Source organism: Humidesulfovibrio mexicanus (genome assembly GCF_900188225.1).
Taxonomy (GTDB): Bacteria; Desulfobacterota; Desulfovibrionia; order Desulfovibrionales; family Desulfovibrionaceae; genus Humidesulfovibrio; species Humidesulfovibrio mexicanus.
In genome coordinates this window covers 106658-162203 of the sequence record NZ_FZOC01000005.1, presented here as the reverse complement: position 1 = coordinate 162203, position 55546 = coordinate 106658, and the positions used below count along the sequence as shown (strand labels likewise).

The window sequence follows — 55546 nt, the reverse complement described above, 5'->3', positions numbered from 1 at the left end:
ACTGGCCCATGACCCCCTCCGGAAAAATCAACACGCGCGCGCTGCCCCCTGCCTTCGGGCAAAAAGACGGCCCCGCGGCAGCATTCGCAAATGAGGCCGAACGCCAGCTGGCCAAGATTTGGGAGGCCACCCTGGGCCGTGCAGTCCCCCACCGCGAGGCCGACTTCTTCGATCTCGGAGGGGATTCCCTGTCGATCACCCGGCTGGCCTTCGCCCTTTCCAAAACCCACGCGCATCCTGTGGCCATCAAGGATCTATACGCCCACAGCGCGCTGGAAGACATGGCCAGATTCCTGGCCTCGGGCCGACGCGAGGGCCACCGGCTGCATGACATTCCCCTGGCCCGGCGGGACGTGGCGCTGGCCGACGGACTCACCCCCACGGCAACAGGCGCGCCTGCCATGGTTCTGAAGGCCGGGGCGCTGGTTCTGGCCACAGGCGCGCCAGGCTTCATCGGCCTGTGGATCCTTGCCGCGCTGCTTGAGGTCGATGGCGTGACGGTCCGCTGCCTGGAGCCCTGCGCCACGGCCAAAGAAGGCTTGCAGGCGTTGCGCGCAAGACTGACGAAAATCGGCTGCTGGCAGGAAGGCTTCGCGGCCAAGCTTGAAGTCGTGCCCGGATTCCTGGACCGGCCAGGCCTCGGCCTGGGCGACGGCCTCTGGGAGCGCTTGGCGCGGGAGACGGACCTCCTTGTCCACAGCGGGTTCAACGTGAACCTGGCCCAAAGCTATGCGGCCTTGCGGCCTGCCAATGTGCTGGGCACATGCGAAGCACTGCGTCTGGCCTGCCAGGGAGGCATACCCGTGCACTACGTGGGCAGCACCTCCATCGTGGACTTCGTGGCCCGCACAGACGAAAGCGCACCGGTCAAAGAGAACGACCCTTTCACCTCCTGCGAGGGCATCCAGACCGGTTACATCCTGAGCCGATGGGTGGCGGACCATATGGTCCGCCGGGCCGGAGAGCGGGGGCTGCCGGTGGCGGTGTACCGCATGACCACGGTGGGCGGCGACGCCCGCAGCCACTACTGCGACACGGGCGAGATATACTGGCGGCTTTTGCGCGTGTTTGCGCAAACCGGATTCATGCCTGGCAGCAGGCGGCTGGTGGATATGGTTCCCGTTGACCAGGCGGCGCGCGCCGTGGTGGCCCTGGCCTCGCAGCCGGACTGCTACGGCAAGGCCTTCCACATGAACAGCCGGGACAAGCTGCCCTGGGAGACCATGCACAAAAATCTTGTCCTGGCGGGCTATGCGGTCGACATGATCCCGCCGGAGCAATGGACCGAGCGCCTTAGACGACTGCCGCCCGACGCGGCGGACGACAACCTGCGCATCCTTCTGTCCATGATCAACGACGACGGATACGACGCCAATACCTCGCTGGCCCTAGACTGCGCCCAGACCACCGCAGCGCTGGAGCGGGCGGGCTGCTCCATCGCGCCGATCTCCGACGAACTCTTCCAGAGGTATCTGGCCCGCATGATTCAACAGGGCTGGCTGCCTGAACCGGGAAACCGCACCCAGCAGGGCGCAGCATGACCCCCATGGACCACCACACCGCCCCGCCCTGCCTGCCGCACATGCCCGCAGAGCCGATCCGGACCCCGCGAATGTTCTGCTTCCCCTTCGCCGGGAGCAGCTCCGAATACTACCGGCAGTGGCAACCGGGGCTTGCGGCCAGCGTCCGCATCTGCCCCGTTGAGCTGCCCGGCCGCGCCTCGCGCCACGGCGAACCCCTGGCCTCAGACATGGCCGCCCTGGTGGTGGAACTAGCCCAGGCCCTGCTCCCCTTCACCAGCGAACCCTATCTTTTTTTCGGGCACAGCCTCGGCAGTTCGGTGGCCACCTTGGTCCTGCGGGAACTCACCCGGCGGGGCGCCCCTCCGCCCCGGCTGTTCTTCGCCTCGGGGCGCTTCCCCATCCACCTGCCACACGGCGGCCGAACCTGCCACACCCTAGACGACCAGGCCTTGATCGAAGAAATCCGGCGTCTTGGCGGCACCCCCGAAGAGGTGCTCACCGACCCGATCTTCACACGCTTCTTCCTTCCCATCGTACGCGCAGATTTCCGGCTGCTGGAGACGTTCGCTCCGCCGGAACCGGAGCCCCTGGACGCGCCCATCGAGGTGTTCGGCGGCGTGCAGGACGAGGACTCCCCGCCCTGGGCCATGGAGCGCTGGGCGGATTGGACCTCCGCCGGGTGCCGCGTGCGTTTGTTCCATGGTGGCCACTTCTTCATCGACCAGAACCGCGAGGGAGTCCTCGCGGCTATCAAGGATCGGACCCACGCCATGTGCGCGGCAACGTCCGACACGTTGCCCGGCCGGACCACAGCGCGGCCAGCTGAAACAAAAGCTTAGAAAATACGACGCTCCGCAACACCTGCGGCAAGAAACACTATGAACAACAACGAGCCCTCACCCTGGCCATGGACGCCTGCGCCGTGGCCCTTGCCACGGGTACGGCCACTCGCCACCATGCGCGGGGGCTCCGGGGGGCGCTTGAGCCCCCCGGCGGGTCCAAGGGGCGGGCGCCCCTGGCTCCGTTCCCGCTATTGCTTCAGTTCGCCGATGAGGGTGCGCAGATCCCCGGACATGCGCGCCAGTTCGCTGATGGCGGCCACGGACTGGTTCATGCCTTCGGCGGTTTCCGCGGCCACGCGGTTCACCTCGTCTATGGCGCGGCTGATCTTGTCGCTTACGCCGGACTGTTCCTCTGCCGCTCCGGCGATGCCCTGCACCTGCTGGGCGTTGCTGCGGGAGATGACGACGATCTCCTCCAGGGCCTGAGCGGATTCGCTGGAATGGCTGGTGGCTTCGCCTATGGCCTGGGCCACGGAGTCCATGCTGGTGATGTTCTTGCGGCTGGACTCCTGGATGGCGCGGATGTTGTCGCCAACTTCCTTGGTGGCGCCCATGGTCTTTTCGGCCAGCTTGCGCACCTCGTCGGCCACCACGGCGAAGCCCCGGCCCGCGTCGCCCGCGCGCGCGGCCTCTATGGCGGCGTTCAGCGCCAGCAGGTTGGTCTGGTCGGCGATGTCGTTGATGACGTTCATGACCTGGCCAATGGCCTGGGCCTGCGTGCCCAACTGCTCCATGTTCTGCTTAAGCTGCACGGCGATGGCCTCCACATTGCCGATGGCCTGCTGGGAACGCCGCACCACGTCGGAGCCGCCGGCGGCCTTGACCTTGGCCGTATCGGCGGAGGCGGCCACCTCGCCCGCCTGGCGGGCCACGGAGATGACCGAGGCGTTCATCTGCTCCATGGCCGAAGCCGTGTCGGCCACGCGGTCGCGCTGCAAATCCATGCCCCGGCTCATAAGCTCCACCTGGGCGGAGAGTTCCTCGGAGCTGGAGGTGATGCGCTCCACGATCTCCTCCAGTTTGCCCGCAGCGTGGAGCATTCCTTCGCGCTTTGCGCTTTCGGCCAGGCTTTTGGCTTCAAGGGCGTCGCGCGTGGCGAGTTCCGCCTCCCTGGCCTTGGCGTCGGCCGCCCTGGTGCTGGCCTCAGCCTCCTGGATCTTGGCCTTGAGGTTTGCGGTCATGGTCTGCAAGGCCTCGGCCAGGGTGTGCGTCTCGTCGTTTGAGTGCACCACAAGCTCCGCGTTCAGGTCCCCGGCGGCGGCCTTGCGGGCGTAGTCGATGGCGGCCAGAATGGGCCGCACCAGCGCGCGGGAAAAGAGGAAGCCCGCCACGAGCATGATGACGCCCACAAGGATGGTGGACCCAAGGCTTGAGAGATGCGTCTGGGCCAGCACGTGTTCGATGAAGGAGCGGGGCTGGCCGATGAAGAACATGCCCGCGTTCTTGCCGTTCACGTCCACAATGGGCCAATAGGCGGTGTTGTAGGCCAGGCCCAGGATGACGTTGTGCCCAAGGAAGCGCTGGCCTTTCTGGATCACGGCCTCCAGCACGGCGGGGTTGTCCATCTTGGTGCCGATGGCGCGCTTGCCGTCCTTCATGATGGTGGTGGAGATGCGGGTGTCGGCCTGGAACAGGGTGCACTCCAGCCCCAGGTTCTTCTTGATCTGATCCACGAAGCGGTCGCTTGAGAGGGTGAAGCCGGGAGTGATGACGCCCACGATCTCGTCGCCCCGCTTGACGGGGTAGCCCGCGCGCAGGGAGAACTTGACGATGGTGCCCTGCTCCACGCCCACCGTGACCTCTCCTTTGAGGGCCTTCTGAACGTTGACTTGCTTGGCGACGCTGTCGCCCACCTTGTCGGAATGGCCGCGGGCGATGCACTTCCCTTCACGGTCAGAGATGGTGATGGATTCTAGTCCGGTTTCGGCCATGACCTGCTTGGCGTAGTTCTGCAGCCAGGCGGTGTCGGCCTCGGCCATGCGCCGGGCCACTTCAGGATTGCTCGCCATGAGGAAGCCGTTGGCCGTAAGGTTCTTTTTGAGGCCCTCGAACTGGTCGCTCACAAGGTCGGCGCGGGCGCCCACCTCCTTCACGTTCTGCTCGTCCAGGGTATTGGAGAGAAAGTAGCGGTTGGCGGCGTAGTTGCCACCGCCCACAAGCACCACGGCGAGAAACACCAATCCGGTGATCTTCTGGAGCAGGGTCAAGCGCATCAGGGCCTCCTGGTGGGAAGGGGCGATAACGCCCGCTTGGAACGCCCGGCGGAAACGCCAAGCCCCGCCGGGGGAGGGGGTTCACGATCTTGCGCACCACGCGCCAACACGTCCACGCCGGAACAGTTCACCGGCATATTGTTGTATATCGGCAGGGTATCCCAGCGCTTGAGGAAATGGAACATGCGATACGCGCAGGACGCACAAAAATACGTACTACGCCAATCCGTAGAACGTGAAATATATCACAAAAAGATGTGCGAAAACTACGGCAAGCCTTTGAACGTACGGAAAGCGAACGCCCACATGCGGGCGGCGGCTACTCGTCCTGGTCCTTGCCGGGAATCTGGATGTTGTACTTCTTGATCTTGTAATGGATGGCCCTGCGGCTGATGCCGAGCAGGTCGGCGGCGTTCTTCTTGACCCAGGCCGCGCGCTCCAGGGCGCGCAGAATGGTCTGGTGCTCGTTTTCCTCAAGGGAAAGGGCATCGGTTCCGGTGCGGCCGTTGGCTGGCTGGCCGTTTGCGGAGTGCGCGGCGGCCTCGGCCGGGACGGGATCCGGGTGAAGGTTCCGGGCCTGCTCCAACTGAATGTCTTTCGGGGTGAGGGTCTGGCCCTGGCAGAAGACCATGCCGCCCTCCAGCGCGTGCTTGAGCTCGCGCACGTTGCCGGGCCAGCTGTGGGACATGAGCAGGGCCTGGGTCTCCGGCGAGGCGCTGACGGCGGGACGATTCTGCTCCGCGCTGAAGCGCTCAAGGAAGCGTTCCGTCAAAAGCGGGATGTCCTCCTTGCGGTCGCGCAGGGGGGGCACTCTGAGGGTGACGACCTTGAGACGGAAGTAGAGATCCTCGCGGAACTCGCCCTTTTTCACCAGAGCGGGCAGGTCGGCGTTGGTGGCGGCCAGCACCCGGCAATTGACCGGAATGGCGCGCGTGTCGCCCACGCGGCGGATGGTGCGCTCCTGCAGGAAGCGCAGCAGCCGGGTCTGCATCTCCGGGGTGATGTTGCCGATTTCGTCGAGGAAGAGCGTGCCGCCGTCGGCCTCCTCCATGAGCCCCTTCTTGTCGCGCACGGCATGGGTGAAGGAGCCTTTCACATGGCCGAAGAGCTCGCTTTCCAGCAGCGTGGGCTGGGTGGAGCCACAGTCCACGATGACAAAGGGCCCCTTGGCGCGAGGGGAAAGGTCGTGCAGCATCCGCGCGACCATCTCCTTGCCGGTGCCGCTTTCGCCCATGATGAGCACGGCCACGTCGGTTGGGGCCACGCGCTCCAGCACGGAGTAGAACTCGCGCATGACCGGGCTTTTGCCGCCCCAGATGACCTCGCTTATGGCCTTGTGCCGCCCGTCGCCCTGGCGGCGCGCCGGGGATTCCGGCTTCGCGCTCTGGCGGCCAAGAAGCGCGGCGATTTTCTGCAGCAGCTGGTGCCCATCGAAGGGCTTGGTGAGATAGTCGGCCGCGCCGGAGCGGATGGTGGACACGGCGTCGGGAATGCTGCCGTAGGCGGTGAGCAGGATCACCGGGATGTGCGGCCACTGGACGAGGATCTCGTGCAGCAGCCCCACCCCGCCCATTCCCGGCATCTTCACGTCGGAAACGACGAGGTCCACCGGATGGCGGGCCAAGAGCTCCACGGCCTCCTCCGCGCTGCGCGCGGCTATGGTCCGGTAGTGGGCGAAGGAAAGCCGGGCTTCCAGCACCTGCAGAATATTCTTGTCATCGTCCACCAACAGGACGAGGGGACCGCTCTGTTCCTTGCCGTCCATCGCTGGCGCTACTCCAGGCCCTTCTTCTTCATGGTGATTTCCCGGTGCAGGCGCTCCAGGGCGTTCAGCTGGCTGCGCAGGGCCTCGGCCTCGGCGGTCTTTTTCCGCAGGGCCTCCTTGACCTTGCCGGTCTCCTCCTGGCACCCGGCCAGACGCTTGCTGCGGGCAAGCTCGCGGTCGATCTCCTCGGCGGAGAGCATGGGCGGGTTCTCCTGCCCCACCGCCGCCGTGAGCCGGGGCAAGAGCGGGGTCAGCAGGCGCGGATCTTCCGAGGGCAGCCCTTCCGGGGTCATCTGCACCCAGTTGTTCCAAAGGTTCAAGCCGTGGTGCAGTTCTTCCGGGGTGCTGGCCGTGGCCAACCGCGAACAGGCCAGGCCATAATAGGCCTTGCGCGCCAGAACGGGGTCGGTCGTATCGCCGGAAAGACGCTGGAAGATGAAGGCCGCCTTCTCGTACTGCCCCGCCAGGTAGGAATCCACGGCCAGAACGTAGGCCGCGCGCGGTTCCTGCACAGGGGGCGCCTGGGTCCCGTTGGCCAGGGAGCAGCCACCAAGCGCGAGGGCTGCCAAAAGCAAAAGGGAGCGGACGAAGCCCTCCGCCCGGAGGCGAAGACCAGCGCCGACGCGCCGGGACAAGAGCGTGCGTCGTGTCATGGGCGTGTCCTATACCATCGTTTTGGGCTTGGGAAGGGAAAAGCAGAAGCTCGACCCGCAGCCCGGCGCGCTGTTGAGCCACAGGCTGCCGCCGTGGGCCTCCACGATGCCCCGTGAGATGGACAGCCCGAGCCCCAGGCCGTCCACGCTGCCGCGCACGCTGGGCTCGCGGTAGTATTTGAGGAAGATGCGCTCCTGCTCCTCCGGGGCGATGCCCGGCCCCTCGTCCACGACACAGAAGATGACGAAGCGCCCGCTGGGCTCCGGGGTCACGCTCAGCCGCACAAGGGATTCCGGCGGGGAGAACTTGATGGCGTTGCCCAGCAGGTTCACCAGCACCTGGGTCACATGCTCCTGGTCGGCCTCCACGAACACGAAATCTTCGGGCAGTTCGGCCTTGAGCGCCACGTTCCTGGCCAGGGCGGTGGACTGCATCTTGTCCAGGGCCTGCCGGGCCAGGGACGCGGCGTCCAGCGGCTCCACAGCCAGCCGCAGGCGCTGGGCCTCCAGGCTGGAGACCTTCATGAGCCGTTCCAAAAGATGCGTGAGCCGGAGCGCCTCCTGCCGGGAAATGTCCAAGAAGTGGCGCTGTTTCTCGTTCACCTCGCCAAAGGCCCCGCTCTCCACCAGGTCCACGGATTCGCGGATGCTGGTGAGCGGGGTGCGGATCTCGTGGGAGAGCATGGCGATGAAGTCCTGGCGCATCTTCTCTTCTTCGGCCAGGCGCGCCGCCATGGTGTTGAAGGCCTGGGCCAGTTCGCCCAGCTCGTCGCGCGTGTTCACGCGCACGGGCCGGGTGGGCTCGCCGCCGCCCAGCTCGCGGATGCCCCGGCGTATCTCCGAAAGGGAAATGTTGAGCCGGTAGGCGATGAACACGCTGCCCAGCACGCCGAAGGCGATGCTGACCATGAGGCCCATGAAGCCCAGGCGCTCGGCCGCACGGCTTTTGGCGGCCAGGTCGTTCAGGCGGGCCTCCATCTCCTGCTGGTTGCGCTCACGCGCGTCCACAAGGGTCTCCAGCCAGCTGGCCACCATGCGGTCGGGCAGCACCTTGGGGCCGGTGTCGCGGCTGCGCACCAGCAGTTCGGCATACTCGCGCACCAACCCGGCCCATGGCCCGCGGTAGTCCGGGTGGCGTTCCAGCACCGAGGAAAGCGTCTTGCCGAAGTCCTCCAGGTCCGAGACAAAGGCCTCCATGTAGGCGTCCTTCTGGAGTATTTCGTAGCGCTTGCGGTTTTCCTCAAGGGACAGCAGCTGCTGGATCATGCGCTGGGCGGAAAGGTCCATGTCGTAGTTGACGTTGACGATGGCCGAGGAGACCTCCACCAGGTTCTGGATGCGCAGCATGAGCAGGCTGGTGGTGGCGTAGAAGATGCCCACAAGCATCATGCACCAGATGAGCAGCTTGGCGGTGATGCCGAGGCGGCGGGGAGGTTTTGTGTCCACGCGAACGGTCCTTGCGGAAAAGAATCTCCCGCCCCCCCTACGCCCTTTCGGCGCGGGGGTCCACATTGCTGGCTATGGGGCCGTGGCGGGCAGCACGTCGATCACCAGGATGTCCGGCGGGGCCAACACGCGCAGGGGCGGCCCCCAGAAGCCCGCCCCGGCGCTCACGCCCAGCACCTTGCCGTCCTGCTCGTAAAACCCGCCCATGAACTCGTGGAAGGCGGCGACCACCAGGTAGAAGGGGAACACCTGGCCCCGGTGCGTGTGGCCCGAAAGCGTAAGCTCTATGCCCAGCGGCAGCGCGGCCTCGCGCCAGGCCACCGGCCGGTGGTTCATAAGCACGCCGAAGAGCGCGGGGTCGACCTGCGGCGCAAGGGAGTGGATCTCGTCCACGATCTCGCCCGTCACATCCGCCGCGCGGCCCGGATCGACAATGCCCAGAATCTGGATGCCCGCCTCGGGCAGGCGCACGGACTCGTTGCACAACAGCCGCGCCCCGGCCCACTGGAACACGCGCGCGCTGGCGCCGTCGCCCTCGTAGCGCTCATGATTGCCGAACACGCCGTAGGTCCCCAGGCGCGGCCGCGCCGCCGCCAGCTTTTCCGCCAGGGGCTCCAGGCTGGCCGGGTGGTCGTTCACCACATCGCCCACCAGGAGCAGCAGGTCCGGGTTCTGGGCGCGGATGAGCCGCACCAGCGCGTCCATGCGCGCCGCGCTCACCATGACGCCCAGGTGCAGGTCGCTTGCCGCCACCATGCGCACCGGACGCGCCACCTTGGCCGAGACCATCTGCCGCGAGAGCACGCGCACGTCGCACAGCTCCCAACTGCCGTAGGCCAGCACCAGCGCCGTCAGGCCGAAGGCCAGGCACAAGGCCCGCCAGGACCGGAAAAAGCCCAGCACTCCGGGCGCAAGGAAGCGCGCTGCCAGCTCCGCCAGCAGCAGGCACACCTGGAACAGGAACAGGTACGACACCGCCGCAAAGGTGCCGTAGCCCAGCCACCACATGACCCGCGCGAAGTCCAGGGACCAGGTGTCGGGCATGGCGCGCGTGGAGGCGAGCAGCAGGCTGACCGCCAATCCGTAGGCCATGAGCACCAGCGAGGCGTGGTTGCCCACGCCCACCTGCCGCCGCGCCTGCAAAAGCGAAATGCCCAGCATGAACATGAAGATGGCGGTGAAGACAAGATAGAAGCGCATGGGGACTCCGGCGGTGAGGGTGCAGAAACGCTGAGCTTGGACACAGTAGGTGCGCCGGGGCCGGGCAGTCAAGGCGGGGGCGTTGCGCACGGCGCGGCCTTGGGGCATGATGCCGCGGCACACACTGAAGGAGGCTCCCATGCGACAGCTCTATCTCGTGTACCGCGTCATGTCCGACGGCGACCGCCACCCCGAGACCATCATGGCCCTGGACGAGGACGACCGCAAAAACGCGGCCAAGGCCCTGGACCAGGTCATCGCCGACGATGCGCCCGAGCAGGCCCTGCGCTCCGGCGAACGCTGGGAGTTCGTGCCCCAGGACCTGGCCCCGCTCGCCGACTGGGAGGAGATCGCCCCGCCGGACGCGCGCTCCCTGCCCTACTGAACGCAAGGCCAGGGCGGGAAGCCCCGGCCTGCCCCCTGCTTGGCTAGCTGGCCGGGCTGCGGCGCGCGGTGAGCGCCCAGTCGGCCAGCACGCCGCCAACGAGCCCCCAGAAGGCCGAGCCCACGCCGAACACCGACACGCCGGACACGGTGAGCAGGAAGGTCACCAGCGCGGCCTCGCGCCGGGCCTCGTCGGCCATGGCCTGAGTGAGGCCGTTCTGCAGCGCGCCGAAGAGCGCCAGCCCGGAAATGGCCGCGATGAGTCCCGGCGGCAGCGCCGTGAACAGCCCCACCAGCGTGGCCCCGAAAAGCCCCACTACCAGGTAGGCCAGCCCGCAGGCCACCCCGGCCACGTAGCGCTTGTCCGGGTCGCCGTGAGCCTCCGGCCCCGTGCAGATGGCTGCGGTGATGGCCGCCAGGTTGATGCCGTGGGAGCCGAAGAAGGCCAGCACGGTGGAGAGCGCGCCCGTGGCCGCCACCAGCGGGCCGCCTGGGGTCTTGTACCCTGCCGTGCGCAGCACGCCCAGACCCGTGGCGTTCTGCCCGGTCATGGTGACCATGAACAGCGGCACCCCGAGGCCGATGAGCGCCCCAAGGCTGAAGCGGGGCGCGGTAAGCTCCGGCCGGGCAATGCTGGCCTCCACCAGGGAGAAGTCCAGCAGACCCAGGGCCGCCGCCGCCACAAGCCCGGCCAGCAGGGTGGCCACGATGGCGTAACGCGGCCAGACGCGTTTCATGAGCAGGTAGCAGGCCAACATGGGCGCCACCAGGGCGGGCGTGGCGCGCATGGCCGTGAACACCTCCACCCCGAAGCGGAACAGGATGCCCGCCAGCATGGCCGCCACCACGGCCTGGGGAATGCGCTCCATGAGCGCGCCGAAGAGCCCGGTGGCCCCGAACACGGTGATGGCCACGGCCGCGAACACGAAGGCGCCGATGGCCTCCGGGTAGGGGTAGGCCGTCCAGCCCGCGGCCAAAAGCGCCGCGCCCGGCGTGGACCAGGCGATGATCACCGGCGCGCGGTACACAAGGCTCAGCACCAGCCCGCACAGGCCGGAGCCGATGGAGATGGCCCAGATCCAGCTGGTGAGCTGGTCCGGGGTGAGCTGCGCCTGGCTGGCCGCCTGGAAGATGATGGCCGCAGGGCCGCCGTAGGAGACCACCACGGCGATGATTCCGGCCACCACGGCCGAAAGCGACATGTCGCGCCTGAGGTCGCCCAGGCTGGCCGCCTGCGACAGAACGAGGGTTTTTGGAGAGATTCCGGGCATGGTCGCCTCCCAGTGCGCCTTCCGGGGGAGGAAGGGTTCCGGTGGTACGCCTCCGGCGTCCGATGGATCGGCGGCGGCGCAGCCCAGGCGAGCGGCTGGTGGGGAGACCCGCGCTTCCTCGTGGTTGGCTCCACGGTTTCGCCAGTCACGCGGCCCCTGTATGCGCGTGCTTCTACTTTGGGACGGGCCGAACGTCAAGACGGCTTCGCCTGACCTGGCGGCTCCCTGGTTGCCGCCCCAGCACAGGCCGGAAACGCGCAAGCGCCCGGCCTCCTCCGCTTGCGGAAGAAGCCGGGCGCGGCGTTTTCGTCAACCGGCCGGGGCTAGAAGGCCAGGCCGTTCTGCTTCAGGTCGTCCCGCAGCAGCTCCCGAATGCGCCGGGTCGCCGGGCCGGGCCGGGCGTCGAAGATGGGCTTGCCGTTGTACCGCACGATGCCGATGGCGTCGAAGCTGGTGCCCACCATCATCACCTCGCGGGCGGCGAACAGCTCGTCCTCGCTCACGCCCTTGAAGACCACGGGCATGTCTCCCTTGACCAGGTCCACCGCGCGCATGAGGGTGGTGCCCGCCAGGGAGTTGGTGAACTCCGGAATCACCAGCCGCCCGGCCTCGTCCACCAGGGCCACGTTCTCCGTGGCGCCCTCGGCCAGAAAGCCGTTGGGGCCGAAGCACAGGGGGAAGTCCACGCGGTTGTTCACGGCCTCGCGCTTCATGAGCACGTTGGGCAGGTAGTTGGTGGTCTTGACCGTGGCCATCCAGGCCTGCTTGGCCGGTATGGAGGTGCGCATGGCCGTGGCGCCCTTCTCGAACGCGCTCTCCGGCCGCAGGTGCAGGCGGTAGGCCACAATGTACAGGCTCGGCACCGGGCTTTCGTAGGGGTCGAGCCCGAAGCCGCCCGGCCCGCGCCCCAAAAGCACGCGGATCAAACCATCGGGCTCGTTGCCCGCGGCCGCGACCTCGACGACGGCCTCTTTCAACTCCTGCCAGGAGCACGGCGGCTCCAGGTGGATGGCTTGGCAGGAGATCTTCATGCGCCGGATGTGCGCATCCAGCTGGTACAGCTTGCGGCCCTCGTACTTGAGCGACTCGAACACGCCGTCGCCCCTGTGGACCAGATGGTCGTCCCAGGGCATGAGCATGAGCCGGGCGTCGGTGCCGATGACCCCCACGCGGTGGTCGTAGAAGGCGAGCACCTCCTCGGTCCCGGGCCGTATGGCCTCCAGCAGGGCCTCCAGGTAGTCCGTGGAATCCGCAACGCGCATATGGGCTCCCCGCCGCCTTACGACGGCACCCGCAACAGATTGCGGCGGAGGAGTTCCTCGCCGATCTGCACGGCGTTTGTGGCCGCGCCCTTGCGGATGTTGTCGGCCACGACCCACAGGTTGATGCCGTTCTCGATGGACTCGTCCTCGCGGATGCGGCCCACGAACACGTCGTCCTGGCCGGCGGCGTTCACGGCCATGGGGTAGATCTTCTTCTCGGGGAAGTCCTCCACGATGATGCCCGGCGCGCTGGCCAGAATCTGGCGGACCTCTTCAACCGTAAGCTTCTTCTCGGTCTCGATGTTCACGGACTCCGAGTGGCCATAGAAGACGGGCACGCGCACGGTGGTGGCCGTGACGCGGATGGAGTCGTCGCCCATGATCTTCTTGGTCTCGTTGACCATTTTCATCTCTTCCTTGGTATACCCGTTGTCCAGGAACACATCGATCTGCGGCAGGCAGTTGAAGGCGATCTGGTAGGGGTACACCTTGGGCTCGATTTCCTTGCCGTTCATGAGCCGGACCACCTGGCCCTCCAGCTCGGCGATGGCCTTCTGCCCGGTGCCGGACACGGCCTGGTAGGTGGAGACCACGATGCGCTTGATCCTGGCCACGTCGTGCAGGGGCTTCAGGGCCACCACCATCTGGATGGTGGAGCAATTGGGGTTGGCGATGATGCCCTTGTGCCAGGAAAGATCGTTGGGGTTCACCTCCGGCACCACCAGCGGGCACTTCGGGTCCATGCGCCAGGCGCTGGAGTTGTCCACCACCACGCAGCCTGCCTTGGCCGCCAGCGGGGCGAACTTCTCGGAGGTGCTCCCGCCCGCGGAGAACAGCGCCAGGTCGAACCCGGCGAAGGAGTCCTCTTTCAGCTCGCGCACGGTGAGCTCGGCGCCCTTGAACTCCACCTTGCTGCCCGCGCTGCGCGAGGAGGCGAAGGGCACCACCTCGGCCGCGGGGAACTCGCGCTGGGCCAGCACCTCAAGCATTTCACGGCCAACGGCGCCGGTAGCGCCCACCACTGCCACTTTGGGATTCTTCGCGCTCATGTTGCACTCCGTTTATGGAAAGGTGATCTTGTCGACGATTGCAAGGCAGGCCTCGGCCCGGTTCAGCGTGTACAGATGCACGCCCGGAACGCCCGCGTCGATGAGGCCCTGCACCTGCGCCACGGCGCGCGCAAGGCCAAGCGCGCGCACGGCCTCGTCGCCGCCCGCGGCAAAGGCGCGCTCCAACTCCTCGTAGAAGCCGCCGAACACCGCCCGGCCATTCAGGGTGGCGATGAACTCCGCGCTCTTCATGCTCAATATGGGCATGACCCCCGGCAGCACCGGCACGGTGACGCCGCGTTCGCGCAGGCGCTTCACGTAGGTCAAAAACAGCTCGTTCTCAAAAAAGAGCTGGCTCACCACGAACTGGCCGCCCGCGTCCACCTTGTGCCGCACCCATTTGAGGTCGTCGTCCAGGCTGGCCGACTCCGGGTGCATGGTGGGAATGCCCGCCACGCCGATGCCCATGGCCGGAAACTCCGTGCGGATGAAGCGCACCAGGTCCGAGGCGTGCTGGAACTCCTGGCCTTCGAAGCGGAAGTCCGGGTTGTTCTTGGGCGGGTCGCCGCGAAGCGCCAACACGTTGTCTATGCCCGCCCGGCTGATGGCTTCGAGAAAACCGCGCAGGGCTGCGGACGACGCGCCCACGCAGGTCAGGTGCGCCATGGGCTCAAGGTCCAGCTCGCGCTTGAGGTGGGTGACCACGTCAAGCGTGTTGGCCTGGGTGCCGCCGCCCGCGCCATAGGTCACCGAGACGAACAGAGGGTTCACGGCCTTGAGCTTCTCCACCTCGGCAAAAAACCTGGGCCAGGTCTCCCGCTCCTTGGGGGGAAAGAACTCAAGGGAAAAGAACGGCTTCCGTGTGGGGATAAGTTCCGCGATCTGCAAGCGTTTCCGCTCCTTGCTGGTTGCGCGCCAAGATTGGGGGGACTCCGGGGTGGGCGCAGAAATTGAGTGCATACTCCTTCTCGCGGCGGGGCGCAATGCGTGGGCCGCAGGGGCGGAAACGAAAGGCGCTGGGACGGGGAAGGCAAAGGGGCCGGACCGCCAGGCGGCCTGCCGGGGAAGCGCCTGGGCGCGCCCTCAAAGGGGCCAGCAAAGCGCGGGCACGATGTCCGCGTTGGCGGGCAGAAAAATGGATGCGTCCGCCTGACCGGGAGTGAACCAGGCGAAGCGCTGCCCCTCGCGGGGGATGACCTCGCCGGTGAAGTCCGTGACGTGGAAGAAATGCAGAAGCACCGGCCCTTGCGGATAGTCGAAGCGTTTCTCGCGCCAGAAGGCGAGCCGCGTGGCCGTGAAGGAGAGCTCCTCCTCAAGCTCGCGCACCAGCGCGGCCGCTAGGCTCTCGCCCGGCTCCACCTTGCCGCCGGGGAACTCCCACCAGCCCGCGTGCGCCTTGCCCGCAGGGCGCTCCACTCCAAGGAAGCGCCCGTCCCGCCAGACCACGCCCGCAACCACGAGAAGCGCGCCGCTGGCGTCAACCATCGAGGTCCGCCCCCATCTTCGCCTGCACCTGGGCCATCTGCTCCTCCAGGGCGGCCATGCGCTCCATGAGCTTCTCCGCCCAGTCGGACACCTCGCGGTACTGGCTGTTCACGGCCAGGGCGTCGCCGCCGCTCTCGTAGGTGGCGGGGTCGTTCATCTTGGCCTCCAGCTCGCCCTGCTCCCCAAGCACGCGCTCCAGATCCTTCTCGCACTTGGCGTATTCGTCGCGCAGGGGCTTCAGGGCGCGGGACAGGGCGTTGCGCCTGTCCGCCAGCTTGCGTTTCTCCTCCTTGGAAAGCCGCCGCGCGCCCTGCTCGTCGTCATCCGGCTGGGGTGCGGCCTGCGCCGAAGCGTTGGCCGTGGCCTGGGCGGCGGGGACGCCTTCCGGCTTCCTGGCCTCGCGCCGGGCGCCAAGACGGGCCTCGGCAAGGGCGGCGCGGCGCTTGGCGTCGTAGGCCTCGAAGCCCTCGTGGTGCTGCACCAGGCCCTCCGGCCCAAGGGACCAGATTTCCTCGGCCACCTCGGCCAGCAGGTGCCGGTCGTGCGCCACCATGAAGATGGTGCCCTCGAAGTCCTTGAGGGCGGCCACCAGCCCCTCGCGGGTCTCCAAGTCCAGGTGGTTGGTGGGCTCGTCCAGAATGAGCAGGTTGGCCCGGCCCAGGAACAGGCTGGCCATGACGAGTCGGCTCTTCTCCCCGCCGGAAAGAGCGGCCACGGGGCGCTCGAAGTAGCCCTCGCCCAGCAGGAAGAGCCCCAGCACGCCCATGAGCTGCTCCTCCGTGCACTTGGGGTCGCACAGGCGGCGCATTTCGCCCATCACCGTGCCCGTGGGCCGAAGGATCTCGGTCTGGTGCTGGCTGAAATAGCCCACTTGGGTGGCCGGGCCCAGTTTGGCGTAGCCGTGGGTGGGCGCAAGCATTCCCATAAGCACCTTGAGCAGCGTGGACTTGCCCGCGCCGTTTGGCGCCACCAGGGCGATCTTGCGGCCGCGGAAGATCTGGAAATTGAGCCTGGGCCACAGGACGCGGCCGTGGCGGCTGTCGTAGTTGAACTCCAGGTCCACGGCGTTCACCGCGACCTTGTCGCCGCGCGGGGGCTCCGGCAGGCGGAAGGACAGCCTGCGCCCGGCGCGGCCGCCCAAGGCGTCGCCCTTGAGCCGGTCCAACTCGTCCTGCAGCTTCTCCACCTTTTTGAGCTTGCTCTGGGCCTGGGCGGCCTTGCGCGCCTTGACCCGGAAGCGCCGGATGAACTCCTGCTCGTGGTCGATGCGCGCGGTGAGCTTGGCGGCCTCGCGCACGCGCTGCTCGGCGTTCTCGTCCATCCAGGCCAGGAAATCGCTGAAGGAGCCCTGGCGCAATACCGGCCGGGCAAGGCCCAGCACCAGCACGTGCGAGCCCACGTGCTCCAGAAACACGCGGTCATGCGCCACGAAGACCAGCGTGCCCTTGAAGGCCAGCAGGTACTCCTCCAGCCACTGCACGGCCTCCAGGTCCAGGTGGTTGGTGGGCTCGTCCAGAAGCAGCACGTCCGCCCCCTGCAGCAGCACGCGGGCCAGCTTGGCGCGCTCTCTCCAGCCGCCGGAGAGGTGCTCCAGCCGCCGGGAGAGGTCGCCCTCCTCGAAGCCCAGTCCGGAAAGGATGGCCCTGGCCTTGTGCTCCGGGTTGTAGCCGTACTGCTCCTCGAAGCGGTGCTGCCGCTCGGAGAGCTTCACCAACCTGGCCTCGTCGCGGGCCTCCACGGCCTGCTCCCACTCGCGCCAGAAGTCGCCCCAGCTGGGCAGGGCCGAAAGCACCCAGCCGAGCAACGGCTCGCCGAGGTCCGCGCCGGAAAGTTCCTGGGCCACGTACCCCACGCGCGCGCCCTTGCTCATGACCACGCTGCCGCCCTCAGGCTCGGTGCGGCCGGCCAGGATGCGCAAGAGCGTGCTCTTGCCCGTGCCGTTGGGCCCGGCCACGGCCAGGCGCATTCCAGGCTGCGCCTCGAAGGACAGGCTGGAGAAGAGGGTCTCGCCCCCGTAGGACTTTTCGACGTTCTGCACAGTAATCTTGGACACGAATCCTCCGAAATGTGGACCGGCGCGAAATGCGCCCGCCGGGGCGAAGCCAAGCCTTGCGACGGCCCGTCCGGGCCGATTGCAGATATATCGACCCCGCACACCTTGGCAAGCGGCAGGCGCGGCGCTATGCTCGCCCCATGCCCGCATCCCTTTGGCACGCCTACCTGCTTTTCTGCGCCGACGGCACCCTGTACTGCGGCGTCACCACGGATCTTTCCCGCCGCCTGGCCGCGCACAACGCGGGCACGGCCGCAAAATACACCCGCGCGCGCCTGCCCGTGCGCCTGGCCGCCAGCGCCCCCTGCGCCGACAAGTCCGCCGCCCTGCGCCTGGAGCTGGCCGTCAAGAAGCGCCCCAGGGCGCGCAAAATGGACTTTCTGCTGGCCCAGCCCGGCGGTCGGGCTTATGGGGAGTGTTCCCACGGCGAGAACGCCCACGGGGCCGGGACATGAGCGGCGCGGCCGTCCCCTCCTTCGACCCGACCCGGCCCTGCCGCCTGTGCCCGCGCGCCTGCAACGCCGTGCGCGGCCAAGAGGCGGGCTTCTGCGGCGCGGGCGCGGCCGTGCGCGTGGCGCTGGCCCAGCTGCATCCCGGCGAGGAGCCTTTCCTGAGCGGCCCACAGCCCGGTCCCGGCGGCAGCGGCGCGATCTTCTTCTCCGGCTGCGCCCTGCGCTGCGTGTACTGCCAGAACCACGAGATCAGCTTCGGCCTGCCCGGTCCAGACGTGTCTGGCCAAGCCCTGCCCGGACACGATTGTTCCGTGGACGACCTTACCGCCTTGATGCTGGAATTGCAGCTTTGCGGCGCACACAACATCAACCTGGTCACGGCCGCGCACTACACGCCGCAGGTGCGCGCGGCGCTCATCCAGGCCAGGGCGAACGGCCTGCGCCTGCCCGTGGTGTGGAACACCAGCGCGTACGAAACCGTGGACGCCCTGCTAAGCCTGGAGGGGCTGGTGGACATCTACCTGCCCGACCTGCGCTACATGGACGCCCGCGCCGCCGCCCGCTACAGCGCCGCGCCGGATTATCCGCGCATCGCCACGCACGCCATTCTGGAAATGCAGCGGCAGGTGGGCGCACTCGTCATCGACGAAGCCACGGGGCTGGCCACGCGCGGGCTGGCCGTGCGCCTGCTGCTGCTGCCCGGCGATGCCGGGCGCGTGGATCTGGCGCTGGCCTGGATCGCCGACACCCTGGGCACCGAAACGGCGGTGAGCCTCATGGGCCAGTACTACCCGGCGCACCGCGCGGCGCACCATCCGGAGATCAATCGGGGCGTGACGCGGGCGGAATACGCCGCCGCGCGGCGCACCCTGGAGGAGCTTGGCTTCTGGCGCGGCTGCGTGCAGGAGGTGGGCTCAAGCGCGGACTGGACGCCGGACTTCCGCCAAAAGTGAGCGCCAACCCTCGACGCGCTCCCCAAACCCTGGTAGGCTCTCCATATGCCCACATCGGAACAGGACTTCCTCGCCGTCATCGACAGGCACTTTCCGGACCGGGGCGAGCACGTGCTGCTTGGCCGGGGCGACGACTGCGCCATCATCGGCCTGGACCCCGGCCAGCCGGGCGGCGGCCGTCTGTGCCTCAGCACCGACCTGTTCGTGGAGAACGTGCATTTCCGCCGCAGCTATTTTTCCCCCGCGGACATCGGCCACAAGGCCCTGGCCGCCGCCGCCAGCGACTTGGCGGGCATGGGCGCGGCGCCCGTGGGCTTCGCCCTGTCGCTCGCCCTGCCGGAAGGCCTGGACGACGGCTTTCTGGACCAGTTGCTGGCGGGCATGGCCGAACTTTCGGGCAGGCTTTCGCTGCCGCTCATCGGCGGCGACTTGAGCCGTGGCCCTGTCCTGGCGCTGGATGTCGTGGTGCTGGGCAGGCCCGGCCCCTCCGGGCGGCTGCTCAAGCGCGGGCAGGCCCGTCCGGGCGACGCCCTGCTCCTGCTGGGCGACATCGGCCTGGCGCGCGCCGGGCTTCTGGAACTGGAGTGCCGCGGGGAGTGCGATCCCGCGGCCTGGCCAGCAGCCCGCGCCGCGCACCTCCGGCCGGAACCGCGCATCGCCGAAGGCCTCGCCCTGGCGCAGATCGTCACCGCGGACGGCCCGGCCGTGTCCGGGCTCATGGACGTTTCCGACGGGCTGACGCGCGACCTGCCGCGCTTTCTCGGCCCCTACGGGGCGGACATCTCCCTCAACGGCGACCAGTTGCACCCGGAAGTGGCGGCCTACTTTTCCGCGCGCGGGGAAGACCCCGTGGAGGCCGCGCTGCTCGGCGGCGAGGATTACGCGCTGCTGGCCAGCACCAGCCCGGAGCGCCTGCCCATGGTGCTGGCCGTGCTGCCGCAGGCGCGCGTCATCGGCGCGGTCTCGTCCGAGCCGGGCGTGCGGCTGAACAGCGGTGCGCTGCTCCGGCAGGGCTTCGACCATTTCGCCGGGCGGGAAACCGCATGACCCTGCCCGGCTCCACCCTCCCACCCCACAGGAGCGGCCCATGGACATGCTGCGCGAGCATCCCCGGCTGACGATTTTAGGCGTTGTGCGGTCCGGCATCGCCCACCGCGACGGCGCACCCAAGCAGGGCAGCGAGGGCGCTCCCGAGGCTTGGCTGGAACTGGACGAGGAGTTCGCCCCCGCGCTGCTGGGCCTTGCGCCGGGACAGCGGGTGGTGGTCATCACCTGGCTGCACCAGGGGGAGCGCACCGTGCTGCAGTGCCACCCGCGCGGGGACACAAACCGCGCCAAGCGCGGCGTGTTCGCCACGCGCTCGCCGGACCGGCCCAATCCGCTGGGCCTGCACGAGGTGGAGATCCGCGAGATTGCGCCCACGGAAAAGGGCCAGCCCGTGCGCCTGCGCGTGTACCCGCTGGAAGCCATCGACGGCACGCCGATTGTGGATGTGAAGAGCGCGGGGTGATGGGGGGCCACCAGCGTTATTTACATTCTGGAAGGCTGAGCAAATTGTTCGGTTGCTCGCCATCGCTCACTGTTTTGAGATATTTGTTGCCGTGGGCGCTGACAGCGACCACGACATCGACACTCTTCCCTGCCACCGAAACATAGAAAGCCCATTTCCCAGACTCAATCCCGGCGATTGCCTCCTCCTGTGCAATCCTCCATTTACTCCCATCATTGTTTGCGCCCCCTACCGAACGGATCCGTTCGTGCGCGCTCTGCCTGTCCGTTTTGTTGATGCAATCGATTCTATGTGATGAGGCCATTGAATCCTCCATGCCCCCCCGCGCGAACATAAATACGATACACAACAGTTGTCAACGCAAAACAAATAAAGGCCCGCCGCTTGCGCGACGGGCCTTTGGTTTGTTCAGCCGAATCCGGCGGAGTTAGAAGTGGTCCTGCACGCCGAAGGGGTCCTTGAACTCCTGGCTCTTATCCCACTTGATCTTCTTGTCGCCGCGGCCTTCAAGGTACTTGGCCAGCTCCAGGTCGATCTTGAGGGGAACGTCAAGACCGGCCTTGGTCAGGGCTTGGCGCAGGTAGCCCTCGGCCTTGACCGACAGGGCGACGGAGTCGCCCAGCACGCGCATGGCCTCCGTGGGGTTGTGGAAGCCCACGGAATTCTCCGCCGCGATGAACAGCCAGCGGTAGAACGCCTCCTCGTAGTAGTCGCGCGCCTTGTCGTACAGCGCCGCGTCAATGGCCTTGCCCTCGGCCTGGGCCTTGTGCGTGGTCTCGAACAGCTTGGCCAGGGTGGCGGCGGCATAGCCCGCGCGAATCTGCAAGGACACCGTGCGGTCCTGGATGGCGGTCACCTGGCCCTTGAGCCATTCCGCCGTCTGGGTATGGCACTGCATACAGGCCTTCATGTCGTTCTTGAGCGGGCTCATCACGCGGTGGTCGCTAATCTTCTTCACGCCGACCTTGGTGTAGGGCATGTGGCAGTCCGCGCAGGAGGCCCCGGCCTTCCAGTGCACGCTGTTGTTGCTGAACAGCTCGAATTCCGGATGGCGGATGAAGCCCATCTTGAAGCCGGTGACGCTTTGCTTCCACTCGCGGTGCGAATCGCTGGAGCGGATGACCTTGATGATGTTCTCGATGTTGATGGCGCCCCATGTGCTTCCCTGCCAGGGGAAGAACAGGCCGACCGACTGCATCTCCGCATTCTTGGGGATGTTGTACGTGACGTGGCATTGCGCGCACACGGCGGAACGCTTCTCCTGCCGGGTCAGCTTGGCCTGGTCCACGTTCATATCCTTCAGCGCCGCGCCAAGGGTGAACCCGCGCGAAAGCTTGAGCCCCATGTCCTTGTTGTCGTGGCAGTCTATGCAGGCCACGCCCAGTTCCCGGTTCTTCTCCGGGATCATGGCCAGAATCTCCTTGTACGGCTTCTTGTAGTAGTCCTCGCCCAGTTGCTGCTGCAGTTGCGGGGCATAGGGCGTCTTGCACGAGAGGCACACCCCGCCGCTCTTCAACCTGCTCGCGTCAACCTCGATCTGGTCGCGCAGCATACGGGCGTGGCCCTTGGGCTCGTTGAACTCCACGCCGAAGCCCCAGCCGTTGAACAGCACGGCCATGTACGGGTATTCGGCCAGCTTGTCGTAGGTGATGTGGTCCGCGTCGAAACCCTTCTTGTACTTGCTCTTGCCTGCGGGCTCGGGCTCGTCGGTCTTTTTCCAGCTCTCATACTCTTCCGGATACGCCTTGCCCCACAGTTCGGGATCAATCTCGCCGTCGGGTATCTGCACGGTTTTGACCATCTCCGGCTTGCCGGGGGCGCAGCCGTAGGGAATGATGAAATACGCCAGCGCCAGCGCCACCACGACGATGAACAGGGTCCGTCTCTTCCTCTCCGCCATCACATCCTCCTCCTCATGTCGAAAACCTTGTTCCCCTGCACGGGTGAAATTCGTGCGCCCACACACGCCTAGTAGGTCTCAATGGAACCGGTGCGCTTGTGGATGAGCCGCCTGTGGCAGTCAAAACAGTTGCGCTCCTGGTCGATCATCTCCACCGCGGCCTCGTGGCAGCGGATGCAGTTGGCCTGCACCACCTTGCGGCCGTGCTCGGTGATGCGGATGTCGTCGGGCACCTGGCCGGAATGGAACAGGAACAGATCCTTCATGCCGTCGATGGACTTCCAGGTGTAATGGACCGCAACGTTGTCGTTGGGCAGATGGCAGGCCACGCAAGCCTGTCTGCGGTGCGCGCCCTGGTGGAACCAGGCTTCGTAGTGCGCCTCGTGGATATGGCAGGAGGCACAGAACTCCGGGGTCTCGCTCTTGGCCAGCAGCTGCGGCGGCCCCAACATGACGAACAGCGCCACCGCAAGGGCGATCGTCCCCCCCAGCAGCGCAAACCTCAGCCGTCCCGGCTTCTTGTCGCTCATCCCCCACCGCCTTGTTCGTGGATCATGACGCCCGCCTCCCCACGGCGGACACGCTCCCGCCGCAGGCATCGCCCCGGTGGGATATGGAGACAGATACCATATTGTCTGCCGGATGATTTGACCTACGTCAAGCGCAGCGCGTGAGCAGACAAAGCGCGGGAGGTTTCTCAAGGCGCTGTGCCTGTTTCATGCTCCGCAGGCCAGGGGCTGCGCACCCCTGGACCGGCGTGGATGGGGAAAGGGGCGGCTCTTCTCTTGCCTTCCCCTTTATCCGGGGTTCCAAGGGGCCGGGAAGGCCCCTTGGCCGCCGGAGGCATAAACGGGCACAGCGCTATTCCTAAAACGGGCGGGCTGCTGGCACGACGGCTCACGTGGCCGCTGCTCTGCGGCTGAAAAAAGGGGCCGGAAGGACGAATCCTCCCGGCCCCGCGTGCGTTTCGCGTCAGGCTGGAACTAGATCTTGCAGGCCGTGCGCAGGTCGCCGGCGGCGTCGGTCTTTTCCCAGGTGAACTCGGGCAGTTCGCGGCCGAAGTGGCCGTAGTTGGTGGTCAACTTGTAGATGGGCCGACGCAGGTCCAGGCGCTTCAGGATGTAGTAGGGGCGCAGGTCGAAGACTTCGCGCACGGCGCGGGTCAGCACGTCGTCGGCCACCTGGCCGGTGCCGTGGGTGGTGCACACCACGCTCACAGGCTCGGCCACGCCGATGGCGTAGGCGATCTGCACCTCGGCCACGTCACCCAATCCGGCGGCCACGATGTTCTTGGCCACGTAACGCGCCATGTACGCGCCGGAGCGGTCCACCTTGGAGGGGTCCTTGCCGGAGAACGCGCCGCCGCCATGGGCGCCAGCGCCGCCGTAGGTGTCCTGGATGATCTTTCGGCCGGTGAGGCCGCAGTCGCCCACGGGCCCGCCGATGACGAAACGGCCGGTGGGATTGACGTAGATTTTCAGCTTGTCGTCGATGAGGCTCTCGGGGAGGGTCTTGAAGATGACCTCCTTCTTGATGGCCTCCACGAGGTCCGCGTGGGCGACGGTTTCGTCGTGCTGGGCGGAGCACACCACGTTGTCGATGCGCACGGGCTTGCCGTTCTCGTACTCAATGGCCACCTGGGTCTTGCCGTCGGGGCGCAGGAACTTGAGCACGCCCTCCTTGCGGACCTGGGTCAGGCGCTGGGAAAGCTGGTGCGCGTAGTAGATGGGCGCGGGCATGAGGGTGGGGGTTTCCTTGCTGGCGAAGCCGAACATCATGCCCTGGTCGCCGGCGCCCTGGTCCTCGGGCTTGGTGCGGTCAACGCCCTGGGCGATGTCCGCGCTCTGCTTGTCGATGGAGGACATGACCGCGCAGGTGGCGTAGTCGAAGCCCATCTCGGAGCTGTTGTAGCCGATGTTCTTCACGGTCTCGCGCACGATGGCGGGCAGGTCCGCATAGGCGTTGGTGGTGATCTCTCCGGCGATGAAGGCCATGCCGGTGGTGACCAGCGTCTCGCAGGCCACGCGGGAATTGGGATCCGGTCCGATGAGGGCGTCGAGCACGGCGTCGGAAATGGCGTCGGCCACCTTGTCCGGGTGTCCCTCGGTCACGGACTCGGAAGTGAACAGGTAACGGCTCTTGGGCGAAATCATGCGGTGTCCTCCAGTATATCAGGTAAGTATTTCGTTAGTGGGCCGCCTCGGGCCTGTTGGCGGCATCCACACGTATGACCCTGGGCTTGTGCTCCGCAATCTCGTGCGGCTCAAGCTCCAGGTATGTCACCAGAATGACTTTCTGACCGGGCTCGCCCTTGTGCGCGGCGGCCCCGTTCAGGCATATTTCTCCCGGATTGCCGGGGATGGCGTAGGTGGTCAGCCGCTCCCCGTTGTCCAGGTTCAGCACGTCGATCCGCTCATAGGGCAGAATGCCCACGGCGTCCAGCAGGGCCGTATCGATTGAGATGCTGCCCTCGTATTCCAGGTTCAGAGAGGTCAGCGTGGCCCCGTGTATCTTGGCGCTCAAAAACGTGCGTCTGGGCATAGGTCATTATACCTCAAGCAGAATGTTGTCTATAAGGCGTACAGAACCCACGAACACGGCCACGGCGAAAAGCGTGGCCGCGTCCATGCGGGCCACGGGCTCCATGGAGTCCGGGTGCACGAAACTCGCGTAGTCGATGCGCGCCCCGGGCAGGGCCTGGGCCAGGTGCGCGCCGAACATGCGGCCCAGCGTTTCCGCGTCGCGTTCGCCTGCCGCCACGGCGGCGCGGACGAGAAGCAGCCCCTCCCGTATGGCCGGGGCCTTGGCGCGCTCCACGGGCGTCAAATACACGTTGCGCGAACTCATGGCCAAGCCGTCCGGCTCGCGGTGGATGGGCATCCCCATCAGCTGCGCGTCCAGGTCCAGGTCGCGGGCCATGCGCCGCAGAATGGCCAGCTGCTGCCAATCCTTCTGGCCGAACACGGCCACATCGGGCCGCACCAGATTCAGAAGCTTGAGCACCACCGTGCACACCCCGCGGAAATGGATGGGCCGCGAGGCCCCGCACAGCCCGCGCGCAAGCTCCGGAACCTCCACCCAGGTGGCGTGGTCCGGGGCGTACATGGCGCCCGGCTCCGGCGCGAACACAAGGTCCGCGCCGTGGGCCTCGGCCAGGGCGAGGTCGCGGGGCAGGTCGCGGGGGTAGCGGTCCAGGTCCTCGTTCGGACCGAACTGCGTAGGGTTGACGAAGATGCTGACCACGAGCTTGTCGCCACGGCGTCGCGCCTCGTCGATGAGGCTCATGTGGCCGTCGTGCAGAAAGCCCATGGTGGGCACAAGGGCGATGGTGAGTCCGGCCTTGCTCCAGGCCCGGCAGGTGTCGCGAAGCGCTTGCGGAGAGGAGATGAGGTCCATGGAGGCGTCCATGCGGAAGTTGCGCCAGCCCGGCGGCTGCCGGGGGGGCATGGTTTGGAAGGGACACATGGCACGATTGCCCGGCCCTGTCCACTGATATTTCCCCGCCAGGGGCGTTTGTCCTTGTGCTGAAAGGACGCGCAGGATAGAACGCCCCCATGCGACCCGCCGCCGATATCCCCAAGGACATTCTGGCCGACACGAGCGTCACGCTCACCCGCCAGGACCTCATCGACCTGGAGCACAGCCTGAAGGACGCCATGCGCTCCTTCCTTCCCTTCACCTCTTACAGCCTCTACTTCCCCCGCGAGGACGCCCCGCCGCCCGAGCTGCGCTACGATGCGGACGCCCGCGAGCTTCTGCTGCCGCTCACGCTCGTCGGCCGCACCCTGGGCGTGTTCGTGGCCCGCGGCGTGCGCCTGAAGGCGCCCAAGGCCATGCCGCCGCTGTACCAGGCCATGGCGGGCAAAGTGCTGGAGCAGATGCTGCTCTACAAGCGCTCCGTCACCGACGCCCTCACCGGGCTGTCCAACCGCGAGCACTTCCAACAGACCCTCACGCGGGAGATCGCCCTCATCCGCCATTGCCTGGAAGCCACCAGCGGCGGCCGAAGCGACCCGGACGTGCAGTGCTTCAGCGCGGCGCTGGGCGTCATCCTGCTCGACCTGGACAACTTCCAGTGGATCAACGAACGCTACGGCTACGCCCTGGGCGACGAAATGGTCGCCAAGGTGGGCGCGTCCCTTGCGGAGGCCTGCCCGCGCCACGCCACGGCCGCGCGCATCCACAACGACACCTTCGCCGTCCTCCTGCCCGACGCCAGCGCCAAGGGAGCCCTGCAACTGGCCGAGCAGGTGCGGCAAGCCATCGGCGACCTGGGCTTCCAGGACGAGGTCACCGGCGACCGCATCGGCATTTCCGCGAGCCTGGGCTACGCCAACTATCCCCAGTGCCTGCGCGGCCCCCAGTTGGAGCGCTCCCCGGCCGAGGCCGCACGCATCCTCATGCGGGCCGCGGCCAAGGCCGTGGGCACCAGCAAGGACCACGGCCGCAACCGGGTCTTCGGCTTCCAGGACATCGTGCGCACGGGCGGCCGCATCCTGGAGGTATTGCCCATGCAGCGGCTCAGCGTCACCCTGGGCCGGGGCGTGGGCGCACAGGAGGGGCTGCGCTATCTGGTGTGGTCGCCCAGGTTCCAGGAGCGCGCCATGGAGGCGCGGCTTTCCGGCGACGAGCGTCTGCTGGGCCGCTCGCCCGCGCTCTACAAGGGCGAGATCGTGCTCACCGAGGTGCAGGAAGACCTCGCCATCGCCGAGGTGCTGCACGCGGGCGACCCCTCCTGGGCGCCGGAGCCCGGCGACCGCCTGACTCTGATCCAGGAGCGCGACAGCCTGTTCGCCTCGCGCCCGGCCGAGGGCTGCGCGCCCGGCTCCGCCCAGCGCGACATGCTCACCGGGCTGTACGCCTACCGCGATTTCCTGTCCTTCTTCGAGCGCGGGCGCGGCCGCGCGGACGAGTTTTGCGTGGTGCTGACGCGGGTGGCCCAGCCCAGCGGCGAACCGGGTCAGCGCGAAGCGGGCCAGCGCGAGCCGGGCCGCGAGGCCGAACCGGACCAGCGCGGCGGCGCGGTGCGCCGACTGGACGCCGCCGTGGCCCAGGTGGCGGCCCTGGCTGAATCCCTGCTGCTGCCCCTGGCCCGGCCCAGCCTTCCCGCCGAGCGGAACGGCAAGCCCGCGCGGCCCGGCGGCGGGCGCTTCGGCCTGGGCGGGCTGGTGCACTTCCTGCCCGGCGCGGACGGGGCGGAGGTGCTGGCCAAGGCCGAGGAGTTGTGCTCCCAGGCGGCCATGGAGCACGGCCTGGACCTGGCGGTTGGCGTGTACCGCCATCCCTGCCTCAAGTACGCCAAGGCCGATGCCCTGGACTGCGCGCGCAAGGCGCTGGAGCACGCGCTGCTCCTGCCGGCGCCGCGCGTGGCGCGCTTCGACTCCCTGTCGCTGAACGTCTCCGGCGACAGGCTTTTCGCTTCGGGCGACCTGTACGCCGCGGTGGAGGAATTCAAGCTCTCGCTCCTGGCCGATCCGTCCAACGTGCTGGCGCGCACCTCGCTGGGCATCTGCCACGCCCAGCTGGGCAAGCCGGACCTGGCGCGCCGGGAGTTCGAGCTGGTGGTGGCGGCCGAGCCCGGCGACGTTATGGCCCACTACAATCTGGGCTGGGCCTGCCAACGCCTGGGCGAAACCGGCTTGGCCCGGCAGGCCTACCAGCGCTGCCTGGAACTGGACCCGGCGCACTGCTACAGCCTGCTGCGCCTGGGCTCCCTCGCCGAATCCGATGGCCTGCTGGACGAGGCCGAGGAACTTTACGCCCGCGCCCTGGCCGCGCCCGGCGGCGAGGCGGCGGCCCTGCGGCCGCTGGCCCGCGTGGCCCTGGCAAAGGGGCAGACGGACCGGGCCCGCGAGCTGTTGCACCTGGCCATCGGCGCGAACCACAACGACGCACTGGCCCTGTCCATGCTGGCCCGGCTGTATCTGGACGCGGGCGAGGATCCGCAGATCGCCGAGGTGCTGGCCCGGCAGAGCGCGGCCCTGATGCCCGAGCGCCAGGAGCACTGGGACGCGCTGGTCACCGCCCTCACCCGGCAGGGACGCCTGGAGGAGGCCCGCAAGGCTGCCTCCAGAACCCGCCCGTAACCGCCGCCAGGAGGCTTCCCCATGTCCCCCGTGCCCAACATCGTCCAGGTTCCCCTGACCACGCAGCTTCTGGCCCTGTCCATGGGCTTGCAGGTGGTGGCGTTCATCGCCGTGCTCTGGCGGGGCATCTTCGGCCTGCCGCAACTGGCCACGCGCAGGCCTCGCTGGCCCTTCATCCCGCTCGTGGCGGGGGCCGCGTGCGGCCTCTGGTACGCCTGGATACGGCTCGACCTGCTCATGGCCGTGGCCCAGGCCCTGGCCCTGTTCATCGGCTACATGCTCATCATGAGCACGCGCGGGGAACGCACGGCCCCCGCTCCGGCCGGAACCACCCGGCGCGAACGCCGCGAGGCCGAGCGCCAGGCCAAGAAGCAGGCCCGGCGCGGCGGAACGGGCAATGGGCAATAAGGCCTCGGGCGCACGGCCCGTGCTCAAGGGCCTGGCCATGCTGGCGGTGTTCGGCGGCCTGCTGGCCCTGGCCCGCTTCCTGGGGCTGGAACAGCACCTCACGGACCGCCAATGGCTCATGGCCCATGTTGAAGGACAGGGCGTCCTGGGCGTGCTCTTCTTTCTGGGCTTCACCGGGCTGGTCACGGGCATGGGCCTGCCGCGTCAGCTTACGGCGTTCCTGGGCGGCTACGCCTTCGGCTGGTTCTGGGGAACCCTGCTCGCCACCCTGGGCACGGCGCTGGGCTGCGCCATGAATTTTTTCCTTGCGCGCACCCTGGGGCGCGACTTCGTGCTCTCGCGCTTCGGCCGTCGCGTGGAGCGCCTGGACGCCTTCCTGCGCGCCGATCCCTGGAGGGCCTCGCTGGCCATCCGGCTCTTTCCCGTGGGGCACAACATGCTTACCAGCGTGGCCGCCGGGGTCACCAGCATCCCGGCTGCGGCCTTCATCCTGGGCTCGGCCGCGGGCTACCTGCCGCAGAATCTGGTCTTCGCCCTGGCGGGCGCTGGCGTCAGCGCGGAGACCGGGCTCTCCCGCGCGCTGTCCATCGGGCTCAGCGCATTGCTGCTGGCGGCCTCGGGCTGGCTGGGAATCAGCGTGTACCGCGCCTACAAGCGCAAGGGGGTCGTCCCTGTGGACGATGCCGAGGACGACGGGGAGAACGGCGGAGCGGACCGTACCGCCGCAGGAGGCCCGCCCAGGCCCTAGGCGGGAAGGCTAGCGCAGCACCGGCCGGTAGATGTCGTCGGGCAATGTCGGCATTTTCAGGCGCGGGGCCAGGCGCTTCCAGCCCAGCCAGAACAGCCAGCCCACCAGCGCGCCCAAAAGCCAGCCCGCGGCCACATCCAGCGGATAATGCTTGCCCAGATACACCCTGGACCAGCCCACCACCAGCGGCAGGGCCCACAGTCCACGCCGCAGCTTGGGCCACAGGCACATGGCCAGCACGGCCAGCGCCATGGAGTTGGCCGCATGGGCCGAGGGGAAAGAGGTGCCGCGCTCCCGGTCGGGAACATGGTCCGCAGGCAGACGCACCCACTGGCCGGACTCCTGCCGATAGGTTCCGGCCACGGCGTGCTGGGGGCGCACACGGCCCACGGCGTGCTTGGCCACATTGGTGCCAAGGTCCGTGGCCCCCATGGCCAGCGCCAGCAGCAGGAAGTACGCCACCTGGGTCTTGCCGCGCAACGCCGAACGCCACACCAAGAGCCCCGCCAGAATGACGAACAGCGGCGCGCGCAGGGAAAAGAGCGGCAGCACAAAGTCCAGGGCGGCGTTGCGCCAGTGCTGGTTCAGCAGCAGTTGCAGGCTCAAATCCTCGGGAATGGCGGGAAACATGGGGGGCCTCCTGAATGCGGCGCGGCTGGCGGCGTGCCCGCGGCCAAGGCTATGCCAAAGGCCTCATGTCTTGTCAAAGCCGCGCGTTTCGGTCAAGACTGCGCCCGAAACCATGATCCCGGAGCCCCCATGCCCAAAGCCGCGCCCCCGTCCCGCATCGCCCTGTCCATGCCCCGCCTGAGCCGCTACGGCGGGGCCGAGGGTTTTGGCTGGCGGCTGGCCGAAGCCCTGGCCGCCTGCGGCCACGCGGTGGACTTCCTCTGCGCGCGGGCCGAAGGCCGCCTGCCCCAGGGCGTAACCCCGGTGGTGCTGGGCCGCCCGCCCTTGGGCCGCGCCGTGAAGAACCTGTGGTTCGCCTGGGCCGTGGAGCGCCACCTCAGCCGGTCGCCCTACGACGTGGTCATCGGGCTCTCGCGCACCTGGAGCCAGGACATCCTGCGCGTGGGCGGCGGCCCGCAGGATATCTTCAACCGCCTGACGCTGCCCGCCCACGGCCAGAGCCTGGCCCGGACCCTGAAGGCCCTGCGCCGGGCGCTCTCGCCTTCCGGAGCGGTGATCCGCTGGATGGAGGCGCGGCAATTCGACACCCCTTCCAACCCGGCCCAACGCGTGGTCTGCGTGTCCGACCTGGTGCGCGGCTGGCTGCTGGAGGCCCACCCGGCCCTTGATCCGGCCTCGGTGGAGGTGGTGTACAACCGGCCCGACCTGTCGCGCTTCGCCCCGCCGGACGCCGAACTCCGGGAGCGGCTGCGCGCCGCCCAGGGCTGGGCGGACGCCGACGTTGTGGTCTGCACCGCGGGCACCAACTTCGCCCTCAAGGGCGTGGGCACGCTCATCCGCGCCCTGCCCCTGCTGCCGCGGAACTACCGCCTTGCCGTGGCCGGTGGCCGCCACCCGGACGCCTGGGTCGCGTTGGCAAAGCGGCTAGGCGTGGGGGAACGCGTCCATTTCGCCGGAAAGGTGGACGACATGCCCGCCTTCTACGCCGCGGCCGATGTGTTCGCCCTGCCCACCTACTACGACGCCTGCTCCAACGCCGTGCTGGAAGCCCTGGCCTGCGGCCTGCCCGCCATATCCAGCGCCCGCAACGGCAGCGCCGTGTTCGCGGACCCGCGCCTTGTGCTGCAGGACCCCGGCGACCACCAGGCCCTGGCCCGGCTCATCCGGCTGGCCGCCGAACAGTCCCCGGCGCAGCCCTTCCAGTGGCCCGATGACCGCCCTTGCGGCCTGCTCCCCTACATCCAGATGGTGGACGAGATCATCCGAACCAAACGGGAACAGCCATGACCCTGGACCTGCTCTTCCTCACGCCCTCGGGCGAGACCCTGCCCAGCGTGCGCTTCCGGGTGCTGCCCTTCGTGGCCCTGGGCCGAGCGCGCGGCCTTGCCGCAGACTGGCGGCGCGCGCCAAAGGCCGTGCACCAGCGCCTGGCCTTCCTGCTCTCCCTGCCCAGGGCGCGGGTCATGGTCATCCAGCAAAAACTCTTCGCCCCCTGGGAACTGGCGCTCATTCGCCGCCGTTGCCAGACCCTGGCCTATGATGTGGACGACGCCCTGTGGGCCCTGCACCCGGCCGAGGCCGACCAGCCCGGCAGCGCGGCCAAGGCGGCCAAGATCAAGGCGCGCTTCGCCCACACCTGCGCGGCCGTGGACCTTGTCATCGCGGGCAACGACTACCTGGCCGGGCACGCCCGGCAAACCCAGCGGAATGTCGTCGTGCTGCCCACCCTGCTCGACACCGACCTCTACACCCCGCCCCCGCCAGACGCCCACGGCGTGGGACGCTTCCGCGTGGGCTGGATGGGCACCTCCGGCAATTTGTTCTTCCTGCCGGAGGTGTTGCGCCAACTGGCCCCGCACAGGGACCGGCTGGACGTGCGCATCGTTTCCGACCGGCCCTACGAGGGCGAACTGCACGAGGTGGTCAGCTTCGAGCGCTGGAGCCCGGAACGCGAGGTGGAGCAGCTGCGCGGCTTCGAGGCCGGGCTTATGCCGCTGACCGACGACGAATACACGCGCGGCAAGTGCGGATTCAAGATATTGCAGTACATGGCGGTGGGCGCGGTGCCGGTGGCCTCGGCCGTGGGCTTCAACACGCAGATACTGACCCACGGCCACGACGGGATGCTGGTGCGCACGCCCGAGGACTGGGCCGCGCACATCCTGACCCTGGCGGACGACCGCGACCTGCTGGAACGCATGGCCAAAAACGCGCGCTTCACCGTGGTGCAGCGCTTCGGGCTTGCGGCCATGGCCCCGCAGCTGTGGAAGGCCCTCGGACTGGACTAGGCTCCCGGGTCTTCCTCCGGCGCGCGGGGCTCGCGAGGCGCGATCTCCAGGGGATCCAGCGGCGGCAGATCCTTCTCCGGCTGGGCTGCAAGCTCCTTGAGCTTGCGCGCGGACACCAGCACCCGCGACTCCAGGGAGCTCACCGTCTTGTTGTAGGCCTCCACCGCTCCGGAAAGCCCCCGGCCGACCTTGCCGAAATGCTCGCTCAGGGTGACGATGCGCGCGTAGAGCAGGCGACCGAGTTCGCTGACCTTCTGGGCGTTTTCGGCCACCTTTTCCTGCCGCCAGCCGTAGGCCACGGCGCGCAAAAGCGCGATGAGCGTGGTGGGCGAGGCCACGATGACCTTCTGCTTCACGCCCTCCTCGATGAGCGAGGGGTCGTGCTCCAGGGCGGAGCTGAAGAATATTTCGCCGGGCAGAAACATGACCACGAACTCCGGCGTGGGCGCCAGGTGCTCCCAGTAGCTCTTCTGGCCCAGCTTGGAGAGGTGCTCGCGTATCTGGCGCGCGTGGGCCAGCATGTTGTTTTTGCGGGCGTCCTCGTCCTGGGCCTCGTGGGCGTTCAAATACGCTTCCAGCGGGGCCTTGGCGTCCACCACCACGTTCTTGCCGCCGGGCAGGCGCACCACCATGTCCGGCCTGAGACGGCCGGCATCGGTGCTCACGCTGGCCTGCTCGGAAAAGTCGCAGTAGCCCACCATGCCCGCCAGCTCCACCACGCGCTTGAGCTGCATCTCGCCCCAGCGGCCGCGCACCGTGGGACGCCGCAGGGCGTCCACCAGCTTGCGCGTCTCGCGCCGCAGGTCCACCTGGTCGCTGGCCAGAAACTTGACCTGCTGGCACAGCTCCACATAAGCGCTCTGGCGCGTCTTCTCCATGTCCTGAATGCGCGCGTCCACCTGGGTAAGCGACTCGCGGATGGGGGCCACCAGGCCTTCGATGCTCTTTTGCCGGAGTTCGAGGTCGCCCTTGGCGGCCTCCTGGAACCCGGAAAGGTGCGCCTTGGCCAGTTCCACGAAGCTCTGGCTGTTGTTCTTGAGCGCCTCGGCCGACAGGGCCTTGAAGGTGGTGTCGAGCTGGGCTTGCAGGTCGGCCAGCAGGGCCTGGCGCTCGTCGGCCGCCTTGCGTTCGGCCTCCATGCGGGCGGCGAGGTCGCCCTCGCGCACGCGGGCGGCGGAAAGCTCCCCGGCAAGCTGCGTCAGGCGCGCCTCCAGCCCGGGCAGACGGGCTGCGGTCTCCTCGGCGGCCGCGCGGCGAGCGGTCTCGGCGCGCAGGGCCTCCACGGCCTTCAGCCCGGCCGCGCGCGTGGCGGCAAGCTCGGCATCAAGCCGCGAGGCCGCCCCCTCGGCCGCGCGCAGACGCTCGGCCTGGGCCGCTCCCCTGGCCCTGAGGACAAGCGCGGCGGCCAGGCCCCCCAGGAGCAGGCCCAACGCCAGACTCAGGGTCAGGCCCAGCACCAGGCCAACTCCGCCGGAAAACGCGTCCACCCTAGTCCGCGATCTTCTTGAGCAGCCAGGCCATGTTCCGGCCCAGCACGCGCATGGTGTCCAGCCCCTCGCCGTCGCCCCGCACCTGGCCGGGTTCGCGGCCGTAGCCCATGTTCCAGTAGCAGGAGCCGGGAACGATCATCTGGCCGATGAAGAAGAAGTGGTTCAGGGTGTCGAAGGTGTGGATGGCCCCGCCGCGCCGCGCGGTGACCACGGCGGCCCCGGCCTTGCGGCGGAACATGTCGCCGTTGGCGCGGGCCACCATGCCCGCGCGGTCCATGAGGGCCTTCATGTTGCTGGTGACATCGGCGAAGTACGTGGGCGACCCCAGCAGAATGCCGTCGGCCGCGCGCATCTTTTCGATGTGGCCGTTCAGGGCGTCGTCCACGGCGCAACGCCCGTCCTTGTTCTCGAAACACTTGTAGCAGGCGATGCAGCCCTGCAGGGCCTTGGGCCCGAGCTCCAGCAGCTCGGTTTCGACGCCCTCATCGGCCAGGGCCTCCAATGCGGTGTTGAGCATGACGGCCGTGTTGCCGCCAAGCCGCGCGCTTCCGTTGATGCCGAGCACCTTCATGCCGAACCTCCCGTGCCGTCGTCGCCGTTTCGCGGGGTAAAGGCCACGCCCTGGGGCAGCGAGGAATCCGCCGCGCCCACATGGGTGAAGCCGATGGCGATGCGCGTGACCGTCCCGCCAGGCCCCTGTGCCTGGCCCAGGCCGCGCACCACGCCCGCGTACCAGTAGGGCTTGAACTGCTTCTGCTTGAACAGGAACAGGGAGCATTTGAGCACAACCGCCGCGCCCAAGGCAAGCCCCGTCGGGGCCTGGTCAACGGGCACCTCCAGGGCCAGCCCTCCGGCGGAAATGTCCGTCACCGAGCCCTCGGCCACGCTGCCGCCCTCATAGGCGTTGATGCGGATGTCCGGCTGGGCGTCCGGGAAATGCAGGGAACTTTGGTCAAAACGGGCCAGCCACAGCCGCACCCGCACGAAACGCTGGTCGCTGACGCGCTTTCTGGGATGCTTTCTGCGCGGCTGGGACAAGGCGTCCATAGGGGGGGCAAGGGTCAACAGCGGCGGCTCGGCCGCAAAATCCTGGCTGGCGATGACCGTTTCGAAGGCGTTCACCGCCCGGCCGCCCACGCGCATGGGGGCGAAAAAACAGGTGACGGGCGTGCCCGGCGCGGCGCCGGAACCGGCGAAGACCTCGCAGTCCAGGCCGTCCGGCCCGGCCTGGCGGGCCACGCAGCGCGCCAAGGGCTCGTAGGGGGCGTCCTGCCCGGCGTCCACCCAGTCGCGGGGCATCACATCCATGGCCACGCCGCCCTGGGCCAGGGCGCGCAGCACGGGCAGGGCGGCGGCCCTGGACGGTCCGGCCGGGGTCACACGGCGGCCGCCCATGCGCCCCAGGGCGAAGCCCCCGGCCGCGGCCAACGTCGCAGCCAGCACAAGCCAGGCCCACCATGCCAAGTCGCCCATCGCGCCCCCTCAAAGCATTCAGGATGGCGGGAGGATACGTGGCGCGCGCGCGTCTTGTCAAACCACGAGACGCGCGGCGGTTTCACCGGCCCTTGCGGCCAGGCGCAGGGCGGCGGAACCATGGGACCACGGGAGCCTAGGCCCCGCGAAACACGTCGTACAGCTCGGGGCTCACCTCGACGACAAAATGGCCGTCCGCCACGCGCATGCGCACATTGAGGGACGGAACCAGCGCCATGTCCTCGGCCACGTTGGCCCATTTGGCCAGCAAAGCCTTGGGGTCGGCATCGTCAACGGGCAACTTTTCGGCAAGAATCCAGTCATTTTCCATGTCATGCTCCTTGGGCGCGGGGAATCTGCGCAGGGCTGCGCGCCGGGCCGCAGGATGCCAGATGCGCCCCGGCGCGTCGAGAGGCAATCCCGCCCCGCCGCGGCGGCAAGGCCGAAATCCCCCCCCGCGCACACCATTGCGCCCCGCCCCGGGCTCTGCTATTGCACCGCCCTGCCCGCCGGACCGGGAATTCTTCCCGCCGCCACGCCGGGTGGAACAGGAATCCGCAATGCCTGCCGCACGCCACGCCGCGCCAGCCCCGCACGAAACCGAAAGCCCACGGCTCTTCAGCTTCGAATTCATCGCCATCTGCGCCATAAGCGTGCTGGCGTTCTGCAACATTTCCATCTTCTACGGCTTCTACAGCTACCTAACCGAGCTTGGCGTCCCGCCCGTCTGGCGCGGCCCGCTGCTGGCGCTGGAACCCCTCACCGCGCTGCTGCTGCGGCCGTTCCTCGGACGCTACCTGGCCCTGGGCAACGCGGTGCGCTTCATGCGCGCGGGCATGGCGCTCGCCACGCTCGCCCTGCTCTGCTACCCGCTGGCGCACAGCATTCCTGCCCTGGCCTGCGTGCGCGTGCTGCACGGCCTGGGCTTCGTCACCGTGGTCACCGGACTCATGGGCACCCTCATGGCCTTTCTGCCCAAGCGGCAAAGCGCCCAAGGCTTCGGCCTGTTCTCCGTCACCATCCTGCTGCCCTACGCCATCATGCCGCCCTTTGTGGAGACGCTTCTGCCCCACCTGGAGAGCCACGGCCACGCCTACGCCCTGGCCGCGCCCCTCATGCTGCCGGCCTTTCTGCTGCTCATGCCCCTGGGCAAACGCGTGGCCGCCCTGGCCGCCAGCCTGCCGCCCTCGCACCTGGAGCGCCCCGGCTGGGACGAGGTGCGCCAAAGCTTCCGCAGCCTGGGGGTGGCGCTTTTGGTGGTGGCGAACTTCTTCCTGGTGGCGGCGCACGCCATCGTCTTCTTCTTCATGCGCGACTTCGCCGCGGCAATCGGCGCGGGCAACCCCGGCGCATTCTTCACCTGCGCCAACGCGGCCACCATCTCTGTGCGGGTGCTGGGCGGCCCCATGCTCGACCGCCTGAACAAGGGCCGGGCGCTCGCCCTCGCCTTTTTGGGCATGGGCCTGCTGGTGCCGCTCTTCGCCCATGCCGGGGGCTTCGCCACGCTTCTCGGCATGGCCGCGCTCTACGGCACGGGCATGGCGCTCACCATGCCGCTCATCAACTCCTGTATGCTCGACATCTCTCCGCCCCGCCTGCGCGCCTACAACGCCAACCTGCTCATGATCGCCGTGGACGCGGGCTTCTTTGTCGGCCCGTTCCTGGGCGGGGCCATCATGGCCGGGGAATGGGGCCACACGGTGCTTTTCGGCGTGGCCGGAGGGCTCATGCTCCTGGCTGCGGCCTGCGTGCGGCCCGTGGGTCGCGCCCCGCGCCAGGGCACCCCCCACCCCTGATCCCCCCTTTGACGCAAACCGCCCTGTGCCTGCCATTCGGCCCTGAGTGGGCGCTCATTCGCATGTTTTTTTGCACCGTTCCCTTGACTTGTTCTCTTTTTCACATATCCTGCAAATTGGAATCACAGCTTCAAGGCGATCCCTGCCGCATGGGGTCTCGGCAGGGTTCCAGTCCGTCCACGACCCCACACGGTGCATCCACAACCAAGGGGGTTCGCATGAAGATTCTCGTCGCCGTCGATCCAGCCGACACCGTCCACCTGCCCGTGGCCCGCGCGGCCGAAATGGCCAAAAAGGAAGGCGCGGAGCTGACGCTGCTCGCCGTGGCCGAATCCGTGGAGGACATGGAGAGCCTGTTCGGCGCAAGCGCCACCGAGCGTCTGCGCGACAAGGCGTCCAAGGCGCTGGGCGCGGCGCTGGGCGTAGTGCGCGCGGCCGGGCTGGACGCCAAGGAACTGCTCGAGGTCGGCGTGTCGCCGGAGGACTTCATCGTGGACATCGCCAAGAGCGGCGGCTTCGATCTCATCGTCATGGGCACGCGCGGCAAAAAGAAGCCGCACACCCTGCTGGTGGGCAGCGTGGCCAGCAAAGTCATCGCCCTGGCGCCCTGCTCCGTGCTGGTGGTGCGCTAGCGCGCGCCTGAGCATCCACCGCAACCCCGCGCCCGGCCCAGGCTCAACGCCTCGGCCGGGCGCACGAGCGTCCGGCTGCCGGACGGGCTACACGTACCCCGCCAGCTTCTTCTGGATCATGATGGCCAGAATGGTGCGGTCGGTCTCCACCATGCCCTCGCAGGAGAGCTGGCCCACATTCTTCATGGTCTGCTCCGGGCTTTCGGCGATGATGCCGTCGGTGGCGCGCACGCGCATTCCGTGCAGGGAAAAGAGCGCGGCCTGCACCGCCGTGCCCGCCGCGGTGGAAAGCTTCAGCGCGCAGCCAGCCTTGGCCCCGTCGCAGATCACCCCGGCCAAATCCTCTATGAGCAGCTTGATGGCCCCGGCGATGTGGTGCAGAGAGCCGCCCATGAGCGCGGCGATGCCAGCCGTGGCCCCGGCCCCGGCCGCCACGGAGCACCCGCACACGGCCGAAAGCCTGCCCGTGTGCGCCTTCACCGAGGCGGTGACGATGTGCGACAGCCCGATGGCCCGGAGCGCATCGGCCTCGGTGCAGGCAAGATAATCCTTCACGGCCCAGATGGGCAGCACGGCGGTGAGGCCGTGGTTGCCGCTCCCGGCGGAACTCATGGCCGGAAGCTTGACCCCGTCCATGCGGGCGTCGGCCGCGGCGCTGGTCAGCATCCGCGCGGCCAGGAACATGTCCTTGGCGATGAGCTTCTGCCGGGCCAGGCGCTCGAAGGTCTTGCCCACGCCCAGCCCGCAGCCGTACTTGAGCCCATGCCGGGCGAGCCGGGTATTGTAGGCCACGCCCTGCTCCAAAAAGGCCAGGTCCTCGGCGTCCAGCTGCTCGGCCAGGGCCAGCAGCTCAGCCAGGGAAAGCCCGCGCAGCCAGTCCTCCAACTCGTCCATCTGGCTCTTGCCGCCGCCCGCCGCGCCCTCCGCCAGAAGCGGATGCGCTGCCACGGGCTCGCCGTCCAGGTGCAAGGACACGATGCGGTCGTGCTGGCCCTCGATGACGGCCTGGGCCTCGTGCGTCGCGCCATCCGGCCCAACGCCCCGCACCACGGCGCGGATGTGCAGGCCGCGCCTGTCCGCGAGCAGGTTCACCGTGGCCCTGCCCGTGCGCAACAAATCCTTGGCGCGCCCCACGTCGGCTTCGGTCACGGGGTCCAGCACCTCCAGCTTCAGCGAGGCGTCGCCCCCGCACAGGCCCAGGGCCGCCGCCGTGTCCAGGCCGGAAAGGCCCGCCGTGCCGGGAATGGAGACCGCCAGCCCGTTCTTGTACACGTTGGGATCCACCCACACCTCCACGGACTCCGCCGCCGCGGGCACAAGCGAGGCAGCAGCAGCAGCGGCCAGGGCCACGGCCACGGGCTCGGTGCAGCCCAGGGCCGGGGCAACCTGCAACCGCAAAACATCCTTTACGCTGAACGCCATAAGCCGGTCTCCTTTTCCGCCGGGTGCGGATCTGAGCGGTGTATGCGCCCCCCAGCCGCCGCGTCAAGAAGCGCGCGCCGCGCGGCAGCCCCGCGCACTGCGGCCTTGCCCTCCTCCAGGCCCTCACGTATGGAGCCGCCCATGGACACCATCGACCGCTTCACCGGCCGCCCCTGGGACGCGCTGGCGCTCTTCTCCGGCGGGCTGGACAGCATCCTGGCCGTCAAGCTGCTGCAGGAGCAGGGCCTGCGCGTGCTGGGCCTGCACTACGTGAGCCCGTTTTTCGGCAAACCGCAGCTGGTGGATTTCTGGCTGCGCGAGTACGGCATTGAGGCCGCTCTGGTGGATGTGCGCCGCCCCTACCTGGACATGCTGCGCGCGCCGGAGCACGGCTACGGCAAGCACCTGAACCCCTGCGTGGACTGCAAGATCCTGATGCTGCGCCACGCGCGCGAACTTTTGCCGCGCCTGGGCGCAAAGTTCCTGGTCTCCGGCGAGGTGCTTGGCCAGCGGCCCATGAGCCAGCGCGGCGACACCCTGAACCTCATCCGAAAGGACGCCGGGGTGTCCGAGCTGCTTCTGCGGCCCCTTTCGGCGCAAAAGTTTCCCAAAACGCCCATGGAGGCCTCCGGTCTGGTGGACCGCGCGCGGCTGCCGGGCTTCTGGGGCCGGGGCCGCCGGGAGCAGTTGGACCTGGCCGCGCGCTTCGGCATAACCGACATTCCCACCCCGGCGGGCGGCTGCCGCCTGGCCGAGGCCGAACCCGCGGCGCGCTACCTGCCCATCCTCACCCACTTGGCCGACCCGCGCACGGGCGACTTCCGGATCACGGAGCTGGCGCGGCAGTACTGGGCCGGGCCGTACTGGCTGTCCATCGGCAGAAACGAGGCCGCAAACCAGGCCCTGGAGGCCGCCTGCGGACCGGACGACTTGCGCTTCCGCCTGCGGGACTTCACCGGCCCGCTGGCCCTTGGCCGCCACTATGCGCCAAAAATCGCACGGCCCGGCGCCTCGCCCCAGGCCTGGCCGCGCGCAGTCGTCGAGGACGCCGCCGCCTTCGCGGCCTCCTACTCGCCCAAGGCCCGGGCCGAGGCCGAGGCGGGCCGCAGCGTGGCCGTGCTGGTGCTCTCCGGCGGCGGGAGCGACACTGTTGAGGTCACGCCCGCGCGCTCCACGCCCCAGCCGTCACAGGACAACCGCCCATTGCCGGGCTCTGTTGAGGTCACGCCCGCGCGCTCCACGCCCCTGGGCTGGACCGAGCCCAAAACCGCGGCCGTCAACGCCTGGAAGCGGCGCGAGGAGCCGGACGCAGGCTCCTCGCATTGCCAGCCCCGGCCAAACAGGGCATAAGGCGCGCATGGCGAAACAGCGCGAAGAGTACGTCTGCAAGGCCTGCGGGGCCAAGAGCCCGCGCTGGACGGGCCAGTGCGCGGCCTGCGGCGAATGGAACACCGTGGAGGCCGTGGCCGCTGCCGCCCTCGGCGGCTGGAGCGCGCGGGGCACGGCCAGCCGCCCCGCCAGCCTGAGCGCCCCGGAGGCCCTGGAGGGCCTGAGCGCCGAAGGCGTGCGCGCCAGGCCCACGGGCATCCCGGCCCTGGACGGCCTGCTGGGCGCGGGTCTTGTGCCCGGAGCGGCCATCCTGCTTGGCGGCGAGCCCGGCGTGGGCAAAAGCACGCTCCTGCTCCAACTGGCCGCCCGCCAGGCCGAAATGGGTGCAAAAGCCGGCCGCACGGTCTATATTTCCGGCGAGGAATCCCTGTCCCAGATTCGCGGCCGGGCGGAGCGCCTTGGCCTGCTTGGCCCCGGCCTGCTTGCGCTGGCCACCAACAACGCCGACGAGGCCCTGGATGTCATCGCGGGCCTGGGCCGCGAACCGGGGCTGCTCATCGTGGATTCGGTGCAAACCCTTGCCAGCCCGCGCGCCGAGGGCATCCCCGGCAGCGTAAGCCAGGTGCGCACCGTGTCCGGAGAGCTGGTGGAGGCGGTCAAGCGCACCCAGGCCACCCTGGTGCTGGTGGGCCACGTGACCAAGGACGGGCAGATCGCCGGGCCCAAGCTGCTGGAGCACATGGTGGACACCGTGCTCTACCTGGAGGGCGACCGGAGGGATTACTCCCGCGTGCTGCGGGTGCTGAAAAACCGCTTCGGCCCGTCCGACGAGCTGCTGGTCTTCACCATGGAGGAAAAGGGCCTCGCCGTGGTGGACGACCCGTCCACCTTTTTCCTGGGCGCGCGCGACGCCAGCCTTTCGGGCGCAGCCGTGTCGCTGGCGCTGGACGGCCGCAGGCCCTTCGCCGTGGAGATCCAGGCGCTTGCCGCCAAGAGCTTTTTGTCCATTCCGCGCCGGGCGGCGCTGGGCTTCGACGCCAACCGCCTGCACCTGCTTTTGGCCGTGCTGGAAAAGCGCCTCAAACTGCCGCTGGGGCAACACGACATCTACGTGAAGCAAGGCGGCGGGCTGGCCCTGCGCGACCCCGGCCTGGACCTGGGGCTCGCGGCGGCCGTGCTGTCCTCGTTCTACGACGCCCCGCTGCCCGAAGGGGCGGTGTTCTGGGGCGAGTTGGACCTGAACGGGCACGTTCGGCCCGTGGCCGGGCAGGAGACGCGCCAGAAGCAGGCCTCGCGCCTGGGCTACGGCCCGCTGCTGCACGCCGGGACCTGCAAGACCCTGGACGACCTGCGCCGCGCCCTGTTCGGCAAAACGCAATCCTGAAAGACACACGCAAGGAGACGACGATGCTTCCCACCGCCTTCCTCTTCCCCGGCCAGGGCTCGCAGGAGCTGAACATGGGCCGCGACGTGGCCGAGGCGCAAAGCGCGGCCATGGACCTCTGGCTGCTGGCCGAAAAATGCTCCGGCCTCAAGCTGCGCGAAATCTATTGGGGCGCTCCCGATGCCGCCCCGGCCCCGGAGATGAGCGACACCCGCGCCCTGCAGCCCGCCCTCACCGTGGTCAACGTCAGCCTGTGGCTGGCCGCCAAGGGCAAGGCCCAGGCCATGAGCGTGGTTGGCGCGGCCGGGCACAGCCTGGGCGAATTCGCCGCCCTGTGCGCCGCTGGCGTGCTTTCCGTGGAGGACGTGGTGAAGGCCGTGTGCGAGCGCGGCAAGCTCATGGCCGACGCGGGCTCCCCTTCGGGGCCGTCCGGCCACGGCATGGCCGCCGTGGTCAAGCTGCCCCTTGAGACCGTGGAGGCCATCGTGGCCAAGGCCGCCGGGCAGAGCGGCGCATTTCTGCGCATCGCCAACCACAATTCGCCCGCGCAGTTCGTCATCAGCGGGGAAAAGCCCGCGCTGGACGCCGCGAGCGCGCTGGTGAAGGAGGCCAAGGGCCGCGCCGTGCCCCTGGCCGTGTCCGGCGCGTTCCACAGCCCGCTCATGAGCGAGCCCGCCAACGCCTTCGCCAAGGTGCTGGACTCCCTGGCCTGGCGGCCCGCCGCCTTCCCGGTGTACATGAACGTCACCGGCCAGGCCGAGACCGACCCCGGCGTCCTCAAAGCCCTGCTCACCGCGCAGATGACCTCGTCCGTCCTGTGGACCGTCACCATGCGGGGGCTGTATGCGGCGGGCGCGCGGCGCTTCGTCGAGCTTGGCCCCAAGAGCGTGCTGGCCAAGCTGGCCTTGCAGAACCTGGAAGGAAAAGACGACATCATCGCCCAGGCTGCCGGAAACATGGACGCCGTGGCGGACATCTAACCCGCCCTCCCCGAAGCAACGACACACGGCCCGGCCGCCTCGATTGGGGCGACCGGGCCGCTTGGCGTTTTGGGGCCGGGCTACAGCGACGACGGAAGACCGCAGCCGGTCTGGAGCGCCGCCAAAGACGCCCATGCGCACGGCGCAAGCCCCTTACCGGACTTAGTACTTCCGGTCCGGCCGGGGGAACAGCTTGGCCTCGGCCTTCACGGTGTTGCGCTTGAGGTGGTTGATGCGGTTCACGGCGTCCTCGGCTTGGCGGCGCAATATCTCCGGCAGGTCGGAGCCGACGAGGAATCTGGCGTAGTCGGGATTTGCCGCAATGCCCGGCCCCAGCACATAGCCCTCTGGCGCGGCCGGGTCCACACGCACGTCCCCTTCCTCCAGCACCAGTTCGTGCCCTGTGGCGCGGGCCAGCATGTCCTTAAGGAACAAGGCGAAGGCCTGCTGCACATCCTGAACGCTCTCCGCGCTCTGCACCCGCTGGCGCAAGGCCCGCGACAGTTCGTTCTCATGCTTGGTCAACGACGCCCGGTGTTGCATACGCCCTCCTTCCCGCAAACGGGGATTATGGCTCTTATTCGCATCATGCCGCGCGAGGGGTGGGTTGTAAAGGGCACAAACGCAAATACGCAATTCCCGGCATTGACGATGCCAGCCATAACTTGTATTTTTTGTTCAAGAATTCAGAAATTTCCTCTGGAGTCGCCGATGGAGATCTATGCGCTTTTCGATGAAAATGGCCACCCGAAGGGCTTCTACACACCGGTTGTCCACTCACGAATTCCCGGCGATGCGATCCGCATTTCCGTGAGCCACTGGCATGAATTCATACGCAACAAAGGCCTGCGCCGCTGGGATGGGGAAAAACCTGTGAAATACGATCCGCCACAATCCGCGCAGCACCGCAGCCAGTCCCCAACGAAAGGGTCACTGCACCCCATTGCCTTGGTGCGCAACACGCTCGCAGCCATTTTGCGTTAGCGCGAAAGGGCCGCGCACAGGCGCGACGCACGTTTCCTCAAGGCCAAATGGACTGCGCAGTTTTCAACAGTATGGGTCCCTTTCGTTTCACCCCGTTGGATGATTCGACGATCCGCTTCCAGGCCTTTCCCCGAGGTCCGGAAACACGGAAGCGCCCCGGTCCTCCCCGTGGCCGCTACGTACAAAGGCCCCGCCTCCCTCTTTACCGGGGGGCGGGGCCTTACATGTCGGGCACAGGCCGATTGATGACGACGCAACCGCCCAAGCGTCTTGACTTTCGTTGCGCAAGACAATAATTGCCACGAAATTTGATGATAACATCTGCCACAGGTCAGCCCGACCGCCTCCAGAACTCTAGCAATTGAGCCCCGATATGAGCCACGCCCGCCTCTCACCATATCACTACCACTTTGAATGTCTGCGCCACGCCCACCAACATGTGCGCAGCCAGGGTGCCGACTTCATCTTTTGCGCACTGCCCTGGGTGACAATGCTACGCGCCCCGTCTGACACCGAACGCCATCTCGGCATGGCGCGTTTCGGTGGCAAAGAGGGTGGCGAGGAAGTGACCCGAATAACGGACAGGATCAGCTGGCTCCAGGGCAATCCCCCGCATCTGGCCCAGACCTACGAAGGCGTCGACGGCTTCTGCGATGCCTATGCGCGCGAGGTGATGACCGGCCCCGGCCTCATCACCAACCCGGACGGGCTCACCTTCCAGCAGGACATGACCTCGCGTCTTGTCAACGTGCGGCACGGATTCCGCGTCACCACGGGCGTTCCCGTCAAGCATGAGCGCTCCGTATACGTGTTCGGCACGTCCCCGGTGTACGGCTTCGGGTCCGAAGACGCGCACACCATTCCTTCGCTGCTGCAGGCGCGGCTGAACGAACTCAACCTGCAGGACAGCGGCTTCCCCGCACACGGCGTCCTGAACCGCGGCATACGCGGCGGATCGTATTCCATGCTTCTGGGCCACCTGAAGCATACCCCCCTGCGCCAGGGCGACCTGGTGATCTTTTTCGGCTGCATGGTCGAGACCGAGCATGGCCGCGTGGGCTGGAGCAAGACACCGCCGGACACCCTCCCGCGCATCGTTGGCCTTTGCCAGGCTCACGGCATCCCGACCATGGACTCCACCCCCCTGTTCGAACGGCCGCACCCTCACGGAGAAGTCTTCATCGACTTCTCCCACCTCAGCCCGCGCGGCAACAAACTCGTGGCGGACAGACTCTTCCAGACCTGCTTCCAGCTCCCTCGCGAGCATAAGGCCGTTGCCGACGACATCGCCCGCGCCCTTCGCCTGGAAGCCATTCCGGAGTTCAGTCAGGAACGCGAGGACCAGCTGCTCCGGATTCCTGAGGTCCGGGACTACCTGGCCCACTTGAAGAGCCTGCGTCCCGCGAGCGGAATAGTGGGTTCCATCGTCATGAACTGCAACCCCTTCACCCTGGGGCACAAGCACTTGATTCGCCTGGCGGCTGGCCAGGTGGACCACCTGTTCGTGTTCATCAATCGGGAAAACAGGCAACACTTCAACTTCGAACAGCGGTTCCGGATGGTGCAGGCAGGCACGTCTGATCTGCCGAACGTCACCGTGCTGCCCTACAGCGGCGCCTGGGGAACAGCCAGCACCCATCCGCAGTACTTCGAAAAGGAAGCCAATCCGAATGCCCAACTGGACGCCACGGACGACCTCTCCAACTTCGGTCGGTACATCGCCCAAGCCCTCGGCATCACCAAGCGCTTCGCCGGGCAGGAGCCTTACTGCCCGGTGACCAGCCAGTACAACAGGCAGATGGCCGAGCACATGCCGCGTTACGGCATCGAATACATCGAGGTGGAGCGCCACTGCGTCGGCGGCGCAGCCGTGAGCGCGTCCGCGGTGCGCAGGTGCATCCGCGAGGCCGACTACGCCACCCTGCGCAGGCTGGTGCCGGAATCGACCATCGCGGGGCTCAAGGACCTGGGCCAGATTCCACCCGACGCCTAATCCGTACTGACCGCAGCGAAAAGGCCCCGCCCCTCTTAACCGGGGGGCGGGGCCTTACATTTCCTCAACGCGGCCTTGCGGCCTGAGCCTTACTCTTCCTCGTGCTCGTGGGCGAACCAGCTGTCGGCCAGAAGCGGGCCGTAGTAGATGGCCTCCTCCTCCAGGTCCTCCTCGATGCGCAGGAGCTGGTTGTACTTGGCCAGCCGGTCGCTGCGGCACAGGGACCCGGTCTTGATCTGCCCGGCGTTCACGGCCACGGCCAGGTCGGAGATGAAGGCGTCCTCGGTCTCGCCGCTGCGGTGGGAGACAACCGTGGTGTAGGCGGCCTGCTTGGCCATCTCGATGGTGTCGAGGGTCTCGGTCACGGTGCCGATCTGGTTCAGTTTGATGAGGATGGAGTTGGCCACCCCGCGCTCGATGCCCTCGGCCAGGATGTCCGGGTTGGTGACGAAGATGTCGTCGCCCACCAGCTGGATGTCATTGCCCATGCGGTCGGACAGGCTGACCCAGCCGTCCCAGTCGCCCTCGGCCATGCCGTCCTCGATGCTGACGATGGGGAAGCGCGACACCAGGTCGGCGTAGTAGTCGATGATCTCCGGCGCGGAGAGGACCTTGCCCTCGCCCTTGAGGTTGTACTTGCCTTTGTCGAAGAATTCGCTGGCGGCGCAGTCCATGGCCAGCGCGATCTCATGGCCGGGGTTGTAGCCGGCGGCCTCAATGGCGCGGATGATGTACTCCAGGGCCTCGGAGTGGCTCTTCAGGTTGGGGGCGAAGCCGCCCTCGTCGCCCACGCTGGTCACGTGGCCGTCCTTGGCGAGGATGCTTTTCAGCTCGTGGAAGGTCTCCGAGCCCATGCGCAGGGCGTCGGCGAAGGTCTCCGCACCCAGGGGCATGATCATGAATTCCTGGATGTCCAGATTATTGGGCGCGTGGGCTCCGCCGTTGATGATGTTCATCATGGGCACGGGCAGAAGCTTGGCGTTGATGCCGCCCAGATACTGGTACAGCGGAATGCCCAGGAAATTGGCCGCGGCGCGGGCGTTGGCCATGGAGACGCCCAGGATGGCGTTGGCGCCCAGGCGGCCCTTGTTGTCCGTGCCGTCCAGGTCGATGAGGGAGTTGTCCAGGGCCACCTGGCGCAGGCCGTCCATGCCCACGATGGCGCTGGCGATCTCCTCGCGGATGTTGTTCACCGCGTTGGCCACGCCCTTGCCGCCGTAGCGTTTCTTGTCCCCGTCGCGCAGTTCCAGCGCCTCGCGGCTGCCGGTGGACGCCCCGGAGGGCACCGCCGCGCGGCCCGACGCTCCAGACTCGTAGGTCACCTCGACCTCGACGGTGGGATTGCCGCGCGAATCCAGGATCTCGCGGGCCCAGACAGCAACGATGGTGCTCATATGGTCTCCTTGGTTTTGTGAACCGTGGTGGTGTGTTCTGTTTGCTCGACAATCATTCCATGGGGCAAGATATACGAAAACCGCCGCAGATTCAAATGCCCGCGCGCGACATTTCCGCGCCAGCGCCTTCCGAGGCCCTCCAGACGCGCCACAGGCCCTCCATGAGCAGATCCTCTCGGACCTCATGGATGGCCGGGCACACGGCCGCGATGCGCGCGGCGAAGCCGCCAGTGGCGATGACGCGCACCTCGCCTTCGCGTCCAGGCAGCAGCGTGGCCGCGAGCTTTTTCGCCAACCCCTCCACCATGGCGGCGAAGCCGTGGATAAGCCCCAGGTTCAGGCTCTGCGACGTGCTCTGCCCGATTTCGAGACCGCCATCCGGCCGGGGCGGCCCGATTTCAAGCGTGATGTGCGGCAGCTTGGCCGTGCCCGTGGCCAGGGCCCGCGCGCTCGAAAGCACCCCCGGGCAGATGAGCCCGCCCATGAAGGCGCCGCCCAACACGCAATCGAAGGTGGTGGCCGTGCCAAAATCCACCACGACCAGGGCCGGGGCGTCCGAAAGATGTCGCGCGGCGCAGGCGGTGACGAGCCTGTCGGCCCCGACCTCCGCGGGCCGGGCGTAACGGTTCTCGATGGGGATGGGCAGGTCGCCGGGCGCAAACAGCGCCTTGCGCCCGAAAAAGCGCTCGGCCGCGCGGGAAAGCACCGGATTCATGGGCGGCACCACGGATGACGCGACAAAGCCCGTCACCTCGCCGGGGGCCACGTTCTCCACCCGGCAGATGTCGAGCAGCCGAAGCCCCCAGGAGTCCGGTGTGTCCGCCGGGGACGTGGGCAGGGCGTAGCAGGCGGCCAGCCCCAGGCCGGGACGGGCCAGCCCGACCTTGACGTTGGTGTTGCCCACATCAAGCAAAAACACTGTATCCATTCGCTCTTCCGGAGTTTTGGTTCGAAAAACGGGGGAGGTGGGCGCGGTGCGGGACCAAAGACGTGCGCAAAGCGCATTGCCAGAGCGCCCAGCACCGTGTATTGCCATAACCTAGACATCCGTCAAGGAGAATACGCATGGACCCGGCCAGGCTCATTCCTGCGGCCGAGGCCATCCCCTCCCCCTGGGGCTGGTTCGAGGCCTTGCTCGTCATCACCTTCGCCCTGCACATCCTGTTCATGAACCTTGCGGTGGGTTCGGCCCTGCTGGCGTTCTTCGGGCGCGGCCGACACGCGGACCTGGCCCATGATTTGGGGCACCGAGCGCCCACCTTCCTGGCGCTGACCATCAACTTCGGCGTGGCCCCGCTGCTTTTCGTGCAGGTGCTGTACGGCCAGTTCCTCTACACCAGTTCGGTGCTCATGGCCGGATGGTGGCTCTCGGCCATCGCGGCGGTCATCATCGGCTACTATGGGTTGTACGCCCACGACGCCAAGTTCAACGCCGCGCCCAGCCTTTCGCGCCTGGCGCTGGGGGTGTCGCTGGCGTTCCTCCTGTATACGGGCTTCCTGCTGGCGACAAACATGACCCTGATGCTGCGCCCCGAGGCCTGGACCGCCTATTCGGAAAACCCGCGCGGCAGCCTGCTGAACCTCTCGGACCCCACCCTGTGGCCGCGCTACCTGCACGCCATCGTGGCCGCCCCGGCCGTGGCCGGGTTGTACGCCGCGCTCCTGGGCGAAAAACGAGGTCGGCCGGACTGGGTGGACCTCGGCATGAAGTGGTTCACGCGGGCCACCATGCTGCAGATCGTCATCGGCGCCTGGGTGCTCGTCTCCCTGCCCCGGACGGTCTTGTCTGCGTTCATGGGCGGCAGCGCCCTGGCCACCGGGGCCCTGGCCGTGGGCTCCCTGGCCGGACTGGCGGCCCTGTTCGCCGGGCTGCGCAGACGCCCGGGGCTTGCCGCCGGACTCACCGTGGCCGCGGTACTGGTCATGAGCCTGACCCGCGCCCAGGTGCGCGCCTTCACCCTGGCCCCGTACTTCAACCCCGCGGACCTGCCGGTGCGCAACGAGGTGTCGCCCCTGGTCATGTTCCTGGGCTCGCTCGTCGTGGGCCTGGCCGCCGTGACCTACATGCTCAAGACCTACGCCAAGACCGCGGGCGCGGGGAGGTAGGCCATGGAATACCCTATCTGGCACCTTTTCGCATTGGCTGGCGGCTTCTGGATCGCCCTCATCGGCACGTTCCACGTGTACCTGGCGCACTTCGCCGTGGGCGGCGGCCTGTACCTCGTGCTTGCCGAACTGTACGCGCGCAGGCTGGGCAGCCCGGCGCTGCTGGCCCACGTCAAGCGCCACGCCCGGCTCTTCCTGCTGGTGACCATGGTGGCCGGCGGGGTCACGGGCGTGGGCATCTGGTTCACCATCGGGCTGTTGTCGCCGCAGGCCACAAGCACGCTCCTGAAGGTCTTCGTTTACGGCTTCGCCACAGAATGGGTGTTCTTCCTGGGCGAAATCGTCGCGCTGCTCGTCTACTACTACGGGTTCGACCGCATGGAGCCGGGCGACCACATGCGCATGGGCTGGTTCTACTTCCTGTTCGCCTTCCTCTCCCTGTTCATGATCAACGGCATTGTGGGCTTCATGCTGACGCCGGGCGAGTGGACCACCAGCCGTGACTTCTGGGACGCCTTCCTGAACCCGACCTTCTGGCCGCAATTGGCCCTGCGCACGGCCATCAGCCTGGCGCTGGCCGGGCTCTTCGGCTTTGTCACGGCCACGCGCATTCCGGATGAGAACGGCTCCGGCCTTGCACGCGAACGCATGGTGCGCATGGCCGCCGCCTGGACCATCCTGCCGCTGGCCGCCTGCGTCGGCGCGGGCTGGTGGTACATCCACGCCCTGCCCCAGCCGCAGTTTGAGATGGTCATGCTGCGCTCGGCGCGCATCACCGGTTTCCTGAAGTACTTCCAATATTTCGCCGCAGCGGCGGCCATTGGCGCGCTGGTCCTGGCCATCCGCACGCCCGGCCGCTTCCGCTTCCCGCTGGCCCTTGTGGTGGTGCTTACGGGCTGGGGCGTCATCGGCAGCTTCGAGTTCGTGCGCGAGGCCGCGCGCAAGCCGTTTCTCATCTACGGACACACCTATTCCAACGGCATCCGCGTGGGCACGGAGGAAACCGCCAGCGCCCAGGGCTATCTGGCCACGGCCAAATGGGCGCGCATCCGCCAGGTGACCGAAGCCAACAGGCTGGAGGCCGGGGCAGAACTGTTCCAACACCAGTGCGCAAGCTGCCACTCCATCGGCGGCCCCATGAACAACATCCGCCCCTGGGCCGCCAGCCTCACCACGGAAGGCATGGCCTCGCTTTTGGGCGCCCTTGACGCCATCAACCCGGCCATGCCGCCCTTTGTGGGCAACGGCCAGGAGCGCGACGCCCTGGCCGCCTATGTGGCCCAGGTGCTGGGGGGCAGAACGGACGGCCCTCAGCCTGCGGTGGACATTGTCGAGACGGACGCCGAAGTGCCGCCCTTCGACCCGGCCACGGACGAATACGTGCTGCTTGCCTGGCCCGGCCAGGGAATGCATCAGGCTGTCGGGGCTCCGGGCGTGTTCTCGCTGCGGGAGCCGGAAGTCCGCCTCCACGCCCAGCTCATCAAGCGCGGCGACGGCCCCTCCAAGGTCACCGACGGGGTCGCCCTCACCTACGCCGTGGAAGGGGGCGCGGCCAGCGGCGGCATGAAGCTCCTGGACGGCCGCGACTGGTTCCACGCCACGCTCACCCTTTCGCCCCGCAGGGCCGATGGAACGCTCTTCCCCTACCCCATGGCCACGGTGGAGGCGCGCGACGCAAGCGGCCGTGTGCTGGCCCGCACCCGCGCGGCCCTGCCCGTGTCCGACGAGGCGGGCTGCGCCGCCTGCCACGGCGGGGGCGACGCCAAGGGCGCAATCACGCCGGAAACCGGCATGAACATCCTGCGCATCCACGACAGGCTGAACCGCACCGGCTTGGCGGCCCAGGCCCGAAGCGGCAAGCCCGTACGCTGCGCGGACTGCCACGCTGATCCCCTGACCGGCGGCAAAGGCCGGGGCGACCTGCTCTCCGTCTCCGCCGCGCTGCACGGCTTCCATGCCAACACCATGCGCGGCCAGGGCGCGGAGGCCTGCGCACGCTGCCACCCCAGCCGCGAAAACGGCGGCACGCGCATGTTGCGCGGCCTGCACGGCCAGCTTGGCCTGGACTGCGTGGCCTGCCACGGCCACCTGGAGGATCACGCCCTGGCGCTGCTGAAGCGCGAGGCCGAGGCCGGTACGGGCACGCGCGGGGCAAGTCGGCTCATCAGCACGATCACCCCGCAGGGCATGGACAAGAAGCAGATTCCGCCGCGCACCGCCTGGGTGCAGACCACCGACTGTCTGGCCTGCCACAAGGACTTCGGCGCGCCCGACCCCAGCCAGGCCTTCGGCAACTGGACCAAGGCCCCGGCGGACCGCTTCCGCGAGCGGCTGGACGACATGGGGGCGCTCTCCTGCCCCTCGTGCCACGGCCCGCAGCACGCGCTGTACCCGGCAACGAACCCCTACGGGAAGCGCCGCGACGTGGTGCAGCCGCTGCAGTACCAGAAGCTGGAGCGCCCTCTGGGGGCCAAGGCCAATTGCGCCGTGTGCCACAAGGTCGCCAAGGACATGGATGCGCACCACCCGAACACCATCCAGTAGGAGTGCGAGCAAACCATGATCGCCCGTGAATGGAAATGCCTGTGCCCCGCCCGGCACCGCGACGGCTTCCTGCTGCACCTGGAGCGCACCGGCGTGCGCGAGGCGCGGGAAACCAAGGGCTACAAGGGCCATCTGGTGCTGGAACGCCTGGAGGACAACGGCCTCGGCCCAGGGTCCGGAAGCGTGGAGATCGGCCTCACCACCTTCTGGGATTCCTGGGAGGCGGTGCGCGCCTTTGCCGGGGAAGACATGCACCGCGCCGTGCTGTACCCCGGCGACGAACGCTACGAGATCATCCCGGACAAGCATGTGCGGCATTACGCCGTGCTCGGCCAGGACCGGACCTGAACGCGGCGGCCGCGCCGAGCCCCTTGCCCGCAAAAGGGAGGAACGCCATGCACGAAACCAGCCTGGGCGGAATGCTCACCGACTACCTGAGCGGCCAGCCCATCGAGGAGACCACCTACGAAGAGTTCCGCCAAGCCCTTGCCCGGCATCTGGTGGAGGAGAAGGGCTTCCCCAAGGACGCGCTCAAGGCCAAGGTTCCCCTGATCTTCCATGTCGACGGGGAAGAAACCGGCAGGCATGTCGACCTGGTGGCCTACGAGCCCGGCGGCGCGCCCGTGCTGCTCGTCATCTTCTGCGCGGGCGACGTGGGCAGCTTCGAGCGCGAGACCGTGAGCTGCGCGCGCCTCTTTCCCGGCGGGCCTGTGCCCCTGGCCATCGCCACGGACACCATCGGCGCCAGCATCCTCGACACCGCCAGCGGAGACTGCGTCGCCACCGGCGTGCGCGCCATCCCCGCTTGGGCCGAAGTGCTCGCCAAACACGCCGACACCCCGCGCAACGCGCTGACGCCGGAACGTCGGGCCCGCGAGGAGCGCATCCTCCACGCGTACAACGGCTTCCTCTACGGCACCTGCTGCCAGGAGTCCTGCCGCATTCCGCCCAAAAGCGGCACGTAGCGCCACCGGCGCAGCACACCCAAACCGTCCCGGCCGCAACCGCCCGCACCATGCGGCGCGGCTCTCTGCGCGCGCCCATGGCGTTGACCAGCGTGGGTCTCGCCCATGGCCGCGAAGCCTCCGGCTCCGCGGCAAGAGCATTTTAACCACGCGGTTTAACCAAGCGGTTGACATGCCGCCGCCGATGGACTAGGTGGGGTTCACGAACATCATGGCGAGGGGCACATGCAGCAGACAGTCGGCGAGAACATGACCAGGGCCAAGCTCATCGAGGCGGGCACGTGGCTCTTTGCCGAGCACAACGGGCACGAGGTGAGCAACCGCCGCCTGGCCGCCGAGGCCAAGGTGAACCACGCCATGATCAACTACCACTTCGGCAGCCGGGAGGGGCTCCTGGATGCCATCTTCAGCCATTGTCTGCAAAAATGGAAAGAGATCATCCTGCCGCTTCTGGAGGCCGCGGAAACCCGCATCGGCGGCGGCAAAGACGCCCTTGCGGCGGCCGTGCGCGAGCTGGTGGACGGGGTCATCGCGGCCATCACCGGCAAGCAGAGCGGGCGCTTCTTGGCCGTGCTCCTCAACGACGACCTGACCACCCCCAAGAAGTATTACGACCGCCTGTTCAACGAGGTGCTCGCCCCGTTCCACCGCACGGCCAGCCGCATCGCGGCCGAGGCCAAGGGGCTCAAGCCAGAGGCCTTTGAAAGCCTGGTGCTGGGGCAGGCCATCGTCGCCCAGTGCATGACGTTTTTCCGTGGACGGGTGCTGCTGCTGCCCCGCCTCAAGTGGCCCGACCTGGAAGGCGACAAGCACCTGCTCATCTCCCGGCCCCTGGGCGACGCCATCGTCGCCTCCCTGGGCCTGTAACGCCGTATCCAGCCCCCGGCCGGAGAGGCGTTTTTTTACGCCTTGTTAATGAAAATGAATTTCAAAATCCTTTGGAGGCGCAAATGAACACAGCTCAAGCACGGACACAAACCAGCCCCTCCGGAAGGATAAACAGGGTGGGCATGACCACGCGCGCGCGGGAAGGCGAATGGTTCGCCCGCGAAGGGGTGGACCCGCTGTCCGAGGCCTTCGAGCGCAAGCGCGCGGTCCACGCGGGCATGGGCGGCGGCATGGTCACAGGAGAGGAGGCGCTGCAGCTGCACGCCGCCCTCATGGAGCGCCCGCGCCAAGGCAAAAGCGCGGTGTACGTGCATATTCCCTTCTGCGAAACCAAGTGCATCTACTGCGGCTTCTACATCGCCCCCTACCGCAAGGAGGTGAGCGCCTCCTATACCGACGCCCTGCTCGACGAGATGCGCCGGGAACGCGGCCGCGCCGCAGTGGGACGCGAGCCCGTGCACGCCGTGTACCTTGGCGGCGGCACGCCCACCGCCCTGGAGCCCAAGGATCTGGAGCGCCTGCTGCGGGGCATCCGCGAGAACATGCCCCTGGCCAACGATTGCGAAATCACCGTGGAGGGCCGCATCCACAATTTCGGGCCGGAGAAGATGCGCGCCGCAGTGGAGGGCGGGGCCAACCGCTTCTCCATCGGCGTGCAGACCTTCCACACGCGGCTTCGGCAATCGCTGGGCCGCGTGTGCTCCAGGCGGGAGGTCACCACAGCCCTGGAGCGGCTGCTGGCCATGGACACGGCAGCCGTGGTGGTGGACCTCATCTACGGCCTGCCCGGCCAGACCATGCGCAGCTGGGAGGAGGACATGCGCACTTTCGAGTCCCTGGGGCTGGACGGCTGCGACCTCTACCAGCTCAACGTCTTTCCCGGCGGCAAGCTCGACCGGGCGCTGAAAAGCGGCGCCGCCGCCCCCGTGGCCGACATCCCCATGCAGTCGCGGATGTTCCGGCGCGGGGTGGAGCTGATGACGGACATGCGCGCCGCCCGTCTGTCCATCTCCCACTGGGGACGCACCGCGCGTGAGCGCAACATCTACAATCCCCTCATGAAAAGCCGCGCCGACTGCCTGGCCTACGGCGCGGGCGCGGGCGGCTGCCTGCAGGGGCACTTCTGCTTCATGACCGCCGACCCCTCGGACTACATGGCCCGAAGCCGCGCCGGGGAAAAACCCCTGGCCGGAGTGGCGCGTCCGCCGCTCCAGTTGGCGCTCATGCGCTCGCTTTCCGAGCAGCTTGAACGCGGCTGGCTTGACCTGCCCCGTGCGACCCGCGCGGCCGGTTTCGACGCAGGGGCGGAATTCGATCCCTTGCTCCGCCAGTGGGAGCGGGCGGGCCTGCTCACCCGACGCCGCAACCGCGTCGACCTCACCCTGGCCGGCCAGTTCTGGCAGGTGAACCTGGTGCAGGGGCTGCTCGACTGGCACATGCACAACCAAAAGGAGGAGTCCATATGATCCCGTTGTCCCCCCGCAGGCGCAAAAAACGCAACACAGTGAAGCCGCTGCTGCTCGCCAGCGCCGTGCTCCTCAGCCTGACCTCCGCCGCCCAGGCCTGGGCGGCGAAAAGCGCGGAGGAAGTCAAGACCGGGCAGGTAGTCGTCTCGGCCACGCGCATGGAAACCGAGCTCAAGGACGCGCCCAACAGCATCAGCGTGGTCACGCAGGAGGACATCGAACGTGAGCCCGCCCCCACGGTGGCCGACCTTTTGAAGGACATCCCCGGCGTGCAGGTGCTGGACCAGTCCATCGCCGGGGTCAAGCGCGTCACCATCCGCGGCGAGTCGCCCTCGCGCGTGCTCATCATGGTGGACGGGCAGAAGGTGCCGGAGCAGAAGTCCATGGACGGCTCCATGATCCTTGTGGACCTGAACGATGTGGAGCGCATCGAGGTGATCAAAGGCCCGGCGTCCGTGCTGCACGGCAGCGAGGCCATCGGCGGCGTGGTGAACATCATCACCAAGAAGGGGGGCAAGAAGCCCATCCAGCTCGCCATGGCCGAGACCTTCGACGGCTCGGCCAACGCCCTCACCGAGT

Annotated in this window: 52 protein-coding genes and 1 riboswitch (2 of these 53 cut by a window edge); of the genes, 26 read left to right on the top strand and 26 right to left on the bottom strand. The window is 67.9% G+C overall.

Annotation, left to right across the window (positions count from 1 at the left end; genetic code table 11):
* On the top strand, window positions 1–1541 hold the 3' end of the coding sequence (locus tag CHB73_RS12090; RefSeq protein ID WP_089274845.1) for a non-ribosomal peptide synthetase family protein. The gene continues 2863 nt to the left of window position 1, outside the view; the window shows 1541 of its 4404 coding nt (coding positions 2864–4404); its start codon lies off the left edge, out of view; its stop codon occupies window positions 1539–1541.
* Complete coding sequence (locus tag CHB73_RS12085) at window positions 1538–2362, top strand: thioesterase II family protein (protein WP_089274844.1); 825 nt, start codon at window positions 1538–1540, stop codon at window positions 2360–2362. Before CHB73_RS12090 ends, CHB73_RS12085 begins: the two co-directional genes overlap by 4 nt.
* 191 nt (window positions 2363–2553) lie before the next feature.
* On the opposite strand, the gene CHB73_RS12080 is transcribed toward CHB73_RS12085, so the two are convergent.
* From CHB73_RS12080 to CHB73_RS12060, 5 genes are all read right to left on the bottom strand, one after another.
* Window positions 2554–4578 carry a methyl-accepting chemotaxis protein gene (locus CHB73_RS12080; RefSeq protein ID WP_089274843.1) on the bottom strand — a complete coding sequence of 675 codons (2025 nt, stop codon included), beginning with the start codon at window positions 4576–4578 and terminating at the stop codon, window positions 2554–2556.
* Between the two features lie 319 nt (window positions 4579–4897).
* Window positions 4898–6343, bottom strand: a complete 1446-nt coding sequence (locus CHB73_RS12075; protein WP_089274842.1) for a sigma-54-dependent transcriptional regulator — start codon at window positions 6341–6343, stop codon at window positions 4898–4900.
* 8 nt (window positions 6344–6351) lie between these two features.
* Window positions 6352–6996 carry a hypothetical protein gene (locus CHB73_RS12070; RefSeq protein ID WP_089274841.1) on the bottom strand — a complete coding sequence of 215 codons (645 nt, stop codon included), beginning with the start codon at window positions 6994–6996 and terminating at the stop codon, window positions 6352–6354.
* Window positions 6997–7005: 9 nt separating this feature from the next.
* Window positions 7006–8442: a HAMP domain-containing sensor histidine kinase gene (locus CHB73_RS12065; protein WP_235641595.1), complete on the bottom strand. Its 1437-nt coding sequence runs from the start codon at window positions 8440–8442 to the stop codon at window positions 7006–7008.
* Window positions 8443–8514: 72 nt separating this feature from the next.
* Window positions 8515–9642: a metallophosphoesterase gene (locus CHB73_RS12060; protein WP_179217023.1), complete on the bottom strand. Its 1128-nt coding sequence runs from the start codon at window positions 9640–9642 to the stop codon at window positions 8515–8517.
* Window positions 9643–9781: 139 nt separating this feature from the next.
* Here CHB73_RS12060 and CHB73_RS12055 point away from each other — a divergent pair, with 139 nt between their 5' ends.
* The gene (locus CHB73_RS12055) at window positions 9782–10027 is read left to right on the top strand and encodes a hypothetical protein (protein ID WP_089274838.1); all 246 of its coding nucleotides are present in this window, start codon (window positions 9782–9784) and stop codon (window positions 10025–10027) included.
* A 43-nt stretch (window positions 10028–10070) separates the two neighbouring features.
* Here CHB73_RS12055 and CHB73_RS12050 read toward each other — a convergent pair whose 3' ends face one another.
* From CHB73_RS12050 to CHB73_RS12025, 6 genes are all read right to left on the bottom strand, one after another.
* Entirely contained in the window at window positions 10071–11297 is a 1227-nt protein-coding gene (locus tag CHB73_RS12050) for a benzoate/H(+) symporter BenE family transporter (RefSeq protein WP_089274837.1), read from the bottom strand.
* A 74-nt stretch (window positions 11298–11371) separates the two neighbouring features.
* A riboswitch (ZMP/ZTP riboswitch) is annotated at window positions 11372–11456 on the bottom strand.
* A 164-nt stretch (window positions 11457–11620) separates the two neighbouring features.
* On the bottom strand, window positions 11621–12559 hold the full coding sequence (locus tag CHB73_RS12045) for an aminotransferase class IV (RefSeq protein ID WP_089274836.1): 939 nt from the start codon (window positions 12557–12559) through the stop codon (window positions 11621–11623).
* Between the two features lie 17 nt (window positions 12560–12576).
* Entirely contained in the window at window positions 12577–13608 is a 1032-nt protein-coding gene (locus tag CHB73_RS12040) for an aspartate-semialdehyde dehydrogenase (protein ID WP_089274835.1), read from the bottom strand.
* A gap of 12 nt (window positions 13609–13620) precedes the next feature.
* Window positions 13621–14496, bottom strand: a complete 876-nt coding sequence (locus tag CHB73_RS12035; RefSeq protein WP_089274834.1) for a methylenetetrahydrofolate reductase — start codon at window positions 14494–14496, stop codon at window positions 13621–13623.
* A gap of 195 nt (window positions 14497–14691) precedes the next feature.
* Entirely contained in the window at window positions 14692–15093 is a 402-nt protein-coding gene (locus CHB73_RS12030) for a (deoxy)nucleoside triphosphate pyrophosphohydrolase (protein ID WP_089274833.1), read from the bottom strand.
* On the bottom strand, window positions 15086–17146 hold the full coding sequence (locus CHB73_RS12025; protein ID WP_089274832.1) for an ABC-F family ATP-binding cassette domain-containing protein: 2061 nt from the start codon (window positions 17144–17146) through the stop codon (window positions 15086–15088). The genes CHB73_RS12030 and CHB73_RS12025 overlap by 8 nt, the downstream gene beginning before the upstream one ends.
* Window positions 17147–17286: 140 nt before the next feature.
* Here CHB73_RS12025 and CHB73_RS12020 point away from each other — a divergent pair, with 140 nt between their 5' ends.
* From CHB73_RS12020 to tsaA, 4 genes are read left to right on the top strand one after another with little or no spacing between them, the layout of a single operon-like run.
* Window positions 17287–17601 (top strand): GIY-YIG nuclease family protein, encoded by a 315-nt coding sequence (locus CHB73_RS12020; protein ID WP_089274831.1) that lies wholly within the window; start codon window positions 17287–17289, stop codon window positions 17599–17601.
* Window positions 17598–18551 carry a hypothetical protein gene (locus CHB73_RS12015; RefSeq protein WP_089274830.1) on the top strand — a complete coding sequence of 318 codons (954 nt, stop codon included), beginning with the start codon at window positions 17598–17600 and terminating at the stop codon, window positions 18549–18551. Before CHB73_RS12020 ends, CHB73_RS12015 begins: the two co-directional genes overlap by 4 nt.
* Window positions 18552–18596: 45 nt before the next feature.
* Window positions 18597–19598, top strand: a complete 1002-nt coding sequence (thiL, locus tag CHB73_RS12010) for a thiamine-phosphate kinase (RefSeq protein WP_089274829.1) — start codon at window positions 18597–18599, stop codon at window positions 19596–19598.
* Window positions 19599–19638: 40 nt separating this feature from the next.
* Window positions 19639–20061, top strand: coding sequence for a tRNA (N6-threonylcarbamoyladenosine(37)-N6)-methyltransferase TrmO (gene tsaA / locus CHB73_RS12005; RefSeq protein WP_218819415.1), 423 nt, complete (start codon window positions 19639–19641; stop codon window positions 20059–20061).
* 16 nt (window positions 20062–20077) lie between these two features.
* On the opposite strand, the gene CHB73_RS12000 is transcribed toward tsaA, so the two are convergent.
* The 6 genes from CHB73_RS12000 to panC form a co-directional block, all read right to left on the bottom strand.
* The gene (locus CHB73_RS12000; RefSeq protein WP_089274828.1) at window positions 20078–20365 is read right to left on the bottom strand and encodes a DUF3892 domain-containing protein; all 288 of its coding nucleotides are present in this window, start codon (window positions 20363–20365) and stop codon (window positions 20078–20080) included.
* A 123-nt stretch (window positions 20366–20488) separates the two neighbouring features.
* Entirely contained in the window at window positions 20489–21961 is a 1473-nt protein-coding gene (locus CHB73_RS11995; protein WP_089274827.1) for an ammonia-forming cytochrome c nitrite reductase subunit c552, read from the bottom strand.
* Window positions 21962–22029: 68 nt separating this feature from the next.
* Complete coding sequence (nrfH, locus tag CHB73_RS11990; protein WP_089274826.1) at window positions 22030–22491, bottom strand: cytochrome c nitrite reductase small subunit; 462 nt, start codon at window positions 22489–22491, stop codon at window positions 22030–22032.
* A gap of 453 nt (window positions 22492–22944) precedes the next feature.
* The gene (metK, locus tag CHB73_RS11985) at window positions 22945–24114 is read right to left on the bottom strand and encodes a methionine adenosyltransferase (RefSeq protein WP_089274825.1); all 1170 of its coding nucleotides are present in this window, start codon (window positions 24112–24114) and stop codon (window positions 22945–22947) included.
* A 34-nt stretch (window positions 24115–24148) separates the two neighbouring features.
* The gene (gene panD / locus CHB73_RS11980) at window positions 24149–24502 is read right to left on the bottom strand and encodes an aspartate 1-decarboxylase (RefSeq protein WP_089274824.1); all 354 of its coding nucleotides are present in this window, start codon (window positions 24500–24502) and stop codon (window positions 24149–24151) included.
* A gap of 6 nt (window positions 24503–24508) precedes the next feature.
* A complete protein-coding gene (gene panC, locus CHB73_RS11975; protein ID WP_089274897.1) occupies window positions 24509–25357 on the bottom strand; it encodes a pantoate--beta-alanine ligase in 849 nt (282 codons plus the stop codon).
* A gap of 158 nt (window positions 25358–25515) precedes the next feature.
* On the opposite strand from panC, the gene CHB73_RS11970 reads away from it, so the two are divergent.
* Genes CHB73_RS11970 through CHB73_RS11960 form a run of 3 tightly spaced genes read left to right on the top strand, consistent with a single transcriptional unit; the run spans window position 25516 to window position 29203 of the window.
* Window positions 25516–28047: a diguanylate cyclase domain-containing protein gene (locus CHB73_RS11970; RefSeq protein WP_089274823.1), complete on the top strand. Its 2532-nt coding sequence runs from the start codon at window positions 25516–25518 to the stop codon at window positions 28045–28047.
* A gap of 21 nt (window positions 28048–28068) precedes the next feature.
* Window positions 28069–28455 (top strand): hypothetical protein, encoded by a 387-nt coding sequence (locus CHB73_RS11965; protein WP_089274822.1) that lies wholly within the window; start codon window positions 28069–28071, stop codon window positions 28453–28455.
* Entirely contained in the window at window positions 28445–29203 is a 759-nt protein-coding gene (locus CHB73_RS11960; RefSeq protein ID WP_089274821.1) for a TVP38/TMEM64 family protein, read from the top strand. Before CHB73_RS11965 ends, CHB73_RS11960 begins: the two co-directional genes overlap by 11 nt.
* 9 nt (window positions 29204–29212) lie before the next feature.
* On the opposite strand, the gene CHB73_RS11955 is transcribed toward CHB73_RS11960, so the two are convergent.
* A complete protein-coding gene (locus CHB73_RS11955; protein ID WP_089274820.1) occupies window positions 29213–29833 on the bottom strand; it encodes a phosphatase PAP2 family protein in 621 nt (206 codons plus the stop codon).
* A 129-nt stretch (window positions 29834–29962) separates the two neighbouring features.
* On the opposite strand from CHB73_RS11955, the gene CHB73_RS11950 reads away from it, so the two are divergent.
* A complete protein-coding gene (locus CHB73_RS11950) occupies window positions 29963–31120 on the top strand; it encodes a glycosyltransferase family 4 protein (RefSeq protein ID WP_089274819.1) in 1158 nt (385 codons plus the stop codon).
* Window positions 31117–32121 carry a glycosyltransferase family 4 protein gene (locus CHB73_RS11945; protein ID WP_089274818.1) on the top strand — a complete coding sequence of 335 codons (1005 nt, stop codon included), beginning with the start codon at window positions 31117–31119 and terminating at the stop codon, window positions 32119–32121. The genes CHB73_RS11950 and CHB73_RS11945 overlap by 4 nt, the downstream gene beginning before the upstream one ends.
* On the opposite strand, the gene rmuC is transcribed toward CHB73_RS11945, so the two are convergent.
* From rmuC to CHB73_RS11925, 4 genes are all read right to left on the bottom strand, one after another.
* On the bottom strand, window positions 32118–33608 hold the full coding sequence (gene rmuC, locus CHB73_RS11940) for a DNA recombination protein RmuC (protein ID WP_235641594.1): 1491 nt from the start codon (window positions 33606–33608) through the stop codon (window positions 32118–32120). The two genes, CHB73_RS11945 and rmuC, sit on opposite strands and share 4 nt — an antisense overlap.
* A gap of 1 nt (window position 33609) precedes the next feature.
* Window positions 33610–34182 carry a flavodoxin family protein gene (locus CHB73_RS11935; protein WP_089274817.1) on the bottom strand — a complete coding sequence of 191 codons (573 nt, stop codon included), beginning with the start codon at window positions 34180–34182 and terminating at the stop codon, window positions 33610–33612.
* Window positions 34179–35084, bottom strand: a complete 906-nt coding sequence (locus tag CHB73_RS11930) for a PilZ domain-containing protein (RefSeq protein ID WP_089274816.1) — start codon at window positions 35082–35084, stop codon at window positions 34179–34181. Before CHB73_RS11930 ends, CHB73_RS11935 begins: the two co-directional genes overlap by 4 nt.
* Window positions 35085–35220: 136 nt before the next feature.
* Window positions 35221–35415, bottom strand: a complete 195-nt coding sequence (locus tag CHB73_RS11925) for a hypothetical protein (RefSeq protein ID WP_089274815.1) — start codon at window positions 35413–35415, stop codon at window positions 35221–35223.
* Between the two features lie 229 nt (window positions 35416–35644).
* On the opposite strand from CHB73_RS11925, the gene CHB73_RS11920 reads away from it, so the two are divergent.
* Entirely contained in the window at window positions 35645–36880 is a 1236-nt protein-coding gene (locus CHB73_RS11920; RefSeq protein ID WP_179217022.1) for an MFS transporter, read from the top strand.
* A gap of 218 nt (window positions 36881–37098) precedes the next feature.
* The gene (locus CHB73_RS16875) at window positions 37099–37512 is read left to right on the top strand and encodes a universal stress protein (protein ID WP_179217021.1); all 414 of its coding nucleotides are present in this window, start codon (window positions 37099–37101) and stop codon (window positions 37510–37512) included.
* A gap of 87 nt (window positions 37513–37599) precedes the next feature.
* Here CHB73_RS16875 and CHB73_RS11910 read toward each other — a convergent pair whose 3' ends face one another.
* On the bottom strand, window positions 37600–38934 hold the full coding sequence (locus CHB73_RS11910) for an L-cysteine desulfidase family protein (RefSeq protein WP_089274812.1): 1335 nt from the start codon (window positions 38932–38934) through the stop codon (window positions 37600–37602).
* 141 nt (window positions 38935–39075) lie between these two features.
* Here CHB73_RS11910 and CHB73_RS11905 point away from each other — a divergent pair, with 141 nt between their 5' ends.
* The 3 genes from CHB73_RS11905 to CHB73_RS11895 are packed head-to-tail and all read left to right on the top strand — an operon-like array spanning window position 39076 to window position 42627.
* Window positions 39076–40284 carry a hypothetical protein gene (locus tag CHB73_RS11905; protein WP_089274811.1) on the top strand — a complete coding sequence of 403 codons (1209 nt, stop codon included), beginning with the start codon at window positions 39076–39078 and terminating at the stop codon, window positions 40282–40284.
* Window positions 40285–40291: 7 nt separating this feature from the next.
* Window positions 40292–41647, top strand: a complete 1356-nt coding sequence (gene radA / locus CHB73_RS11900) for a DNA repair protein RadA (RefSeq protein ID WP_089274810.1) — start codon at window positions 40292–40294, stop codon at window positions 41645–41647.
* Between the two features lie 23 nt (window positions 41648–41670).
* Window positions 41671–42627, top strand: a complete 957-nt coding sequence (locus CHB73_RS11895; RefSeq protein WP_089274809.1) for an ACP S-malonyltransferase — start codon at window positions 41671–41673, stop codon at window positions 42625–42627.
* A gap of 162 nt (window positions 42628–42789) precedes the next feature.
* Here the strand turns inward: CHB73_RS11895 and CHB73_RS11890 are convergent, their stop codons facing one another.
* Complete coding sequence (locus CHB73_RS11890; protein ID WP_089274808.1) at window positions 42790–43170, bottom strand: hypothetical protein; 381 nt, start codon at window positions 43168–43170, stop codon at window positions 42790–42792.
* A 168-nt stretch (window positions 43171–43338) separates the two neighbouring features.
* Here CHB73_RS11890 and CHB73_RS11885 point away from each other — a divergent pair, with 168 nt between their 5' ends.
* Window positions 43339–43611 (top strand): hypothetical protein, encoded by a 273-nt coding sequence (locus CHB73_RS11885; RefSeq protein ID WP_089274807.1) that lies wholly within the window; start codon window positions 43339–43341, stop codon window positions 43609–43611.
* A gap of 529 nt (window positions 43612–44140) precedes the next feature.
* Window positions 44141–45604, top strand: a complete 1464-nt coding sequence (locus CHB73_RS11880; protein WP_179217020.1) for an adenylyltransferase/cytidyltransferase family protein — start codon at window positions 44141–44143, stop codon at window positions 45602–45604.
* 89 nt (window positions 45605–45693) lie between these two features.
* Here CHB73_RS11880 and eno read toward each other — a convergent pair whose 3' ends face one another.
* Both eno and CHB73_RS11870 read right to left on the bottom strand, forming a co-directional pair.
* A complete protein-coding gene (gene eno / locus CHB73_RS11875; protein WP_089274805.1) occupies window positions 45694–46998 on the bottom strand; it encodes a phosphopyruvate hydratase in 1305 nt (434 codons plus the stop codon).
* 91 nt (window positions 46999–47089) lie between these two features.
* Complete coding sequence (locus CHB73_RS11870; protein ID WP_089274804.1) at window positions 47090–47926, bottom strand: type III pantothenate kinase; 837 nt, start codon at window positions 47924–47926, stop codon at window positions 47090–47092.
* 137 nt (window positions 47927–48063) lie between these two features.
* Between CHB73_RS11870 and CHB73_RS11865 the strand changes: the two genes are divergently transcribed.
* From CHB73_RS11865 to CHB73_RS11835, 7 genes are all read left to right on the top strand, one after another.
* Window positions 48064–49104, top strand: a complete 1041-nt coding sequence (locus tag CHB73_RS11865) for a hypothetical protein (RefSeq protein ID WP_089274803.1) — start codon at window positions 48064–48066, stop codon at window positions 49102–49104.
* Between the two features lie 3 nt (window positions 49105–49107).
* Window positions 49108–51648, top strand: coding sequence for a cytochrome ubiquinol oxidase subunit I (locus tag CHB73_RS11860; RefSeq protein WP_089274802.1), 2541 nt, complete (start codon window positions 49108–49110; stop codon window positions 51646–51648).
* 15 nt (window positions 51649–51663) lie between these two features.
* Window positions 51664–51996 carry an antibiotic biosynthesis monooxygenase gene (locus CHB73_RS11855; RefSeq protein ID WP_089274801.1) on the top strand — a complete coding sequence of 111 codons (333 nt, stop codon included), beginning with the start codon at window positions 51664–51666 and terminating at the stop codon, window positions 51994–51996.
* Window positions 51997–52043: 47 nt separating this feature from the next.
* The gene (locus tag CHB73_RS11850) at window positions 52044–52613 is read left to right on the top strand and encodes a type I restriction enzyme HsdR N-terminal domain-containing protein (RefSeq protein ID WP_089274800.1); all 570 of its coding nucleotides are present in this window, start codon (window positions 52044–52046) and stop codon (window positions 52611–52613) included.
* Window positions 52614–52838: 225 nt separating this feature from the next.
* Window positions 52839–53480, top strand: coding sequence for a CerR family C-terminal domain-containing protein (locus tag CHB73_RS11845; RefSeq protein ID WP_089274799.1), 642 nt, complete (start codon window positions 52839–52841; stop codon window positions 53478–53480).
* Window positions 53481–53563: 83 nt separating this feature from the next.
* Complete coding sequence (gene hutW / locus CHB73_RS11840) at window positions 53564–54967, top strand: heme anaerobic degradation radical SAM methyltransferase ChuW/HutW (protein WP_089274798.1); 1404 nt, start codon at window positions 53564–53566, stop codon at window positions 54965–54967.
* Window positions 54964–55546 carry the start of a TonB-dependent receptor plug domain-containing protein gene (locus CHB73_RS11835; protein WP_089274797.1) on the top strand. It continues 1478 nt past the right edge of the window, so 583 of the gene's 2061 nt are visible here — the first part of the coding sequence; the start codon lies at window positions 54964–54966; its stop codon lies off the right edge, out of view. Before hutW ends, CHB73_RS11835 begins: the two co-directional genes overlap by 4 nt.

Bases quoted from the DNA above. Each gene is read 5' to 3' on its own strand.
- eno (WP_089274805.1), bottom strand. From the start codon at position 46,998: ATGAGCACCATCGTTGCTGTCTGGGCCCGCGAGATCCTGGATTCGCGC.
- CHB73_RS11930 (WP_089274816.1), bottom strand. From the start codon at position 35,084: ATGGGCGACTTGGCATGGTGGGCCTGGCTTGTGCTGGCTGCGACGTTG.
- CHB73_RS16875 (WP_179217021.1), top strand. From the start codon at position 37,099: ATGAAGATTCTCGTCGCCGTCGATCCAGCCGACACCGTCCACCTGCCC.
- CHB73_RS11970 (WP_089274823.1), top strand. From the start codon at position 25,516: ATGCGACCCGCCGCCGATATCCCCAAGGACATTCTGGCCGACACGAGC.
- CHB73_RS12045 (WP_089274836.1), bottom strand. From the start codon at position 12,559: ATGCGCGTTGCGGATTCCACGGACTACCTGGAGGCCCTGCTGGAGGCC.
- CHB73_RS12080 (WP_089274843.1), bottom strand. From the start codon at position 4,578: ATGCGCTTGACCCTGCTCCAGAAGATCACCGGATTGGTGTTTCTCGCC.
- CHB73_RS12055 (WP_089274838.1), top strand. From the start codon at position 9,782: ATGCGACAGCTCTATCTCGTGTACCGCGTCATGTCCGACGGCGACCGC.
- CHB73_RS11935 (WP_089274817.1), bottom strand. From the start codon at position 34,182: ATGAAGGTGCTCGGCATCAACGGAAGCGCGCGGCTTGGCGGCAACACG.
- CHB73_RS12000 (WP_089274828.1), bottom strand. From the start codon at position 20,365: ATGGCCTCATCACATAGAATCGATTGCATCAACAAAACGGACAGGCAG.
- CHB73_RS12015 (WP_089274830.1), top strand. From the start codon at position 17,598: ATGAGCGGCGCGGCCGTCCCCTCCTTCGACCCGACCCGGCCCTGCCGC.
- radA (WP_089274810.1), top strand. From the start codon at position 40,292: ATGGCGAAACAGCGCGAAGAGTACGTCTGCAAGGCCTGCGGGGCCAAG.
- CHB73_RS11965 (WP_089274822.1), top strand. From the start codon at position 28,069: ATGTCCCCCGTGCCCAACATCGTCCAGGTTCCCCTGACCACGCAGCTT.
- metK (WP_089274825.1), bottom strand. From the start codon at position 24,114: ATGATTTCGCCCAAGAGCCGTTACCTGTTCACTTCCGAGTCCGTGACC.
- CHB73_RS11890 (WP_089274808.1), bottom strand. From the start codon at position 43,170: ATGCAACACCGGGCGTCGTTGACCAAGCATGAGAACGAACTGTCGCGG.
- CHB73_RS11855 (WP_089274801.1), top strand. From the start codon at position 51,664: ATGATCGCCCGTGAATGGAAATGCCTGTGCCCCGCCCGGCACCGCGAC.
- CHB73_RS11865 (WP_089274803.1), top strand. From the start codon at position 48,064: ATGGACCCGGCCAGGCTCATTCCTGCGGCCGAGGCCATCCCCTCCCCC.
- panD (WP_089274824.1), bottom strand. From the start codon at position 24,502: ATGCCCAGACGCACGTTTTTGAGCGCCAAGATACACGGGGCCACGCTG.
- CHB73_RS11995 (WP_089274827.1), bottom strand. From the start codon at position 21,961: ATGGCGGAGAGGAAGAGACGGACCCTGTTCATCGTCGTGGTGGCGCTG.
- CHB73_RS11920 (WP_179217022.1), top strand. From the start codon at position 35,645: ATGCCTGCCGCACGCCACGCCGCGCCAGCCCCGCACGAAACCGAAAGC.
- hutW (WP_089274798.1), top strand. From the start codon at position 53,564: ATGAACACAGCTCAAGCACGGACACAAACCAGCCCCTCCGGAAGGATA.
- CHB73_RS11905 (WP_089274811.1), top strand. From the start codon at position 39,076: ATGGACACCATCGACCGCTTCACCGGCCGCCCCTGGGACGCGCTGGCG.
- CHB73_RS11860 (WP_089274802.1), top strand. From the start codon at position 49,108: ATGGAATACCCTATCTGGCACCTTTTCGCATTGGCTGGCGGCTTCTGG.
- panC (WP_089274897.1), bottom strand. From the start codon at position 25,357: ATGGACCTCATCTCCTCTCCGCAAGCGCTTCGCGACACCTGCCGGGCC.
- CHB73_RS11885 (WP_089274807.1), top strand. From the start codon at position 43,339: ATGGAGATCTATGCGCTTTTCGATGAAAATGGCCACCCGAAGGGCTTC.
- nrfH (WP_089274826.1), bottom strand. From the start codon at position 22,491: ATGAGCGACAAGAAGCCGGGACGGCTGAGGTTTGCGCTGCTGGGGGGG.
- CHB73_RS12040 (WP_089274835.1), bottom strand. From the start codon at position 13,608: ATGAGCGCGAAGAATCCCAAAGTGGCAGTGGTGGGCGCTACCGGCGCC.
- CHB73_RS12030 (WP_089274833.1), bottom strand. From the start codon at position 15,093: ATGGTTGACGCCAGCGGCGCGCTTCTCGTGGTTGCGGGCGTGGTCTGG.
- CHB73_RS11925 (WP_089274815.1), bottom strand. From the start codon at position 35,415: ATGGAAAATGACTGGATTCTTGCCGAAAAGTTGCCCGTTGACGATGCC.
- CHB73_RS11955 (WP_089274820.1), bottom strand. From the start codon at position 29,833: ATGTTTCCCGCCATTCCCGAGGATTTGAGCCTGCAACTGCTGCTGAAC.
- tsaA (WP_218819415.1), top strand. From the start codon at position 19,639: ATGGACATGCTGCGCGAGCATCCCCGGCTGACGATTTTAGGCGTTGTG.
- CHB73_RS11945 (WP_089274818.1), top strand. From the start codon at position 31,117: ATGACCCTGGACCTGCTCTTCCTCACGCCCTCGGGCGAGACCCTGCCC.
- CHB73_RS11950 (WP_089274819.1), top strand. From the start codon at position 29,963: ATGCCCAAAGCCGCGCCCCCGTCCCGCATCGCCCTGTCCATGCCCCGC.
- CHB73_RS12020 (WP_089274831.1), top strand. From the start codon at position 17,287: ATGCCCGCATCCCTTTGGCACGCCTACCTGCTTTTCTGCGCCGACGGC.
- CHB73_RS12085 (WP_089274844.1), top strand. From the start codon at position 1,538: ATGACCCCCATGGACCACCACACCGCCCCGCCCTGCCTGCCGCACATG.
- thiL (WP_089274829.1), top strand. From the start codon at position 18,597: ATGCCCACATCGGAACAGGACTTCCTCGCCGTCATCGACAGGCACTTT.
- CHB73_RS11880 (WP_179217020.1), top strand. From the start codon at position 44,141: ATGGCGCGTTTCGGTGGCAAAGAGGGTGGCGAGGAAGTGACCCGAATA.
- CHB73_RS11850 (WP_089274800.1), top strand. From the start codon at position 52,044: ATGCACGAAACCAGCCTGGGCGGAATGCTCACCGACTACCTGAGCGGC.
- CHB73_RS12060 (WP_179217023.1), bottom strand. From the start codon at position 9,642: ATGCGCTTCTATCTTGTCTTCACCGCCATCTTCATGTTCATGCTGGGC.
- CHB73_RS12070 (WP_089274841.1), bottom strand. From the start codon at position 6,996: ATGACACGACGCACGCTCTTGTCCCGGCGCGTCGGCGCTGGTCTTCGC.
- CHB73_RS11960 (WP_089274821.1), top strand. From the start codon at position 28,445: ATGGGCAATAAGGCCTCGGGCGCACGGCCCGTGCTCAAGGGCCTGGCC.
- CHB73_RS11895 (WP_089274809.1), top strand. From the start codon at position 41,671: ATGCTTCCCACCGCCTTCCTCTTCCCCGGCCAGGGCTCGCAGGAGCTG.
- CHB73_RS11845 (WP_089274799.1), top strand. From the start codon at position 52,839: ATGCAGCAGACAGTCGGCGAGAACATGACCAGGGCCAAGCTCATCGAG.
- CHB73_RS12050 (WP_089274837.1), bottom strand. From the start codon at position 11,297: ATGCCCGGAATCTCTCCAAAAACCCTCGTTCTGTCGCAGGCGGCCAGC.
- CHB73_RS11870 (WP_089274804.1), bottom strand. From the start codon at position 47,926: ATGGATACAGTGTTTTTGCTTGATGTGGGCAACACCAACGTCAAGGTC.
- CHB73_RS12075 (WP_089274842.1), bottom strand. From the start codon at position 6,343: ATGGACGGCAAGGAACAGAGCGGTCCCCTCGTCCTGTTGGTGGACGAT.
- CHB73_RS11910 (WP_089274812.1), bottom strand. From the start codon at position 38,934: ATGGCGTTCAGCGTAAAGGATGTTTTGCGGTTGCAGGTTGCCCCGGCC.